The sequence below is a fragment of the Streptomyces sp. NPDC051104 genome, assembly GCF_040682835.1.
GTDB classification, from domain to species: domain Bacteria; phylum Actinomycetota; class Actinomycetes; order Streptomycetales; family Streptomycetaceae; genus Streptomyces; species Streptomyces cynarae.
On the sequence record NZ_JBFBBS010000018.1, the window covers coordinates 1 to 56,146 of the forward strand.

The window sequence follows — 56,146 nt, forward strand, 5'->3', positions numbered from 1 at the left end:
CGTTGCCCTTGCGGCGCTCGTCGGCCAGCTCGACCAGGCCGTGCCGCTCCAGGGCCTTGAGGTGGTAGTTCACCTTCTGCCGGGGCAGCCCGACCTTTCCGGCCAGCATGGTGGCCGACGCGGGCCCCGCCGCCAGCTCGGCCAGCAGCCGGGCGCGGACGGGGTCCAGCGAGACGGCCGCGGCCTCTGGGTCCTCGATCACGGTGACGTCCAACATGGCTCCACCCTCGCACCGAAAATTTTTTTTGTCCAGACGGGGAGAGTTTTCGGCGAGAGGGGCGGACCGGGGCTGGGCGCAGGTTGCCCCAGGCGTCACTCCGGCAGGAGTCCGAGCGCGTAGTCGTAGCGGCTGACGGACCCGCTCTTGAGCCCCGGCCACGTCTGCACGCGCCCCCACTGCGCCGTGCGGGAACCGATGCCGTCGCCGGACGCGGCGAGCGCCTCCAGGTGGGCCTGGGCGCTCTCCCACTCGGCGTAGTTCAGGACCCGCGTGCCGTCCGTACTGAGGTGGAAATGGGCGCAGATGCCGCCGGGATGCGGGTTCGGCTCGCTCTCCAGCGCCTCGACGACGGCGTCGACCCACGCGCGCTGCCGCTCGGGGTCGGGCCCGTCGAACTCGATGTCGACGATCACGATGCACCCGGGCGCCCGCCCCGCCCGGTCGGCCGGACCGTGACTGCGGTAGTACCGGTACCGGCCCAGCCACAGCCGTTCGATGCCCGGCACGGCGGTGTCGACCTCGTCGACGCGCTCCTGCCGCTGCGTCTTGAGGTACGCCTCGTAGGCCTGCTCGTCCGCCCAGCGCGAGTGGTGCAGCAGGGTGGAGCTGTCGTGCCCGGTGTACAGGTAGTAGCCGAGCAGCCCGTCGGCGGGCCACGGTCGACGCCCCCAAGTCTCGGCGATGGCCTCTACCGTCTGCCGCTGCCGCAGCGGTGTCCCCACCCTCCAGGTACTGAAGAAGGGCGCCTGCACCCTGGAATCCGTGAAGTCGGGGTGCGCTGTGGTACGACGGGTCATGAAAGGCATGAAAGGCCTCCGTGGTCGATGCTGCCGCAATGCACCGACCACGTTCCGACCTCCACCAGGCTTGAGGTCAAGCCCGGCCTCTCAGGCGCGGGTCACGGGCCCGGGCCCGAGAGGTCCGGGTCACCGCTTGGGTCCGCCGTTCTCCAGGCGCGCCAGCCGGCTCTGGAACCAGTCGAGCCGGGCCTGGAGCAGGGCCGCCTCGGCGACCAGTTCGGACACGCCGAGATCGGCCGGCGGGGCCTCGGCGCCCGATGCGGCCCGTACCCGCAGCCCCTCCCCCGCGAGCCGGGCGAACGCAGCGAGCGACAGGGACGTACGGCCGCGTACGCACCCCGCGCACGACGCCTGGAGGACGCGCCAGCCCGGCCGCCCCCAGCCGGCGTCGGCCAGTGCCGCGGCCGGTGCTCCGCACGCGCAGGCGCCGACCGTCATCGTCCGCACCCGCTGGCGCGCGTACCGGAAGCCGCGTTCGAAGCGGATGTACGTGCCGAGGACCGCGACCTCGAGCAGCACGGCCGCCCGGTGCTCCCCGGTGCACACCAGCGCCTCCGCCTCCGCGCGGTCATGGACGCAGTGGAAGCCGCAGTCGCAGCGTCGGTGCGGCGCGCGGTGCCGCAGGCCGTAGACGCACCGGGCCTCGTCGAGGACCGCGTAGGGCAGCGCGCCGCCCAGCGACACACCGGTGAACCCGGCCCGGGTGCCGTCCTGGGACAGCACCGGGTGGGCGATCTTGTATCCGGTCGGCGGCTCCGTCGGTCGTTCCTCGGGGAGCCGCAGTCTCATCGCGCGACCGGGACCTCTTCAGGGGCGGGTGCCTCCTCGACGGGCTCCGCGATGTCGGCGACGTCGGCGACCCGGAGGTCGGCCTGTTCCTCGTGCACCTGCGGGCGCTCCTCGGCGACCCCGGTGGCGAGTGCCTTGCCCAGCTTCATGACGCCTCCCGGCTGTTGGTTACCGTCCCGGCCATGGTGACCCACGCGGCCCGATTTGGCACCAGTGCCTGGTCGCCGACGTCCCCGCACCGCGCACTCCGCGCGCCCCTCACCGCACCTGTCGCGCGCCCCTCATCGCGCCTGTCGCGCGCCCCTCATCGCGCCTGTCGCGCTCGGTTCGCCGCGCTCCGAGCGCCTCCGCAACCGCTCCCCGACCTGGGACCACGAGGGCTCGATCCACTGGACGTCCCTCATCACGCAAGCGTCCCTAATCAATACCCTGTAGAAGAATTAAGTGGAGCTTCACAGTCTCGCTGCCGAGAATCCTCCCATGACGACCACACCCCTCAGCGCCCGTCCCTTCGGCCGCGCGCTGTGCGCCATGATCACACCGTTCACCGAGGCCGGCGCGCTCGACCTCGACGGCGCGCAGCGACTCGCCGACCTGCTCGTGAGCGAGGGCTGCGACGGCCTGGTGCTGTCGGGCACCACGGGAGAGTCCCCGACCACCATCGACGCCGAGAAGGCCGCGCTGGTGCGCGCGGTACGGGAGGCGGTCGGCGAGCGGGCGTCCATCGTCGCGGGCGTCGGCACCTCGGACACCCGGCACACCGTGGAGCTGGCACTGGCGGCCGAAAAGGCGGGCGCGGACGGGCTGTTGGTGGTCACCCCGTACTACAGCCGCCCCCCGCAGGACGCGGTCGAGGCCCACTTCCGTGAGATCGCCGACGCCTCGGGACTGCCGCTCATGCTCTACGACATCCCGGGCCGCACCGGCACCCGCATCGAACCGGAGACGATGATCCGGCTCGCGGAGCATCCGCGGATCGTGGCGGTCAAGGACTGTGCGCACGACTTCCTCGGCACCCAGAAGGTACTGGCGCGGACCGAGCTGGCGTACTACGCGGGCTGCGACGAGCACAACCTCGCCCTGTACGCGGTCGGCGGCGCCGGATACGTCAGCACGGTCGCCAACGCCGTCCCGCGCCGACTCCGGTCGGTTCTGGACGCGTTCGACGCGGGGGACACGGCTCGTGCGGCCCGGCTGCAGCAACAGGCCACCCCGCTCATCGACCTGATGATGTCCGCCGGCCTGCCCGGCACGGTCACCGCCAAGGGCCTGCTGGGGGCACTCGGCCTGCCCGCGGGCCCGGTCCGCGCGCCGCTGCGGCCCGCCGGCCGCGAGACGGTCGACGGGCTGCTGGCGGCGTACGAGCAGCTGGTGACGGAGTGATCACCGCAGCGCGTTCCGCAGCAGGTCAGCGACAACGGCGAATCACCGCAGATCCCAGCGCACGAGTCCCAGGTCAGGGCAGGTCAGCCGCCGCCCCGCGGTTCAGCTACTGGTGATGCAGAAGGGATGTCCAGCCGGATCGGTGAGAACCCGCGCCCTGGCAGCCTCATGAGGCTGGTGATCCGGCTTGCCCGCCCCCAGCTCCAGCAGGCGGGCTTCGGCTTCGTCCAAGTCGTCCTCGACCTTGAAGCAGATGTGAAGCTGCTGGGGAACGGTTTGTTCAGGCCAGCGCGGAGCCCGGTAGTCGTCGACCCGTTGAAAACCGATGAAGAGTCCGTCTTCCCCGTTGAGACCGGCGAAGTGGGCGTCCGACTTCGGGTGGGGTTCGAGACCGGTGGCCTGCTGATAGAAGGCCGCCAAAGCCAGCGGATCAGGGCAGTCGAGGGTTATCGCAACCAACTTCATCTGCGGGGGCACGGCATCTCCCAACCGATCGGTGGACTTCCGCGATGAACAACCCAGAGGCGACCGCAGGTCAGAGCCTCGCTCCGCCCACTGTCATCCGGGACAGGACACGAGCGCCCTCCCGGGCCGTTCTCGGGCCGTGGAAAGGCGCTCGACGATGACCGACACCGACAACTGCCGACACCTAGGCAGCAGGTCAGGACGTTGATTGAGGCGGCCGCAGGTCACGGCCGCCGTTGGTCAGTTGTGGCTGTGCAGGATCTCGTTCAGACCGCCCCAGACCGCGTTGTTCGGGCGGGCCTCGACCTTGCCGGTGACGGAGTTGCGGCGGAAGAGGATGTTGGAGGCGCCGTTGAGCTCGCGGGCCTTGACGATCTGGCCGTCGGGCAGGGTGACCCGGGTGCCGGCGGTGACGTAGAGGCCGGCCTCGACGACGCACTCGTCGCCGAGGGCGATGCCGACGCCCGCCTCCGCGCCGATCAGGCAGCGCTCGCCGATGGAGATGATCACGTTGCCGCCGCCGGACAGCGTGCCCATGGTGGAGGCGCCGCCGCCGATGTCCGAACCGTCGCCCACCACGACGCCCGCGGAGATGCGGCCCTCGACCATGGAGGTGCCGAGCGTGCCGGCGTTGAAGTTCACGAAGCCCTCGTGCATGACGGTCGTGCCCTCGGCGAGGTGCGCGCCGAGGCGGACCCGGTCGGCGTCGGCGATGCGGACGCCCTTGGGGGCGACGTAGTCCGTCATGCGCGGGAACTTGTCGATGGAGGTCACCTGGAGGTGCAGGCCCTCGGCGCGGGCGTTCAGGCGCACCTTCTCGACGTCGTCGACGGCAACCGGGCCGAGCGAGGTCCAGGCGACGTTGGCGAGGAGGCCGAAGATGCCCTCCAGGTTCTGGCCGTGCGGCTTGACCAGGCGGTGGGAGAGCAGGTGGAGGCGCAGATAGACGTCGTGCGTGTCGATCGGCTTCTCGTCGAGCGAGGCGATGACCGTGCGCACCGCGACCACCTCGACGCCCCGGCGGGCGTCCGGGCCGATCGCCTTGGCGGCGCCTTCACCGAGCAGCTCCACGGCCTTCTCGGCGGACAGCCGCTCGGTGCCGGACGGGCCGGGCTCGTCGGCCAGCTCGGGCGCGGGGAACCAGGTGTCGAGAACGGTGCCGTCGGCGGCGACGGTGGCGAGGCCGGCGGCCACGGCACCGGTGGTACGGGGAGCAGTCGTGTCGGTCATAGGGGAAACCTAACGTGGCCGGGCGCGCAGGAGCGAACCGGTGCCAGGCCGTCTCAGGTGCCGGTCGGCCTCGTCGCCGGAGTCGGGCACGGATCAGGGATGACCCGGGCCAGGGCCTCCCGCGCGTACTCCTCGTCGTACGGCGCCCCCGTCAGCAGTACCTGCAGACAGATCCCGTCCAGCAGGGCGAGCAGTGCCCGCGCCGTGGCCGGATCCGTACGCCGCGCCAGCGACTCGGCGGTCTGCTCCATCCACTCGGCTGCGACAGGCCGTAGCGCCGGGCGGCGCAGGGCCGCGAGATACAGCTCGTACTCCAGCTCGACGCCCGCGCGGTCGCCGTCCAGCCACTGACGCAGCAGCCGGGCGAGGTCCGCCGCGAGGTCGCCCTCGGTGTTCTCCAGCAGGCCGCTCTCGGTGAGCGTCCTGGCGAACCCCTCGTTCGCCTGCCGCAGCGCGGCGACCAACAGTTCGTCGAGGGTCCTGAAGTGGTACGTCGTGGAGCCGAGCGGTACGTCGGCCTCGGCGGCGACCGAGCGGTGGCTCAGTCCGGCGATGCCCTTCTCCCCCACCACCCGGATCGCCGCGTCGATGATCCGCCGACGCCGTTCGGGGTCGTAGCGGCGGGGCATCAGTGCGCACCTCCCAGGTTCAGGACCACCACCCCGCCGACGATGAGCGCGATGCCGGCGATCTTCGCAAGGCCCAGCCCCTCCCCGAAGAGCACCAGCCCGATCATGGCGACGGTCGCGGTGCCGGCCCCGGACCAGATCGCGTAGGCGGTGCCGATCGACACGGACTTCAGGGTCTGCGCGAGCAGCAGGAAGGACACGACATAGCCGAGGAAGGTCACCAGTGAGGGCCCGAGCCTGCTGAACCCCTCGCTGTACTTCATGGCGGTCGTGGCGGCGACTTCGGCGGCGATGGCCCCGGCGAGGAACGCGTATCCCATGTGGACGAGTGTACGCATCGATGTGTACGCCCGTACACATCCTGCGCGTACGCGATGGGGGCGCATGGGCACCGCCGAGAAACCGCTCTCTCAAACGGGTGCTGCGAACTCGTCATGTCCACTACTGTTTCACCGGTCGATCACCCGGCCTTCACGGCCGCCGCCGTTCCGCGTGCCCGTGGCCCGGGTCGGCCCCTGTCTTCCCCGCTTCTCCCGTTGTGCCACGACCCGCTTTCTGACGATTCCGCGTCCGCCGTACGGCGACGCCGAGGGAACCGCGCGTGCCAGAGACCAACCCCCCACCCGCTCCGGACCGACCCGCCCCCTCCCCGGTGTGGGAGACCGGCAATGTCCCGGGCGAGGCCCGGACACCGGGATCCCGCAGACTCTGGGCGGCAGGGCTGCTCGCCGTGGCCGTCTTCTCCACCAGCGCGATAGCGATCTCCGTGCTGGGCAAGGCAAATGACTCCGCGTCACCGAAGCGCGCGCAGGACGCGGCCGTCGCGCTGGGCGACCCGGGCGTGCCCGACTTCTCGCTGCCCCCTCCCCCGTGGCGGCGCTCAGCGGTAAGAGCGGCCTGACGTCCGGCAAGACGTCCCCGGCCACCCAGGCCGACCCGCCCTCTCCCGAGGCCGCCGAGCACACGGCCGGGGCAGAGCCGGCCGCTCAGGCCTCGAAGCCGTCCGCCACCAAGCCCCCGGAGTCCACGCCGTCCGCCACCTGGAGCTCGGTCCGCTCGGTCAACCACCCCGACCGGTACTGGCACATCAGCGGTGACTTCGTGAAGCTCGACCCGATCGGCTCCGCCTCGGCCCGCCGCGAGGCCACCTTCAGGGTCGTCGAAGGCCTGGCGGACGCGTCCTGTTACTCCTTCGCCACGGCTGACGGCACCTACCTGCGCCACCGGAACTTCCTGCTGCGCGACGAGCCCGACGACGGCTCCTCCTTGTTGCGGCAGGACGCCACCTTCTGCCCCCGCCCGTCGTCGTACTCCGGAGCGGTCATGCTGGAGTCGGTCAACTACCCCGGCCGCTTCCTGCGCCACCAGAACTTCCAGCTCAAGCTGGACCCGTACCAGGCCGGCGTCCTGTACCGGGCGGACTCGGCGTTCCGTCTGGTGGACGGGCTCGCCTGAACCCGTCCGGGCATGCGAAAGGGCGAGGCCTCATCGGACCTCGCCGTTTCTCCCGGCTCGTGGCTCTTGCCTCGTGGCTCGTGCCTCGTGGATCTCAGACGTTGAACCCGAGCGCCCGCAGCTGCTCGCGGCCGTCGTCCGTGATCTTGTCGGGGCCCCAGGGCGGCATCCAGACCCAGTTGATGCGCAGCTCGTTGACGAGGCCGTCCGTGGCGGACTTGGCCTGGTCCTCGATGACGTCCGTCAGCGGGCAGGCCGCCGAGGTCAGGGTCATGTCGACGGTGGCGATGTTCGCCGCCTCGTCGATGTGGATGCCGTAGATGAGGCCGAGGTTGACGACGTCGATGCCCAGCTCGGGGTCGACGACGTCCATCAGGGCCTCGCGGAGCTCCTCCTCCGAGACCGGCTTCATCTCCACTGTGTCGCTCATGCCGTCTTCCTTTCGGCCTCGGCTCCGCCCAGCGCCTGGGCCGTCGCGTCCTTCCACGCCATCCAGCTCAGGAGGGCGCACTTCACCCGCGCCGGGTACTTGGACACCCCGGCGAACGCGACCGCGTCCTCCAGGACGTCCTCCATCGCGTCGTCGGGCTCGATCCTGCCCTTGGACTGCATCAGCTCCAGGAAGGTCTCCTGGATCTTCTGCGCCTCGGCCAGCTCCTTGCCGACGAGGAGCTCGTTCAGTACGGAGGCCGAGGCCTGGCTGATGGAGCAGCCCTGGCCCTCGTACGAGACGTCCTTGATCGTCGTGCCGTCGTACTTCACGCGAAGGGTGATCTCGTCGCCGCACGTCGGGTTCACGTGGTGCACCTCGGCGTCGCCATCCCGCAAGCCCCGCCCGTGCGGGTTCTTGTAGTGGTCCAGGATGACTTCCTGGTACATGGAGTCCAGTTTCACAACGCCTACCTTCGCGTCCCATCTTCCGTGGCGTGATCTGTCGGCCGGGGGTCCGGGGGTTGTCCCCCGGGATGACACAGCACGGTTTCAGCTCACGCCCTTCAGCCGAAGAAGTTCCGTACGTGCTCCAGGCCCTCGACCAGAGCGTCGATCTCGGTCGGCGTGGAGTACAGATAGAACGACGCTCGCGTGGTCGCAGGAATTCCGTACCTGAGGCACACCGGGCGGGCGCAGTGGTGCCCGACGCGGACCGCGATGCCCTGCTCGTCGAGGACCTGGCCCACGTCGTGCGGGTGGACGTCGCCGAGCGTGAAGGAGATCGCCGCGCCCCGGTCCTCGGCCGTGGTCGGGCCGATGATCCTCAGGTCGGGAACCTCGCCCAGCCGCTTCACCGCGTACTCGGTGAGGGCGTGCTCGTGGGCGAGGATCTTGTCCATGCCGATCGAGTTCAGGTAGTCGATGGCCGCGCCCAGACCGACCGCCTGCGCGATCGGCGGGGTCCCCGCCTCGAACTTGTGCGGGGCGGGAGCGTACGTCGACGAGTGCATCGACACCGTCTCGATCATCTCGCCGCCGCCCAGGAACGGAGGCAGGTCCTCCAGCAGCTCCTGACGTCCCCACAGCACGCCGATGCCGGTCGGACCACACATCTTGTGGCCGGTGAAGGCCACGAAGTCGGCCTGCAGGGCCTGCACGTCCAGCGGCATGTGCGGCGCGGCCTGGGAGGCGTCGACGCAGACCAGGGCGCCGACCTCCTGGGCGCGGCGCACTATCGCCTCGACCGGGTTCACGGTACCCAGGATGTTCGACACCAGCACGAAGGAGACGATCTTCGTCTTCTCCGTGATGATCTCGTCGATGTTGGACAGGTCGAGGCGGCCGTCCTCGGTGAGGCCGAACCACTTCAGCTTCGCGCCCGTGCGCTGCGCCAGCAGCTGCCACGGCACGATGTTGGAGTGGTGCTCCATCTCCGTGATGACGATCTCGGTCTCGGAGTCCACCCGGTAGGGCTCGTCGGCCCAGCCGAGCATGTTCGCCACGAGGTTCAGCGACTCGGAGGCGTTCTTGGTGAAGATCACCTCGTCGCGGCTCGGCGCGTTGATGAACTCGGCGACCTTGTCACGCGCGCCCTCGTACAGCGCCGTGGCCTCCTCGGCGAGCACATGCACACCGCGGTGGACATTGGCGTTGTAGCGCTCGTAGTACTCGCTGAGGACGTCCAGCACCTGGCGCGGCTTCTGCGACGTCGCCGCGTTGTCCAGGTACACGAGCTTCTTGCCGTCGTGGACCAGTCGGTCCAGGACGGGGAAGTCCTTACGGATCGCCTCGGTGTCGAGGAGGCCCGGCAGCTGTGTCACGCGGATACGCCACCCTTCGTGTATGCCTCGTAGCCCTCGTCCTCCAGCTTGTCGGCGAGCTCGGCGCCGCCGGACTCGACGATCCGGCCGCGGGAGAAGACATGGACGAAGTCGGGCTTGATGTAGCGCAGGATGCGCGTGTAGTGCGTGATCAGCAGGGTGCCGACCTCGCCGGTCTCGCGGACGCGGTTGACGCCCTCGGAGACGATGCGAAGCGCGTCGACGTCCAGACCCGAGTCGGTCTCGTCGAGGATCGCGATCTTCGGCTTGAGCAGCTCGAGCTGGAGGATCTCGTGGCGCTTCTTCTCACCGCCGGAGAAGCCCTCGTTCACGTTGCGCTCGGCGAAGGACGGGTCGATGTTGAGGCGCTCCATGGCCTCCTTGACCTCCTTCACCCAGGTGCGCAGCTTCGGGGCCTCGCCGCGGATCGCGGTGGCCGAGGTGCGCAGGAAGTTGGAGACCGAGACGCCGGGGACCTCGACCGGGTACTGCATGGCCAGGAACACGCCGGCGCGGGCGCGCTCGTCGACGGACATCTGAAGGACGTCCTCGCCGTCGAGCAGCACGGTGCCGCTGGTGATCGTGTACTTCGGGTGACCCGCGAGGGAGTAGGCGAGGGTCGACTTGCCCGAGCCGTTGGGGCCCATGATGGCGTGCGTCTCGCCCTGCTTCACGGTGAGGTCGACGCCCTTGAGGATCTCCTTCGTGGCGTTGTCGGCCTCGACGGTGACGTGCAGGTCTCGGATTTCAAGCGTTGCCATGGGTGCCTCAGGACTCCTGGGTGAGGGAGACGAGCACGTCGTCCCCTTCGATCTTTACTGGGTATACGGGGACGGGGCGCGTCGCGGGAAGGGCGTCCGGCTTGCCGGAGCGGAGGTCGAAGCGTGAGCCGTGCAGCCAGCACTCGATGTGGCAGTCGTCGACCTCGCCCTCGGACAGGGAGACGTTCGCGTGCGAGCAGATGTCGTTGATCGCGAACACCTCGCCCTCGGTGCGCACGACGGAGATGGGCGTGCCGTCGAGTTCCACCCGCTTCGGGGTGTCCTCCTCCAGCTCGCTCAGACCGCAGACACGTACGAAGGCGCTCATGCGACGGACGCCTCCAGCTCCTCTTCGATCTTGGTGATCAGCCGCTCCTCGATGTCCGCGACGCCGATCTGCTGGACCAGCTCGGCGAAGAAGCCGCGGACCACCAGGCGGCGCGCCTCGTGCTCCGGGATACCGCGGGCCATCAGGTAGAACAGCTGCTCGTCGTCGAAGCGGCCGGTGGCGCTGGCGTGGCCGGCGCCGACGATCTCGCCGGTCTCGATCTCCAGGTTGGGGACCGAGTCGACGCGGGCGCCGTCCGTCAAGACGAGGTTGCGGTTCATCTCGTACGTGTCCGTGCCCTCGGCCTTGGCCTCGATGAGCACGTCACCGATCCACACGGCGTGCGCCTCGTCGCCCTGGAGCGCGCCCTTGTAGACGACGTTCGACTTGCAGTGCGGGGTGTTGTGGTCGACGAAGAGCCGGTGCTCCTGGTGCTGGCCCCGGTCGGTGAAGTACAGGCCGATCAGCTCGGCCTCGCCGCCGGTGCCGGCGTAGGTCACCCGCGGGTGCAGACGGACCACGTCGCCGCCGAAGGTCACGACCACGGACTTGAAGCTCGCGTCCCGGCCGACCAGCGCGTTGTGCTGGGCCACGTGCACGGCCTTGTCGTCCCAGTCCTGGACCGAGACGACGGTCAGCTTGGCGCCGTCACCCACGATGTAGTCGACGTTGGCGGCGAGCACCGCGTCACCGGTGTGGTCGATGACGACGACGGCCTCGGCGAAGGCGCCCAGCTCGATGACCTGGTGGCCGAAGGCGGTCCCGCCCTCGCCGTGCACCGCGATACGGATCGGCTCGGTGAGGACGGTGTCCCTGGCGACGGTCACGACCGAGGCCTTCTCGAAGGCGGAGTACGCCTGGGCGGCGACGCGGTCCACCGGGGTACCCGCCTTGCCGAGCCGCGCGTCGTCGCGGCCGACGGTCTCGACGGTGACGCCCTCGGGGGCCTGGACGTCGACCTTCACGCCGTCGCCGTTCGCGACGGCGGTGCCGTCGTGCAGCCCGCGCAGCCGCTCCAGCGGGGTGAACCGCCACTCCTCCTCGCGGCCGTGCGGCACCGGGAAGTCCGCCACGTCGAAGGACGGCGGCGCGCTCATGCGTGTGGCGACGGTCGACTCGGCGGCGACCGCGATCGAGCCGGCGGTGGTGGAACCCGCCGGTGGGGGTCCCCCCGCTCGAGCGGAGCCGAGAGTGGGGGAGTTCTGGGCCTCAGCCATGGCTGTCGTTGTGCTCTCTTCCTGCGTCAGAAATCTGCGTGCTGCTTGTCCGGCGGCGGTCGTCAGCCGACCGCACCCTCCATCTGCAGCTCGATCAGCCGGTTGAGCTCCAGCGCGTACTCCATGGGCAGCTCCTTGGCGATCGGCTCGACGAAGCCGCGCACGATCATCGCCATCGCCTCGTCCTCGGACAGGCCGCGGCTCATCAGGTAGAAGAGCTGGTCCTCGGAGACCTTGGAGACGGTGGCCTCGTGACCCATGGAGACGTCGTCCTCACGGACGTCCACGTACGGGTACGTGTCCGACCGGGAGATGGTGTCGACGAGCAGCGCGTCGCACAGCACGTTCGACTTCGATCCGGCGGCGCCCTCGCCGATCTCGATCAGACCACGGTAGGACGTACGGCCGCCACCGCGCGCGACGGACTTCGACACGATGTTGGACGACGTGTTCGGCGCCATGTGCACCATCTTGGCGCCCGCGTCCTGGTGCTGGCCCTCGCCCGCGAAGGCGATGGACAGGGTCTCGCCCTTGGCGTGCTCGCCCATCAGGTAGACGGCGGGGTACTTCATCGTCACCTTGGAGCCGATGTTGCCGTCGACCCACTCCATGGTCGCGCCCTCGTAGGCGACGGCGCGCTTGGTGACCAGGTTGTAGACGTTGTTCGACCAGTTCTGGATGGTCGTGTAGCGGCAGCGGGCGTTCTTCTTGACGATGATCTCGACGACCGCGCTGTGCAGGGAGTCGCTCTTGTAGATCGGGGCCGTACAACCCTCGACGTAGTGCACGTAGGCACCCTCGTCGACGACGATCAGGGTCCGCTCGAACTGGCCCATGTTCTCCGTGTTGATCCGGAAGTAGGCCTGGAGCGGGATCTCCACGTGCACGCCCTTCGGCACGTAGATGAAGGAGCCACCGGACCACACGGCGGTGTTCAGCGCGGCGAACTTGTTGTCACCGGCCGGGATGACCGTGCCGAAGTACTCCTTGAAGAGCTCCGGGTGCTCCTTCAGCGCGGTGTCGGTGTCCAGGAAGATGACGCCCTGCTCCTCCAGGTCCTCGCGGATCTGGTGGTAGACGACCTCGGACTCGTACTGGGCGGCGACACCGGCGACCAGGCGCTGCTTCTCGGCCTCCGGGATGCCCAGCTTGTCGTAGGTGTTCTTGATGTCCTCGGGCAGGTCCTCCCAGGACTCCGCCTGCTTCTCCGTGGAGCGCACGAAGTACTTGATGTTGTCGAAGTCGATGCCCGACAGGTCCGAGCCCCAGTTCGGCATCGGCTTCTTCTCGAAGAGCTTCAGGCCCTTCAGGCGCAGCTTGGTCATCCACTCCAGCTCGGACTTCTTCGCCGAGATGTCGCGGACGACCTCCTCGCTCAGGCCGCGCCTGGCGGAGGCACCGGCCACGTCGGAGTCGGCCCAGCCGTATTCGTACTTGCCCAGGCCCTCGAGCTCAGGGTGGGCAGTCTCCGTGGGGAGAGTCATGCGGGGTTCCTCCCGGCCGTGCTTGCAGATGCGTTGTGGGTGGTCTCGGAAATCTTCGAAGCCTTGCGGGGCGTCTGGTGCGCCGCCTTGGGGATGAACGTCGTGCAGACGCCGTCGCCGTGCGCGATCGTGGCCAGTCGCTGGACGTGCGTGCCGAGCAGTTGGGAGAAGACCTCCGTCTCGGCCTCGCACAGCTGCGGAAACCGCTCCGCGACATGGGCGACCGGGCAGTGGTGCTGACACAGTTGCTCGCCGACCGGTGCGCTGCGCGCCGTAGCAGCGTACCCGTCCGCACTCAGGGCCTTGGCCAGCGCTTCGGTGCGCCGTTCGGGAGCGGCGGCCTCGATCGCCTCGCGGTACGCGCCGGCCTGGGCGGCGATCCGGGCGCGGGCGAACGCGGCGACGGCCGCCTCACCGCCCTCGTGCTCGGCGATCCAGCGCAGGGCGTCCGCGGCGAGCTTGTCGTACGACTGGTCGAAGGCGTCGCGGCCGCAGTCCGTGAGCGCGAAGACCTTGGCGGGCCGCCCGCGCGTGCGCGTGCCGTACACACGCTGCTCGCGCGCCTCCACGACGTCGTCGGCGACGAGCGCGTCCAGATGACGGCGTACGGCCGCCTGGGTGAGTCCCAGCCGTCCGGCCAGCTCGGCGACGGTCGACGGGCCGTGGTCCAGGATGGACCGCGCGACCCGGTTGCGCGTCGAGCGCTCCCCGGTCGCGAACTCCTCCTGAGGGGCCCCCATCGGGGTCCCCCGAGCCTCGCCGACGTTTTTCACAACGCCATTGTTGCGTAATTCCGCGGAAGCTGACAAGCGCCGTCCGGACGGGCGGCCGGTGCGGTACGTCACTTAGGCATACCTAAGCCGACCTGCGGAAACGCTGCGCGATCGATCAAACCGGTGGCGGTCACCGGCGGTCTGGACAAGACTCCGAGGCCATGCCCATACCCCTTCCGACCGGCCCTCTTGTCACCAGGGACGGTCTTCGCGCACAGCTGCGCGCGCTCGGCATCAGGCCCGGCGAGATTCTTCTTGTGCACTCCTCGCTCAGCTCGCTCGGCTGGGTCAGCGGAGGCGCTGTCGCGGTGGTCCAGGCACTGCTCGACGCCCTCGGCCCGGACGGCACGCTGGTGGTGCCGACGCAGTCCGGCGATCTTTCGGACCCGGCGCTGTGGGGAAATCCGCCGGTGCCCGAGGAGTGGTGGGAGACCATCCGGGCCACCATGCCCGCCTACGACCCGCGGACCACGCCCACGCGCGGGGTCGGCGTGATCCCGGAGACCGTACGCACCTGGCCGGGCGCCCTGCGCAGCGCGCACCCCCAGACGTCCTTCGCCGCGGCCGGCCCGCACGCCGCGGAGATCGTCGTGGGTCACTCGCCCGACTGCCGCCTGGGCGAGCGTAGCCCGCTGGCCCGGCTGGAGGCCCTGGGCGCCCGGGTGCTGCTGCTAGGGGCCGGATACGAATCCTGCACCTGCTTCCATCTGGCCGAGTACCGCATACCCTCGCCGCTCGTCCAGGTGGGGCGGCCCGGACCGAACGGATGGGAAGTGGTGACCGAGGTGTCGATCACTTCCGAGCGCTTCGACGAGCTGGGGCACGACTTCGAGCGGGACCGGCCCGTCACGCGGGGAAGGGTGGGCGCGGCCGACGCGCGGCTGTTCCCCGTCGCGGACGCGGTGGCCTATGCGGAGCGGTGGCTGGCACTGCACAGGCCGCGTGACGAGTAGTTTCCGGACGTGGTCGTACCCGGTGCAATCGGTTTCCGGCCCCCCTCGTCCGGTGCCCGACGCGCCTACCTAGACTCTGGACCCATGGGAAGCGAGCCGGTCGTCCAGGTACAGGCCCTGGTGAAGCGGTATGGCAAGAAGACCGCGGTGAACGGGCTCGACCTGGTGGCCCGGGCGGGCATCACCGCTGTTCTCGGCCCCAACGGGGCGGGAAAGACGACCACGGTCGAGACCTGCGAGGGCTACCGGAAGCCGGACTCCGGCACGGTCCGCGTCCTGGGCCTCGACCCGGTCCGGGAGGCCGCCGCGCTGCGCCCCCGGATCGGTGTGATGCTCCAGTCCGGCGGCGTGTACTCGGGTGCCCGGGCGGAGGAGATGCTCCGCCACGTGGCCAAGCTGCACGCGCACCCCCTCGACGTGGACGCGCTCGTCGAGCGGCTGGGGCTCGGCAGCTGCGGCAGGACGCCGTACCGGCGCCTGTCGGGCGGACAGCAGCAGCGGCTCGCGCTCGCCATGGCCGTCGTCGGCCGCCCCGAGCTGGTGTTCCTGGACGAGCCGACCGCCGGCCTCGACCCGCAGGCCCGCCGGGCCACCTGGGACCTCGTCCGCGATCTGCGCACCGACGGCGTCTCCGTGATCCTGACCACGCACTACATGGACGAGGCCGAGCAGCTCGCCGACGACGTCGCCATCATCGACGCGGGCCGTGTCATCGCCCAGGGTCACCCGGAGGAGCTGTGCCGCGGCGGCGCCGAGAACACGCTCCGCTTCACCGGCCGGCCCGGCCTCGACGTGGGCTCCCTGCTGAAGGCGCTCCCGGCCGACTGTTCGGCGGCGGAGCTGACGCCGGGCGCGTACCGCGTCATCGGCAAGGTCGATCCGCAGCTGCTGGCCACGGTCACCTCGTGGTGCGCGCAGCACGGGGTGATGCCGGACAGGATCTCGGTCGAACGGCACACCCTGGAGGACGTTTTTCTCGAGCTCACCGGCAAGGAGCTGCGCGCATGAATCCGGCCCGCACAACGATCGGCCGGGAGCCCGGCCCGCGGCGCAGCCGCAATCGGATGCAGCGTCCCCCGGAAAAGCACAGCTTGGAACTCACCGGCAAGGAGCTGCGCTCGTGACCACCGTCGGCACCTACAGGCCCAAGCCCGGCGCCGCCCCCCTGCCCCGCATGATCGCCGCGCAGGCCGCGCTCGAGACGCGGATGCTGCTGCGCAACGGCGAGCAGCTGCTCCTGACGGTCGTCATCCCCACGCTGCTGCTGGCCCTCTTCAGCTCGGTCGACATCGTCGACACCGGCGCGGGCAAGGCCGTCGACTTCCTCGCCCCCGGCATCCTGGCGCTCGCCGTGATGTCGACCGCGTTCACGGGGCAGGCCATCGCGACCGGCTTCGAGCGCCGCTACGGCGTGCTGAAGCGGCTCGCGTCCTCCCCGCTCCCCCGCTGGGGCCTGATGACCGCCAAGACGGCCTCCGTCCTGGTCACCGAGGTCCTTCAGGTGGTCCTGCTGACGGTGATCGCGTTCGCGCTGGGCTGGTCGCCGCACGGCAACCCCCTCGCCGTGCTGCTCCTGCTGGTCCTCGGCACGGCCGCCTTCTCCGGGCTCGGCCTGCTGATGGCGGGCACGCTGAAGGCGGAGGCCACCCTGGCCGCCGCCAACCTGGTGTTCCTGCTGCTGCTCGTGGGCGGCGGTGTGATCGTGCCGCTGGACAAGTTCCCCTCCGGCGCCCAGGACGTGCTCGGTCTGCTTCCGATCTCCGCCCTCTCCGACGGCCTCAGGTCCGTGCTGCAGCACGGGGCCGGAACGCCCTGGGGCGACCTGGGCATCCTCGCGGTGTGGGCCGTGGTGGGGCTGGCCGCGGCCGGGAGGTTCTTCCGCTGGGAGTGACCCGTTCCGCCTGGGCCGACCCCTCGTGAAAGCGTGCACAAGCGGCCCCCTACCATGAAAGGCGTGCCAAACGTGACCCGAGCCGACGCCGTAGCGGCCGTGCGCAACCCGCTCGCCTTCATCGCCGCACGCTGGACCCCGCATCCCAGGACGGTTCAGCGGGCGGCGCTCGCCGCGCTCCTGATGTCGGTGGTGATCGTCGTCACCGGCGGTGCCGTGCGCCTGACCGGCTCCGGTCTGGGCTGCCCCACCTGGCCCGAGTGCACGGACGGCTCGCTGACCACGACCCGTGCCATGGGCTGGCACGGCGCCATCGAGTTCGGCAACCGCATGCTGACGTACGTGCTGTGCGCGGCCGTCGGCTGGGCGATCGTCGCGGCCCGTTCGGAGAAGCCGCGGCGGCGCAGCCTCACCCGGCTCGGCTGGGCGCAGTTCTGGATCGTGATGAGCAACGCGGTCCTCGGCGGCATCGTGGTCCTGGTCGGCCTCAACCCGTACACCGTCGCCGCCCACTTCCTGCTGTCCACCGCGCTCATCACGGTGGCCACGGTGATGTGGCAGCGCACACGGGAGGGCGACGAGGCACCGCGCCCGCTGGTCGGCAAGGCCGTCCAGCAGTTGGTGTGGTTCCTGGTGGTCGCCTCGGTGCTGCTGATCGCGGTCGGCACGGTCGTCACCGGTGCGGGACCGCACGCGGGCGACTCCCGCGAGGTCGATCGGATGCACGTCGACTGGGAGACCGTCGCCAAGGGGCACGCCGTGCTCGCCTGGATCGTGGTGACGCTGACGTTCGCCCTGTGGTTCGTCCTGAAGGCGGTCGACGCGCCGAGCGGCCCGCTGCACCGCACCCGTGAGCTGTTCCTGATCCTCCTCGGCCAGGGCGTCATCGGCTATGTCCAGTACTTCACGCACCTGCCGGAACTTCTGGTCGGCCTCCACATGTTCGGCTCGTGCCTGGTGTGGATCGGGGTGCTCCGGGTGCTGCTGTCGCTGCGGGAACGCACCGGCGTGACCGCCGGCCTTCCGGGTTCCTCGACGGAGTCGGCCCTCACCAACGCCTGACGGCCCCCGCGCCCCGGCCCTACGGCTCACTCCAGCCCGTAGACCCGCCGCGCGTTCCCCGCCGCGATCATCCCCGCCACCCGCTGCGCGTCCGCGAGCGACCAGGCGCCCTCGGCGACCCAGCCGCCCAGCAGCCGGGACAGCGCCTCGCGGAAGAGGCGGGCGCCGATCACATGGAGCTCGGGCAGGCCGTGGGCGCCGCTGGAGAAGAGGACCTTGCCGAAGGGTGCCAGCTCCAGGACCTCGGCCAGGACGGCGGCGGCCCGGGCGCCGGTGCGCACCAGGGCCGCGCCCAGGTCCGCGTAGACGTGCGGGAAGACCCCGGCCAGATGCGCGGCGTGCCGGTGGTACGGATAGCCGTGCAGCAGGACCAGGTCCGTTCCGAGACCTGCCGTGGCGCGCACGAAGTCGGTGAGCAGGACGGGGTCGGTGCGGTCGATGCGCAGGCCCGGTTCGCCGAGGCCCGCGTGGAGCTGGAGCGGCCGGCCCGAGGCCACCGCGCTCCACAGCAGATGGCGCAGCAGCACGGGGTCCGACAGGGTGCCTCCGACTCTGCGGCCCGCCAGCCAGCGGCCGGCCGCGCCCCGCACCTCCCCCGGGCCCGGCGGCTCCGGCGCGAGCGCCAGACCGTGCCGTACGCCGGCCACCGAGGTGAACGCCACCGCGTGTGCCGCCGCCCCGTGGATCGACTCGGCGAGATTGGCGAGGAATCCCTCGACGGTGCCGGAGGTGTCGGCCACCTGTTCGGCGAGCAGCTCCAGGCGGACGATCTCGTGTGCCTCGGCTTCCCCGGCGGTCGCCATCTCGGCGGGCCCGGTCAGATCGCCGGGCAGCCCGGTGTCGACGAGGTAGGTGGTGATGCCGCTGCCGCGCAGCAGCCTGCGCCCCGCCTCCAGCACGCCGAGTTCGCGCCGACGGGCGAGATAGCGGGCCGGCGGACAGTGCGGCTCCAGATCGAGCAGCGGCGGACACCAGCGGCGTACGGCGAAGCCCGTCTGGGTGTCGAAAAGGGTCGTACCGGCGGCGGGCGGGCCCTCGGTACGGGCGAGGTGGGCCTCGAAGGTGCCGAGACCCAGCTCGGTACGGACCACGCCGTGGCAGTACTGGTCCACCAGGGACGGCGTTTCGATCATCCGGGCTCCCGTGACTGGACCGTGCCTCCTGAAGGTCCTAACGGGTGAACCGGCGTGAGGTGTTGCTACTGGGCGGTGCGCGTGCCGCCCACCTGGATCCCCGCCATGCGCGTCCACTCGTACGGGCCGGTCTTCACCTTGCCCGCGAACTCGCCGTCGAATGCCTCGTGGACGGTGATGCCGGACTTCTCCACCGCCTTCTCGGCCACGGCGTAGGTGGGCGCCACGAGGTCGCCCCAGGTGCCGTCCTCGCCGACGAGCACGATGCGGGCCCCGCGCTGCCCGATGTACGCGACCTGGCCTTCGGCGCCGCCGTGGGCCTTGGAGAAGGAGTCGATCTGCCGGGCGATCCGGGCCGCCCTGCGCTCGTCCTTGGGGTCAACCTGCTGCGTGTCTGCCATGGTCAGGATGCTACCGACGAGTAGATCGACTGGCGAGAGCAGTGCCCTGTGACGTACGTCGGCTGCCCAGAGGTGTTCGTCAGCGGAGGAACGGATCCACCGCCACCGCGACGAACAGCACAGAGACGTAAGTGATCGACCAGTGGAAAAGCCGCATCTCCTTCAGCTTGGCTCCGGTGGCCTCCGCCTTCGCCCGGTTCTGCAGCGCGTGCGCCTCCCACAGCCACCAGCCGCCCGCCGCCAGCGCGACCGCCGTGTAGAACCAGCCGGTGTAGCCGAGCGGGGTCAGCAGCAGGGAGACCACGACCATCACCCAGCTGTAGATCACGATCTGCCGGGCGACCACCTTGTTGGAGGCGATGACCGGCAGCATCGGCACGCCCACGCGTGCGTAGTCCTCCCTGACCTTCATGGACAGCGGCCAGTAGTGGGGCGGCGTCCAGAAGAACATGACGAGGAAGAGGATGACCGGCGCCCACGACATGGAGTCGGTGACGGAGGACCAGCCGATGAGCACCGGCATGCAGCCGGCGATACCGCCCCACACGATGTTCTGCGACGTACGGCGCTTGAGGATCATCGTGTAGACGACGACGTAGAAGAGGAGGGCTCCGAGCGACAGCCACGCCGACAGCCAGTTGACGGTGAAGCCGAACAGGAGCGTCGAGACGACCGCCAGCGTGATGCCGAAGGCGAGGCACTCGCGCGGGCTGACCATGCCGGTGACCAGCGGGCGCTGGGAGGTGCGGTCCATGAGCGCGTCGATGTCGCGGTCGATGTACATGTTCAGCGCGTTGGCGCCGCCCGCGGACAGGTAGCCGCCGATGCAGGTGAGCAGGACCAGCCTCAGGTCCGGCACGCCCTGCTGGGCGAGGAACATCACCGGAACCGTGGTGATCAGCAGCAGCTCGATGATCCGCGGCTTGGTCAGTGCCACGAACGCCTTGACACGGGCCCCGAACGGCCGGTGGCTCGGGCTCTGGCTCGCACCGAGTTCCCCCACAGCCTTGAAGGCGTGGGAGGTGCCCCCACCCGCTGGACGGGATTCGACGGCCGTCACGCACACCCCTGACAGAGACATCCCAGCGAGCCGTGGCTGTGAACGCCCAGTAAAGGCTCGCGCGTACTCACGCAACTTTAGACGTTGCCCGAAGCGCACCCTTCGCCGGGGGTGGGTCGTGTTGGGCGGTGGCCCTGCCACTGGCGAGTGAGGGGGAAGCACGAGCCGGACCGAGCTCGATTGAGCGATCGGGTGAGCGGGTCCGTATTCAGTTGCCGACTACGGATATGGCGGGTCGGGAGGCGGACCTCCGAGACTCCCGGCAGTCTGGAATGACCCGAAAAGACGCACGTACTTGCGGGGGTAGGCTCAGCAGCGGCCGGTGGGCGCCCGTGCACCGGCATTCGACATGTGGAGAGGAGCCCTGACCCAGGGTGAGCACCAAGCCGACCACCACAGACCTCGAGTGGACCGAGTTGGACCAGCGTGCGGTCGACACCGCGCGTGTCCTGGCCGCCGATGCCGTACAGAAGGTCGGAAACGGCCATCCGGGTACGGCGATGAGCCTGGCGCCGGCCGCCTACACCCTCTTTCAGAAGGTGATGCGCCACGACCCGGCCGACGCCGACTGGGTGGGCCGTGACCGCTTCGTGCTGTCCGCCGGCCACTCGTCCCTGACCCTCTACACCCAGCTCTACCTGGCCGGTTTCGGCCTGGAGCTGGACGACCTGAAGGCCTTCCGCACCTGGGGCTCGAAGACCCCCGGCCACCCCGAGTACGGGCACACGGTGGGCGTGGAGACGACGACCGGCCCGCTGGGCCAGGGTGTCGCCAACGCCGTGGGCATGGCGATGGCCGCCCGCTACGAGCGCGGTCTGTTCGACCCGGACGCCCCGCAGGGCGAGTCCCCCTTCGACCACTTCGTCTACTGCATCGCCGGCGACGGCTGCCTGCAGGAGGGCATCTCGGCGGAGGCGTCCTCGCTGGCCGGCCACCAGAAGCTCGGCAATCTGATCCTTCTGTGGGACGACAACCACATCTCCATCGAGGGCGACACCGCGACCGCTGTCTCCGAGGACACGGTCAAGCGGTACGAGGCCTACGGCTGGCACGTGCAGCGCGTCGCCCCGAAGCCGGACGGCGACCTGGACCCGCACGCGATCTACAACGCCGTCCAGGCAGCGAAGAAGGTCACGGACCGGCCGTCCTTCATCGCGATGCGTTCGATCATCGCCTGGCCCGCGCCGAACGCGCAGAACACCGAGGGCGCGCACGGCTCCGCGCTGGGCGAGGACGAGGTCGCGGCCACCAAGCGGGTCCTCGGCTTCGACCCGGAGAAGTCCTTCGAGGTCGCGGACGAGGTCCTGGCGCACACCCGCGAGGCGCTTCAGCGGGGCCGTGAGGCCAAGGCCGAGTGGGAGAAGTCCTTCCAGCAGTGGCGGGACAACAACCCCGAGCGCGCCGCCGAGTTCGACCGGATCAGCAAGGGCGAGCTGCCCACCGGCTGGGAGGAGAAGCTCCCGGTCTTCGAGGCGGGCAAGGGCGTCGCCACGCGTGCCGCCTCCGGCAAGGTGCTCCAGGCCCTCGGTGCGGTGATCCCCGAGCTGTGGGGCGGTTCCGCCGACCTCGCCGGGTCGAACAACACCACGATCGACAAGAACAGCTCGTTCCTCCCGGCCGACAACCCGCTGCCGGAGGCGAGCCCCTACGGCCGCACGATCCACTTCGGCATCCGCGAGCACTCCATGGCCGCGGAGATGAACGGCATCGCGCTGCACGGCAATACCCGTATCTACGGCGGCACCTTCCTCGTGTTCTCCGACTACATGCGCAACGCCGTGCGCCTGTCCGCGCTGATGCACCTGCCGGTCACGTACGTGTGGACGCACGACTCCATCGGCCTCGGTGAGGACGGCCCCACCCACCAGCCGGTCGAGCACCTGGCCTCGCTGCGCGCGATCCCGGGCCTGAACATCGTGCGCCCGGCCGACGCCAACGAGACCGCCATCGCCTGGCGCGAGATCCTCAAGCGCTGGACGAAGGAGTTCGGCAAGGGCGCCCCGCACGGTCTGGCGCTGACCCGTCAGGGCGTGCCGACGTACGAGCCGAACGAGGACACCACGCGCGGCGGCTACGTGCTGTTCGAGGCGGAAGGCGGCGAGCCGCAGGTCATCCTGATCGCCACCGGGTCCGAGGTGCACGTCGCCGTCGAGGCGCGCGAGCAGCTCCAGGCCGACGGCGTTCCTACGCGGGTCGTGTCGATGCCGTCCGTGGAGTGGTTCGAGGAGCAGGACCAGGGGTACCGGGACAGCGTCCTGCCGCCGTCCGTGAAGGCGCGGGTCGCGGTCGAGGCCGGGATCGGCCTCACCTGGCACAAGTACGTCGGGGATGCGGGACGCATCGTTTCCCTGGAGCACTTCGGTGCTTCGGCCGACGGCAAGGTGCTCTTCCGCGAGTTCGGCTTCACTGCCGAGAACGTCGCATCCGCCGCCCGGGAATCGATCGCCGCCGCCCAGCGCTGACGCTGATACACGACACGTAGGAGATGCATTTTCCATGACAGACGCACTCAAGCGCCTCTCCGAGGAAGGCGTCGCGATCTGGCTGGACGACCTGTCGCGCAAGCGGATCACGTCCGGCAACCTCGCCGAACTGATCGACCAGCAGCACGTCGTGGGCGTCACCACCAACCCGACGATCTTCCAGAAGGCGATCTCGTCGGGCGACGGCTACGAGCAGCAGCTCGCCGACCTCGCCGCCCGGAAGGTCACCGTCGAAGAGGCGATCCGCATGATCACCACCGCGGACGTCCGGGACGCCGCGGACATCCTGCGTCCGGTGTTCGACGCCACCGAGGGCCAGGACGGCCGGGTGTCGATCGAGGTCGACCCGCGGCTCGCGCACAACACCCGGGCCACCGTCGCCGAGGCCAAGCAGCTGGCCTGGCTGGTCGACCGGCCGAACACCCTCATCAAGATCCCGGCGACCCGTGGGGGCCTGCCGGCGATCACCGAGACGATCGGCAACGGCATCAGCGTCAACGTCACGCTGATCTTCTCGCTGGAACGCTACCGCGAGGTCATGGACGCCTACCTCAGCGGCCTGGAGAAGGCCCGCGAGAAGGGCCTGGACCTCTCAAAGATCCACTCGGTGGCGTCCTTCTTCGTCTCCCGCGTCGACACCGAGATCGACAAGCGGATCGACGAGCTGGGCACCGACGAGGCCAAGGCGCTGCGCGGCAAGGCCGCCATCGCCAACGCGCGCCTGGCCTACCAGGCGTACGAGGAGGTCTTCTCCTCGGACCGGTGGAGCGCGCTGGAGAAGGCGGGCGCGAACAAGCAGCGTCCGCTGTGGGCCTCCACCGGCGTGAAGGACAAGGCGTACAAGGACACCTTGTACGTGGACGAGCTGGTGGCGCCGAACACGGTGAACACCATGCCGGAGGCCACCCTGGTGGCCACCGAGGACCACGGCGAGATCACCGGCAACACCGTTGCCGGCACCTACGAGCAGGCGCGCGCCGATCTCGACGCGCTCGCGAAGCTCGGGATCTCGTACGACGAGGTGGTCCAGCTCCTGGAGGACGAGGGCGTCGAGAAGTTCGAGGCCTCCTGGAACGACCTGCTCAAGTCGACCGAGGCGGAACTGCAGCGCCTCGCGCCCTCGGAGGGCTGACATCTTGACATCCGCACACGGAGCGAATCCGCTTCGTGACGCCGCGGACCGACGGCTCCCGCGCATCGCGGGGCCGTCGGGTCTAGTCATTTTCGGCGTTACGGGCGATTTGTCACGTAAAAAGCTGATGCCGGCCGTTTACGACCTGGCAAACCGCGGTCTGCTGCCGCCAGGCTTCTCGCTCGTCGGGTTCGCCCGCCGCGACTGGGAGCACGAGGACTTCGCCAGGGTGGTCCACGACGCAGTCAAGGAGCACGCCCGTACGCCGTTCCGCGAGGAGGTCTGGCAGCAGCTCATCCAGGGGATGCGCTTCGTCCAGGGCACCTTCGACGACGACGACGCGTTCGAGCGGCTGCGCGGGACGATCGAGGAGCTCGACAAGGCGCAGGGCACGGGCGGCAACTTCGCCTTCTACCTCTCCGTGCCGCCCAAGTCCTTCCCGGTGGTCATCCAGCAGCTGAAGAAGCACGGCCTCGCCGACCAGCCGGCTGGCTCCTGGCGCCGCGCGGTCATCGAGAAGCCGTTCGGCCACGACCTGAAGTCGGCCGAGGAGCTCAACAAGGTCGTGCACGAGGTCTTCGCCCCGGACCAGGTCTTCCGCATCGACCACTACCTGGGCAAGGAGACCGTCCAGAACATCCTGGCGCTGCGCTTCGCCAACACGATGTTCGAGCCGATCTGGAACCGGTCCTTCGTGGACCACGTGCAGATCACGATGGCCGAGGACATCGGCATCGGCGGCCGCGCGGGCTACTACGACGGCATCGGGGCCGCCCGTGACGTCATCCAGAACCACCTGCTGCAGTTGCTGGCGCTGACGGCCATGGAGGAGCCCGCCTCCTTCGACGCCGACGCGCTCGCCGCGGAGAAGACGAAGGTGCTCGGCGCGGTACGGCTGCCGAAGGACCTGGGCGCCTCGACCGTGTTCGGGCAGTACACGGCCGGCTGGCAGGGCGGCGAGAAGGTCATCGGGTACCTCGAGGAAGAGGGCATCGACAAGAAGTCGAAGACCGACACCTACGCCGCGGTGAAGCTGGCGATCGACAACCGCCGCTGGGCAGGCGTGCCGTTCTACCTGCGCACCGGAAAGCGGCTGGGCCGCCGGGTGACGGAGATCGCGGTCGTCTTCCAGCGCGCCCCGCACTCCCCCTTCGACACCACGGCCACCGAGGAGCTGGGCCAGAACGCGGTCGTCATCCGCGTCCAACCGGACGAGGGCGTCACCGTGCGCTTCGGTTCCAAGGTGCCCGGCACCTCGATGGAGATCCGGGACGTGTCCATGGACTTCGCCTACGGCGAGTCCTTCACGGAGTCCAGCCCGGAGGCGTACGAGCGCCTGATCCTGGACGTGCTGCTGGGTGACGCCAACCTCTTCCCGCGGACCGAGGAGGTCGAGCTGTCCTGGAAGATCCTCGACCCGATCGAGGAGTACTGGGACAAGCACGGCAGGCCCGCGCAGTACCCGGCCGGCACCTGGGGGCCCGTCGAGGCGGACGAGATGCTTCAGCGAGACGGACGGAGCTGGCGCCGGCCATGAAGATAGACCTCACGGACACCACGGCCAGCAAGATCAACAAGGCGCTGGTGGAGGGCCGCCGAGCGATCGGCACACCCGCCGTCGGCATGGTGCTCACGCTGGTCATCGTCACCGACGAGGAGAACGCCTACGACGCGCTGAAGGCCGCGAGCGAGGCCTCGCGCGAGCACCCCTCGCGCACCCTCGTGGTCATCAAGCGCGTCTCGCGTTCGCCGCGCGACCGCACCTCCTCGCGTCTGGACGCGGAGGTGCGGGTGGGCGCGGAAGCCGGCACCGGCGAGACGGTGGTGCTGCGGCTGTACGGCGAGGTGGTGGACCACGCCCAGTCCGTGGTGCTGCCGCTGCTGCTGCCCGACGCGCCGGTCGTCGCCTGGTGGCCGGTGAACGCGCCGCTCGACCCGGCGAACGACCCGCTCGGCGCACTCGCGCAGCGCCGGGTGACGGACTCCTACACGGCGGAGGCGCCGGTACGGGAGTTGAGCGCCCGGGCCGATGCCTACACACCCGGCGACACGGACCTGTCGTGGACCCGCATCACGCCTTGGCGCTCGATGCTGGCCGCGGCCCTCGACCAGGTCACCTGCGAGGTGCGGAAGGTCGAGGTGGAGGGCGAGGAGTTCAACCCGAGCTGCGAACTCCTGGCGATGTGGCTGGCGAACCGCTTGGACGTCCGGGTGAAGCGCTCGCTCTCCTCGGGCCCTGGCCTGACCGCGGTCCGCATGGAGACGAGCTGCGGCCCGATCGCCCTGGGCCGCGCGGACGGCTCGCTCGCGACCCTGTCCATCCAGGGCCAGCCGGACCGGGCCGTGGCGCTCAAGCGCCGGGAGACGGCCGAGCTGATCGCGGAGGAGCTGCGGCGGCTCGACCCGGACGACACGTACGCGTCGGCGCTGCGGTACGGGGTGGACCGGCTGAACACGGAGGCCGGCGACCCCGTGGCCGACGAGCCTGCGGCTCAGGAGCCGGAGGCGGTCGAGGCCCCCGTGGAGACGGCCGCGAAGGCACCCGCGAAGAAGGCCACCAAGAAGGCCCCGGCGAAGAAGGCGGCCGCCAAGTGACTGCTCCCCAGCTCGTCGTGCACCGCGACAAGGAGTTGATGGCCCAGGCCGCGGCGGCCCGGCTGATCACGAAGATCGTGGACGCGCAGGCCTCGCGCGGCTCCGCGTCGGTCGTGCTCACCGGTGGCCGCAACGGCAACGGCCTGCTCGCCGCGCTCGCCGCCGCGCCGGCCCGGGACGCCATCGACTGGGGGCGTCTGGACCTGTGGTGGGGCGACGAGCGGTACCTGCCGGAGGGCGACCCGGAGCGCAACGTGACCCAGGCCCGGGAGGCTCTGCTCGACTCCGTGCCGCTGGACCCGAAGCGCGTGCACGCCATGCCCGCGTCGGACAGCCCGTACGGGGCGGACGTGGAGTCTGCGGCCGAGGCGTACGCGGCGGAACTGGCCCGGGCCGCGGGTCCCGAGAACCACGGCTCTGTGCCCACCTTCGATGTGCTGATGCTGGGCGTCGGCCCGGACACGCATGTGGCGTCGCTGTTCCCGGAACTGCCGGCGGTACGGGAGACGGAACGAACGGTCGTCGCCGTCCACGGCGCGCCGAAGCCGCCGCCGACGCGTATCTCCCTCACGCTGCCGGCGATCCGGGCGGCGCGCGAGGTGTGGCTGCTGGCGGCGGGCGAGGACAAGGCGCAGGCGGTGGCGATCGCCCTGTCGGGTGCGGGCGAGATCCAGGCGCCCGCGGCGGGCGCGCACGGCCGCTCGCGCACGCTGTGGCTGCTGGACGCGGCGGCGGCGTCGAAGCTGCCGCGCTCTTTGTACCCACCGGCGTCGCCGTGAGGAACGGGGGCGGCAGCGGGTGACCCGACTGCCGCCCCGTCGCCTCGGTTGACCCCCTCGAGCAGAGGCTTCACATTTTCTGCACCAGACTTTCATGTACTGGTCAACTTTTGTGTAAGCTCCTGGCGCACCAGCCGCACCATCGAGGGGGGACCTCATGCGTATACGCTTCGCGCTGACCGCCGTCACGGCGGCAGCGCTCGCCGTCGTCGTCGCGAGCCCGGCCCAGGCCACCGAGTACTCCTCCGCCCTGAAGATCAAGGGCGTCCAGTACGACGCACCGGGGCGGGACTCCAACAACTGCCGTACGGGCAACAGCAAGAACGAGTACCTGACGATCAAGAACTACTCGCGCAGCACGACGGTCAACCTGAAGGGCTACGTCGTCAAGGACGCCGCCGGCAACCGGTTCACCTTCCCCGCGAACCACTACCTCCAGCCCGGCGACTACGTGAACCTGCGCGGGGGCCACGGCACCGACTCGGACGCAGGGAACGTCGTCTACCGCCAGAACTGCAACTTCATCTGGAACAACGACAAGGACACCATCTACCTGTACAAGCGGTCTGGTGCCCACGCGGACACCCACGCTTACACCAAGTCCCACGACGACCGGGACGGCAACGGTTACATCACCTTCCACGGCTGATGCCGCGCCGTCCCGGGAGGATGACCGTGAACCCGTACGGGAGCACAGTGACCACGGGGCGCTGACCACCACCGCGAGCGGTGCGCGGATCAGGTGCGCCTACAGCGCGGGCGCCTGGCGCTGGACGTACGCGTGACCGGGGGCGGCCGTCTCCTCGGCCGCCCCCGCACGAGTCGCCGCGGCGGGCTCGGTCACTTGACCGAGCCCGCCATCACGCCTTGCACGAAGTGCCGCTGGAACGCGAAGAACACGACCACCGGCACGATCAGCGACAGGAACGCCCCCGGCGCCAGTACATCGATGTTGCTGCCGAACTGCCGTATCTGCGACTGGAGTTCGACGGTCAGCGGTTGTGAGGAGCTGTCCGCGAACAACAGCGCCACCAGCATGTCGTTCCACACCCACAGGAACTGGAAGATGGCCAGGCTCGCGATCGCGGGCCGCCCCACCGGCAGGACCAGCCGGGTGAAGATCCGCCACTCGCTCCCCCCGTCCATCCGCGCCGCCTCCAGCATCTCCTTCGGCATCTCCGCGAAGTAGTTCCGCAGCAGGAACACCGCGAACGGCAGCCCGTACGCCACGTGGAAGAGGACCACGCCGGGGATCGTCCCGAACAGGCCCAGCGCGCCGAAGAGCTTCGCCACCGGCAGCAGACCGATCTGCACCGGTACCACCAGCAGCGCCACCACCAGCAGGAACAGCGGCTCCCGCCCGGGGAAGTCCAGCCACGCGAACGCGTACCCGGCGAGCGCCGCCAGCACGACCACCAGCACCGTCGCCGGCACGGAGATCAGCACGGTGTTCCAGAAGGCCTGCGTGATCCCGGCGTTCTTCAGCAGCGCCGAGTAGTTGTCGAAGGACAGCTGCCCGGGGCTGACCAGCGCTGTCCACCAGCCGCCCTTCGCCGTGTCCTCCGACGACCGCAGCGACGACACGAACAGCCCCGCCAGCGGGGTCAGCCAGACCAGGCCGACCACCACCAGGAAGGCCTGCACCAGCCCGTTGCCCAGTCCCCGCCTCACCGCGTTCATCGCTGACTCCTTCGGAAACGCCGGACGTTGAAGACCATCGCGGGGATCACCAGCAGCAGGAGCAGCACGCCCAGCGCACTGCCGAGGCCCTGGTTGTTGCCGCCGCCGAACGACACCAGCCACATCTGGGTGGCGAGCACGGTCGCGTCCTCCTGCACCGGCCCGGGCGCGATGATGTAGACGAGGTCGAACACCTTCATCACGTTGATGACGAGGGTCACGAAGACCACGGTCAGCACCGGTGCCAGCAGCGGCACCGTGATCCGCCGGAAGATCTGCCATTCGTTCGCCCCGTCCATCCGCGCCGCCTCCAGCGCGTCCCGCGGGAGCGTCGACAGCCCGGCGCCGATCAGCACCATCGCGAAGCCGGTCCAGATCCACAGGTACGCCCCGATGATCGCGGGCGTGACCAGCGTCGGCCCGAGCCACGACACGCCCTGGTACGGCGCCGCGAAGTTCGAGGACGGCAGCTTCACCGTGTACGAGCCGGACTTCAGCCCCGGGAAGCGGAAGGAGCCGTCGGCCGCCGTCGTGGTACCGGCCACCGTCCGCCCGTCGCGCACGGCCTCGACCTTCACCCCGGGCAGCCCGCTCTCCCGCGGGTCCACCTTCCCCTGCTTCCCGCCGCCACCGGGCGTGAAGTCCAGGTAGACGACCCCGCGCAGTTCGTCCGCCGCGGCCTTCTTCCCGGCCGCCGCGTACGCGGGCGAGGCATCCTTCGGCAGGTCCTTGGGCAGCACGCCGACCATCGGAAGTGTCACCGAGTCACCCGGTGAGGCGCCCGCACTCGTCGCGTACGACCCGTCACGGCCCTGCGTCAGGCCCTGCCCCTCGCGCACCCGCGCCGTCGGATACGACGACGCGCCCTTGAACGCGTCGTGGATCGAGACCGCGGCCGCGTTCAGCACCCCCTTGTTGGGGTCCTCGTCGTAGGCGAGCCGGAAGATGATGCCGGCGGCGAGGAAGGACACCGCCATCGGCATGAACAGCAGCAGCTTGAACGCCGTCGACCAGCGGACCTTCTCCACCAGCACGGCCAGGATCAGGCCGAGGCCCGTCAGCAGCGCCGGGGCCACGACCACCCAGATGGTGGTGTTCCGGATGGCCTTCAGCGTCGCCGGGTCGCGGAACATCTCGGCGTAGTTGTCGCCGCTCACGAACCGGGTGCCGGAGGCGTCGAAGAAGCTGCGGCCGATCGAGAACAGCACGGGGTAGACGACGAGCGCACCGAGCAGCAGCAGCGCGGGGAACACGAACAGCAGGGCGATGATCCGCCCCCGCCGCCGGGTGCGGCGCCTCACGGCGGCACCGGCGGCGGTCGGCGGGCTCGCCTCATTCACGAGCGTGGCAGTCATGGCCGGTCAGCCCTGGTACGCCTTGGCCGCCGCGTCCTCCAGCTGGGCCGCGGTCGCCTTCGGGTTCGACGGGTCGCGCAGGAAGTCCTGCAGCAGCTTCCACTCGCCCGCGCCCTTGGTGCCGCCGAAAGCCGCCGGCGCCTGGTCGGACATGTCGAAGCGGACCGAATCGCCCGCCGCGATCAGGGACTTGGCCGTCGCACGCGTCACGTCGTCGCCGTAGGAGGAGGGGTCGAGCTGCTTGTTCGGGGACAGGAAGCCGCCCGCCTTCGCCCACACGGCCGCGGCCTCGGGGGTCGCCAGGTACTCCAGCAGCTTCATGCCGGCTTTGGCGTTCTTGCCGTCCTTGAGGACGGCCGCCGCGTCACCGCCGCTGACGACCGGTGCCGTACCGCCGTCGACCGACGGGAACGGGAAGAAGTCCGCGTCCTTGCCGATGGTCTTGCCGAACTGGTCGTGTGCGACCCCGGCCACGAAGTCGCCCTCGTAGACCATGCCCGCCTGGGGCTTGGGCCCGAACACCTTCTCCACAGAGCCCGGGAAGTCGGTGTTCAGGGCCTCCTTCTGTCCGCCCGCGATCAGCTGCTTGTCCTTGAACAGCTTGCCCAGCGTGGTGAGCGCCTTGACCACGCTCGGGTCCGTCCACTTGAGCTTGTGCTCGGCGAGCGCGTCGTACTTCTCGGGACCGGCCTGGGAGAGGTAGATGTTCTCGAACCAGTCGGTGAGGGTCCAGCCGTCCTCGCCCGCGACCGCGAAGGCGGCGAGGCCCGAGTCGGAGATGGTGTGCCCGGCCTTCAGCATCTCGTCGTACGTCTTCGGCGGCTTGACCCCGGCCTGGTTGAGCGCGTCGGGGCTGTACCAGACGGTCGACTTGTGGGCGGCCTTGAAGTACAGGCCGTACAGGGTGCCGTCGACGCTGCCGTACTTCTTCCACACCGGCGCGTAGTTGCTGTCGACCGACTTCTCGGTGGTCGCGGACAGCTGCTGGAGCCAGCCCTTCTTGGCGAACTGCTGGAGCACGCCGACCTGCGGGACCATCACGACGTCCGGCGCGTTGCCGCCCTCGATCTTGCTGCCGACGACGGTGGAGACGTTGTCGCCGGTCGAGATGAACTGGGTCTTGGCGCCGGTCTTCTCGCTGAACGCGTCCAGGACCTTCTGGAAGTTCTTCTGCTCGCTGCCGGTCCAGACGCCGGCCACGGTGACCGTCTGGCCGCTGAGGGCCTTGTCACCGCCGCCCGCGGTGACGGGGCCGCCGCCGCAGGCGGTCGCGCCGAGTGCGAGGGCGAGGGCGGTGCAGCCGGTGAGCAGGGTGGTACGTCGTCGCATCATCGTTGATGTCCCTTCGGGGATGGGGGAATGGACGGGATCAGAGGTCGGTGCCGTCGCTGATCCACCAGGCGGCCGTCGAGCCGGGGAGCACCCCGGGCGGGCAGGGGCCGCTGGACAGCAGGGGGGTGCCGGAGACCGGCGCGGGCGTGGGGGCGGTACCGAAGTTGACGGCGCAGACCAGGTCGTCGCCGCGTGCGAAGGCCAGGACGCCGGGCGGGGTGTCCAGCCAGCGCATCGTGCCCTCGCCCAACTGCGGGAGCGAGGAGCGCAGTTGGAGGCCGTCGCGGTACAGGTGCCAGAAGGAGCGGGTGTCGGCGAGGGCGCGGTCGGTGGCGTGCTCGGCGAACCACTCCGGCTGCGGCAGCCAGGGCTTGGCCCCCTCGGCGCCGGAGGTGAAGCCGAACGGGGAGGCCTGCCCGGACCAGGGCAGCGGCACCCGGCAGCCGTCGCGGATCCGGGCGCGGCTTCCGGTGCGGCGGAAGATCGGGTCGGTGAGCACGTCGTCGGGCAGGTCGACGACCTCGGGCAGGCCGAGCTCCTCGCCCTGGTAGATGTACGCGGCCCCGGGCAGCGCCAGCATCAGCAGCGCGGCGGCGCGGGCGCGGGCGGCACCGAGGCCGCTGCCCTGCGGGGTGGGTTCTCCGTAGCGGGTGACGGTGCGGACCTGGTCGTGGTTGTTGAGGACCCAGGTGACCGTGGAGCCCGTGCCGGCGATGTCCTGCATGGCCTCGGAGATCACCTTGCGGAAGGCGTCGGGGTCCCAGGGGGCGCTGAGCAGGTCGAAGAAGAAGGCCTGGTGCAGCTCGTCCGGGCGGACGTACTTCGCGTGCTCGCGGGCGGTCGGAACCGAGACCTCGCCGACCAGGAGGCGCTCACGGCCGTCGCGTGACGTGTACTCCTCGCACACCGATCGCCAGTGGCGCCACACGTCGTGCACCTCGGGCTGGTTCCAGGCGAGCGGGTTGACCGAGTCGCGGGTGCGGGCGTCGGCCTCCGGGTCCGGGGAGTCGGGCAGCTCCGGGTGCTTGAACAGCCCGGCGGCGACGTCGATGCGGAAGCCGTCGACGCCCCGGTCCAGCCAGAAGCGCAGCACGCGGTCGAACTCGGCGGGGACCTCGGGGTCGCGCCAGTTCCAGTCGGGCTGCTCGGGCGTGAACATGTGCAGGTACCACTGGCCGGGGCGGCCGTCCGCCTCCGTGACGCGGGTCCAGGCCGGGCCGCCGAACATGGCGTGCCAGTTGTTGGGCGGCTCGGAGCCGTCGGGCCCGCGGCCGTCGGCGAAGTGGAAGCGGGCGCGGGCCTGGCTGCCGGGCGGCGAGGCGAGGGCCTCGCGGAACCACGGGTGCTCGCTGGAGCAGTGGTTGGGGACGATGTCCAGGAGCACCTTGATGCCGAGCCGCCGGGCGGCCGCCGTGAGCAGGTCGAACTCGGCGAGGTCGCCGAAGAGCGGGTCGACGTCGCAGTAGTCGGAGACGTCGTAGCCGTGGTCCTGCTGCGGGGAGGGGTAGAAGGGGCTCAGCCAGATCCCGTCGACGCCGAGCTTCTTCAGGTACGGCAGGCCGGCCCTGACGCCGGCCAGATCGCCGATGCCGTCGCCGGTGCTGTCCAGGAAGCTGCGGACGTACACCTGGTAGATCACTGCGTCGCGCCACCAGCGACGGGTGTCGATGTGCTTGGGACTCACCCCGTTGACCTGTCTGTGCGTGCTAACGGTTATGCATGCATGTTAAGTAGCGGTTTCACGAGGGTGTCAACGAACAGTACGAAAGCTACCGGGGGGTTGGGGTGTCAAATCCAGACTTATCGGTGCGACGAGCAGTCAGATGAGACGTCCGCGTTACCTAACAAGCAACTAGCGATGCGAGATGGCGGCCAGCTCGCGCGCCAGGCGTCGCACTGCCGACTCGGGCGTCTCCCGCCCCGTCAGCGCGTCGTGCACCACCGCCTGCACCGCCAGGCTGACCTGGTCGTAGCGCGGGCTCTTGGGGCGCGGTGCGGCCGCGAGCACGGCGGCGCGCAGAGTCGGCAGATACGGGAACTGCCGTACGAGTTCGGGGTCGTCGTAGAGCGCGGCGCGCACGGGCGGCAGCGCCCCACGGGTGAGCACCTGGCGTTGGACGCCCTCGCTGGTGAGGTACGCGATCAGACGCGCGGCCGACTCGGGGTGGCGCGCATGGCTGTTGACGGCCAGGTTGGAGCCGCCGAGCACACTCGTCCCCGGCCCGTCAGGCCCCGGCAGCGGGACGGCGCCGATCCTCCCGGCCACCTTCGAGCCCGGGGCGGAAGCGGCGACGTACGCGTACGGCCAGTTACGCAGGAAGAGAAGCCGGCCCTCCTGGAAGGCCTGCTTGGACTCCTCCTCCTTGTACGTCAGCGCCTGCTTGGGAATCCACCCCTCGCGGACGCCACGGGCGAGGAAACCGATCCCCTGGCGTGCCGCGTCGGAATTGACGGTGACACGGGCACCCTCGTCGCCGAGGATGGTGCCGCCCGCCGAGTACACGGCCTCGGCCGCGTTGACGGTGAGGCCCTCGTAGGGCAGGAACTGGCCCGCATAGCCGCCGAGCCCGTACTCGGGCGCGATGGTCTTCGCGTCGTGTTCCAGCTCGGCCCAGGTGCGCGGCGGTGCCACGCCCTCCTTGGCGAGGATGTCCTTGCGATACAGGAGAAGCCCGGCATTCGTGACATACGGGACGGCGTACAGCTGTCCGTCGTAGGTGGCCGTGTCGACGACCGGCGGCAGGAAGGTCTTCAGCGGGAACCGGTCGCGCGGCAGCGGGCGGATCCAGCCGGCCGCCGCGAACTCGGAGGTCCAGGCGACGTCGATGTTCAGGACGTCGAACCGGCTGCGGTCGCCGCCGCGCAGGTCGGTGGTCATCTGTGCATGCGTCTCGTCGGCGGAGTCCGGCAGCTCGACGAGGGTGACCTTCTCGCCGGGATGGGTACGGTTCCAGCCCTGAAGGAGCGGGCCGAGGTAGCCGGTGAGATCTCCCGCGGTGGCCAGGGTGAGCGGGCCACGGCCCCCGGCACTCCCCTCGTCGGCACGGGCGCCGGAGGCTACGTAACCGGTCATGACCACGGCGAGGACGAGGAGGCACCTACCGGCGGCGCGTATCCACCGCATAGGTTCCTCCCTGTACACATGCACATGGCTCCGGGCACCTTCGCCCAGGAGTCAGAGGCCATGTATACCTGTTAGGTATGGGCGATACTAGGGCCTGGAGCACATTGTGAGCAGACAGGAGGTCAGCACGAGTGCGCCTGCCCCTCCTGGCACTCCTCGCGCGCGGCCCCGCCCACGGCTACGAGCTCAAACAGGACCTTGAGCAACTGCTGGGCTCCGCGTACCCTCAGCCGAACGTCGGCCAGATCTACGTGACCCTCGGCCGCCTCGAGAAGTCGGGACTGATCGAGGGCGAGGACGTCGAGCAGTCCAGCCGGCCCAACAAAAAGGTCTACCACCTCACAGACGCCGGGCGGGAGGCGCTGCACGCCTGGTTCGAGGAGACCGAGGACGAGCCGCGGGTACGGGACGAGTTCTTCATGAAGCTGGCGCTCGCCCCGCGGACCGGTCTCGCCGACCAGATCGCCCTGATCAACAAGCAGCGGCGCCAGTACCTCAACACCATGCGCGACCTGTCGAGACTGGCCGCCGCCGAAGACCGCGACAACCGTATCGCCCACCTGCTGATCGAGGGCGCGATGCTGCACCTGCAGGCCGACCTCGACTGGCTGGAGCGGTGCCAGGAGGAACTGGAGGAGCTGGGATGAGCGAGCGCCCCACTCCTCTGCTGCGCGCCGAGGGCCTGGTCAAGACCCACCACGGCGAGGGAGCCCCGGCGCACGCCGTGCGCGGGGTCGATCTCAGCCTGTCGCACGGTGAGTTCGTGGCGGTCACCGGCCCGTCCGGCGCCGGGAAGTCGACCCTGCTGCACCTGCTCGGCGGGTTGCAGCGACCCGACGGCGGCAGCATCTGGCTGGACGGCGAGCGCACCGACTCCTACAGCGAGGCCCGCTGGGCCGTAGAGCGCAGGAAGCGCATCGGGATCGTCTTCCAGTTCTTCAACCTGGTCTCCGACCTGTCGGTCGCGGACAACGTGGAGCTGCCCGCCCTGCTCGCCGGCGTGCCGCCGAAGCAGGCGCGGGCCGAGCGGGAGGCGCTGCTGGCCGAGCTGGGCCTGACAGGCAAGGAGCGCAGCATGCCGGGCGAGCTGTCCGGCGGCGAGCAGCAGCGGGTCGCGCTCGCCCGCGCCCTGGTCAACCATCCGCCGCTGCTGCTCGCCGACGAGCCCGCCGGCAGCCTCGACAGCAAGGGCACCCGCGAGGTGATGCGGCTGATGTCCCGCTTCCACCAGCGCGGCCAGACCATCCTGCTGGTCACCCATGACGCCCGGCTGGCGAGCGCCGCCGACCGCGTCATCAGCTTCTTCGACGGGCGGATCGTCGACGACGCCGAGCTGGACGCCACGCCGCCGCGCCGGGCCGGGACCTCTGGTGTGTCCGGCGTGCTGGAGTTGAAGGACTGAGTGCGGTGTACGACCACCTGACGTGCTCGGGCGCCCTCCCAGGGTCCAGGGGCTGAAGCCTGTGCGAGCCACCCTGCGCTGGGCGCACTCCGATCTGCGCACGCACCGCGGCGAGGCACTGTTCATGGTGCTCGCCACCGCCGGCATCGTCGCCTCCCTGCTGCTGGCCACGGCCCTGTTCGGGTACGCCACGAACCCCTGGCAGCGCATCTTCACGCAGGCGCGCGGCGCGCACGTGTGGATCCACACCGCCCGCTCCGCCGACGCGGCCGTCCTCGCCCACCTGGACGGCGTCGAATCCGTCGCCGGGCCCTACCCGACCGAGCCCGCCGCCCTCGCCTCCCGTGGCGCCCGCGCCTCCGTAGAGCTGCGTGCCACCCCCGGGCGGCCTTCCGTCGGCCGGCCGCTGCTCACCTCGGGACACTGGCTGGATCCCGCTGACCCGGGCGGCGTGGTGGTGGAGAGCCGGCTCGCCCGGGCGCTGCTGACCGAGCCCGGGGACACCCTGACGGTCGCCGGTACGGCCCGGACACTGACCGTGGTCGGGATCGCGGACAGCGCCGAACCCCGCTACCGCCCCGGTGAACAGCCCGGACTCGTCTGGGCCCTGCCGTCCGCCGTGCGCAATGCCGGCGGAGAGGTGACCGGGCTGCGCCTGTCCGACCCCGACGACACGGACTACGCCGTCCAGCGCGCCGTCACGGTGCTGGGAGCCGGCGCGGTCACCGAGGTCTCGACCTGGCAGCAGGCGCGGGCCGAGGCTCAGGGCGACAACCGGCTGCTGGGGCAGGTCCTCGGCCTGTTCGGTCTGGGTGCGCTGGTGGCCGCCGGATTCGCCGTGCACGGGGCGATCGGCACCCGGGTGCGGGGGCATCTGCGGGACATCTCGGTGCTGAAGGCGATCGGCTTCACCCCCGGCCAGGTTGTCCGCGTCTTCCTGCTCCAGCACCTGACCTACGCCCTGCTCGGCGCGGTGGCCGCGGCCGCCCTCACCCAGGGGCTGGGCCGCCGGATCCCGGGGCGCTTCGGGGACGCGGTCGGCGTGTGGCAGGGGCTGCCGGGACACACCGTGGCGCTGTTCGCCGTCCCGGCCGGAGCGGTGCTGTTCATCGCCGCCACCACCGGGCTCGCTGCCTGGCGGGCGGGACGGGTGCCTCCGGTGCCGGTGCCACGGCCGGCGGCACCGGCCGGCGGACGTCTGACGGCCCTGGCGCGCGGCGCCCTCGGTCTGCGGCTGCCGCCCGCGCTGGTCCTGGGCTGGCACCGGGCGTTCGCACGCCGCCCCCGGTCGCTGGCCACGGTCGCCCGGCTCGCCCTGCCGCTGCTGCTGATCGTGGTGGCGATGAGCGCGTGGACCACCATCGACCGCTTCCACTCGAGGCCCGACGAGGTCGGGCTCGCCACCGCCCTCACCGTGCGCCCCGACAGCGGTCTCGGCGAGGCGGCCGCACGCGCCCTGCTGGAACGCGACCGGCACGTCGCCGTCGCCTACCCGGGCGTCGAGGTGGCCGCCCTGGTGCCGGGCCAGACGGCCACCATCGCCCTGCGCGGCCTGGGCACCCACCAGAACCCCTACCCCTACGCCCTCGCCGAGGGCCGTCCCGCTCGGGGCCCCGACGAGGCCGTGGCCGGGCAGGGGCTGCTCGACCTGCTGGATGTGCGGGTCGGCGACTGGGTCCGGATGACGGTGGGCGACCAGCCGCAGATCCTGCACATCGTGGGCCGCAGCATCGAACCGGAGAACGCCGGCCGGGTCATCTCCACCTCGCTCGACACCCTCCGCGAGAACGACCCGGGCCTGCGTCCCACCCTCTACGAGCTCCGGCTGCGCCCGGGCGCCGACCCGCACCAGGTCGCCGGCGACCTGGCCAGGGCCGCCCACGGACACCTGGACGTGCACCCGGTGGCGAACCCGGCGGACGGTCTCTCACCGCTGCGCGGTGTCGTCGCCGGACTGATCGCCGTGCTCGCGCTCATCGGGATCGTCGAACTGCTGACCGCGATCGGCGGCACCGTCCGCGAGGGCGAACGGGATCTCCTTGCGCTCAAGGCGATCGGCCTGTCCCCACGGCAGATCACCGCGATCACGGTCACGGCCACCGCCTGTACCGCCCTGGCCGCGGTGGTCGTCGGTACGGCGCTGGGTCTGCCCCTCGCCCACTGGCTGATCGACGCCCAGGGCCGCTCCAGCGGTATCGGCGCCGGGCTGGCCCGGGGCCCCTCCCCCGTCCTCCTGCTGTTGTTCGGGGCCGCGGCCGTGGTGGGAGCCGCCGCGCTCGCCGCCCTGCCCGCGGCCCGCGCGGCCCGCCGCCGGCTCGCGGACACGTTGAGCGCGGTGGCCTGAGCACGATGGTCTGAGCCGGGAGCCGGGGACGGACGGCCGTGCCGCCCGCCTCCTGCCCTGGCTCTAACGACCGCGCCATTCCCGGTACTTGGCGACCAGGGCCTTGCTGGACTCGTCCAGGCCCGGTACTTCGGCGCCCTCGGTCAGCGCGGGCTCGACGCGCTTGGCGAGGACCTTGCCCAGCTCCACACCCCACTGGTCGAAGGAGTCGATGTTCCAGATCGCGCCCTGGACGAACACCTTGTGCTCGTAGAGGGCGATGAGCTGGCCGAGGACCGACGGGGTCAGCTCCTTGGCGAGGATGGTGGTGGTCGGGTGGTTGCCCTTGAACGTCTTGTGGGGCACCAGCTCCTCCGGCACTCCCTCCGCGCGCACCTCGTCCGGGGTCTTACCGAAGGCCAGCGCCTGGGTCTGGGCGAAGAAGTTCGCCATCAGCAGGTCGTGCTGGGCCTTCAGCTCGTCGGCGAGCTCGGCGACCGGGTTCGCGAAGCCGATGAAGTCGGCCGGGATCAGCTTGGTGCCCTGGTGGAGGAGCTGGTAGTAGGCGTGCTGCCCGTTGGTGCCCGGGGTGCCCCACACCACCGGGCCGGTCTGCCACTGCACCGGGTGCCCGTCGCGGTCCACCGACTTGCCGTTGGACTCCATGTCCAGCTGCTGGAGATACGCGGTGAACTTGGACAGATAGTGCGAGTAGGGCAGCACGGCGTGCGACTGGGCGTCGTGGAAGTTGCCGTACCAGATGCCCAGCAGGCCGAGGAGCAGCGGCACGTTGGACTCGGCGGGCGCGGTCCTGAAGTGCTCGTCGACGGTGCGGAAGCCGTCGAGCATCTCCCGGAAGCGGTCCGGGCCGATGGCGATCATCAGGGACAGGCCGATCGCCGAGTCGTAGGAGTAGCGGCCGCCGACCCAGTCCCAGAACTCGAACATGTTGGCCGTGTCGATGCCGAAGTCCTCGACCTTCTCGGCGTTCGTCGACAGTGCCACGAAGTGCTTGGCGACCGCCTCCTGGCCGGCCTTCAGCTCGCCCAGCAGCCACTTGCGGGCCGAGGTCGCGTTGGTGATCGTCTCGATCGTGGTGAACGTCTTGGAGGCGATGATGAACAGCGTCTCCGCCGCGTCCAGGTCGCGGGTGGCCTCGTGCAGGTCGGCGCCGTCCACGTTGGACACGAAGCGGACCGTCAGGTCGCGGTCGGTGTAGGCGCGCAGCGCCTCGTACGCCATCGCGGGGCCCAGGTCGGAGCCGCCGATGCCGATGTTGACGACGTTCTTGATCCGCTTGCCCGTGTGGCCGATCCACTCGCCCGACCGGACCCGGTTCGCAAAGTCGGTCATCTTGTCGAGCACCGCGTGCACCTTGGGCACCACGTTCTCACCGTCGACCTCGATCACCGCGTCCCGGGGCGCGCGCAGGGCGGTGTGCAGGACCGCGCGGTTCTCGGTGGTGTTGATCTTCTCGCCGCGGAACATGGCGTCGCGCAGCCCGAAGACGTCCCGCGCGGCGGCCAGCTCGCGCAGCAGCCGCAGCGTCTCGTCGGTGACCAGGTGCTTGGAGTAGTCGACATGCAGATCGCCGACCTGGAGGGCGTACCCGCTGCCGCGGCCCGGATCCGCCGCGAACAACTCGCGCAGCCGCACCTCGCCGAGCTCCTCGCGGTGCTTGGCCAGAGCGGTCCACTCGGGCGTCTGGTTGAGCCTGGTACGGCTGTCTGCGTTCATCTGAGGGTTCAGCCTTCTTCCTTGCCTGTGCTGCTGCGTAGCTCGCTCCGCTGCCGGTCCCAACCTAATTGATCCCGATGCGGCCTGACCTCTTGTCACGCCGTCCTCCGGGGCAACAACAGGTACGTCCGCCTTGCGCGCGTGTGTCAACGAGGTGACGGCTAGCGCGAAGAGCGCGGCGGCGAGCAGCGCGGGCCCGTTCAGCCCGTATGTCCGTGCCACGGCTCCGCCGAGCAGGGCGCCGAGCGGGGCGCCCGACGTGGAGGCGGTGCGGAAGGCGGCGGCGATACGGCCCATCATGGTCTCGGGGCTGCGGTGCTGCATCAGGGTGACCTGGTTGACGTTCCACACCATGCCCATGGCGCCGAACAGCAGCATGCCCGCGAGCAGCGCTCCCGTGTGGCGGACGGTCCCGATGAGCAGCAGGCATGCCGTCTGGACGACGCCGGCGACGAGCAGGGCGCGCAGGCGTCCGGTGCGGTGCGCGATCCGCTGGGCGGCGAGTCCACCGATGAGGCTGCCGGCCGAGTACGCCGTCATCGCGGCCGCGTATCCGGCGTCGCCCGCGTCCAGCCAGCGCGTCACGTGCAGCACCAGCGTGGCGATCAGGGCGCCCATGCCGACGTTGCACAGCAGCGTGGCCAGGCAGGCCGCGCGCAGCACCCGGTCCTGCCACAGGGCGCGCAGCCCTTCGCCGATCTCGGCACGCAGGGTGCTGCCGGACGGGCGCGGCTCCCGATCGGCCGACTCCGTCCGCAGGGAGGCGGCCAAGGCGGCGGCCAGCAGGAAGGTGCCCGCGTCGGCCGTGAAGGGCATGAACGCTCCGGCCGCCAGGAGCAGCGGCACGAACGGGCCCGCCAGCAGACCGCCCGCGAGCTGCTGTCCGGTCATGAGCCGGGCATTGGCGCTGCCCAGGGCCTCGCGGTCGACCAGGGAGGGCAGCAGAGCCGTGGAGGCGTTGTCGAAGAGGGTCTGGAGGGTGGTGAGCGTGAAGGCGAGGAGCAGCAGGAGCGGAATCGAGGCGTGCCCGAGCCCCACGGCGAGCGCGAAGGCCGCGACGAGCAGTCCGCGCACGGTGTCGACGGCCCACATCGCCCGTCGCTGGTCCACCCGGTCGGCCACGGCGCCGCCGAGCATCCCGAACAGCAGCCATGGGACATAGCCGCAGGCGGTGACCGAGGCGACGACGAGCGGTTCGTCCGTGAGCCGCACGGCGAGCAGGGGCAGCGCGGCCGTCCGCAGCGCGTCCCCGAACCGGGAGACCACGGCAGCTGTCCACAGCCGCCCGAACCCTCCACGCCACGCGGGCCGCCGTAGGGTGCCCGCCACCTCGACCGTTGCCATCGTCCCCCCTCACGATTCGCCGATGCACAAACCGTAGAGGGCACCACTGACAATCGGGCTGAGCTGCGGAAACAGGCCGCTCGGGACTCTCCGGAGCGCACCCCGTGCGGGCTGCCCCGGCCGTACGAGGCGCCGGGCCGCGGCCCGTGCGAGGGCCGTTCGGGTGGCACGCGCAACCGCGGTACCGAACGCACACCGGCCAAGTGCCCGCAGGCACCCGGTCGGTTCAACTCCTAGATTTCGCCCCGTAGTTTGGCGAGTGCCTCGGCGAGGATCGCCTCTCCGTCCGCGTCGCTGCGCCGCTCCCGTACATACGCGAGGTGCGTCTTGTACGGCTCGGTGCGCGGCGGGTCCGGCGGGTTGTCCCGGTCCTGTCCGGCCGGGAAGCCGCAGCGGGGGCAGTCCCAGGTGTCGGGAACCTGCGCGTCGCTGGCGAAGCTCGGCTGCGTCTCGTGCCCGTTGGAGCACCAGAAGGAGATGCGCAGACGCGGCGCGGACTCGCCGCGCTCGGCCTCGCCCATCGGCCCCGCCCCGACCCGGCTTCCTCGGATCGCGTTGCCACTTGCCACGGTCGTAACTCCCTGCGTGATGGTGCCGCGAAGCGAGTCGGCGTTTCGCTTCGCTGCGAGCGCCTCAGTCTACGTAAGGCCCAACGCGCGTCCAGTGATGGGAGTTACCCCCGCCCCCAGACGCAAGCCCCATGATAGGCCGGGTCCGAAGACCCGTACCGAACACGGGGCGTTACGTGCTTTATGTGCCTTTTATGCGGCCTGCCGAAGCCGGCCGACGCTAGTGGTTGGTCTTCATCAGGATGCCGAGCACCACGATGCAGGCGAGCCAGAGCAGACCGATCACGACGGTGATCCGGTCGAGGTTGCGCTCGGCGACCGACGAGCCGCCGACGGAGGACTGCATGCCGCCACCGAACATGTCGGAGAGGCCGCCGCCCTTCCCCTTGTGCATCAGCACCAGCAGCATCAGCAGCAGGCTGAAGACGATCAGGGCGATCGAGAACCCCAAAACCACGGCTGGACCAACTTCCTCGGATTCGGATGGACGACGGGGGCAGGGTGGCGGACCACCTTGCCCCCGCAAGAGTACGACGGATCGCCCCCGGGAAGCACTTACTGGTCGCGGAAGCGGACGATCTTGACGAACTCGTCGGCGTCGAGGGATGCGCCGCCGACCAGCGCGCCGTCGATGTCCGGCTTCGCCATGATCTCGGCTACGTTGCCGGACTTCACCGAGCCGCCGTACTGGATGCGCACCTTGTCGGCCACCTCCTGGGAGTACAGCTCGGCGATCTTGCCGCGGATCGCCGCGCAGACCTCCTGCGCGTCGTCGGAGCCGCAGACCTTGCCGGTCCCGATGGCCCAGACGGGCTCGTAGGCGATCACGACGGTCTCGGCCTGCTCGGCCGGGAGGTCCTTCAGACCGCCCTCGACCTGGGAGAGCGTGTGGGTGACGTGCTCGCCCGCCTCGCGGACCTCCAGCTCCTCACCGACGCACAGGATCGGGGTCAGACCGTGCTTGTAGGCGGCCTTGACCTTGGCGTTCACGAGCTCGTCGGTCTCGTTGTGGTACTGGCGGCGCTCGGAGTGCCCGATCACCACATAGGTGCACTTCAGCTTGGCCAGCATGGAGCCCGAGATCTCGCCGGTGTAGGCACCGGAGTCGTGCGCCGAGAGGTCCTGGGCGCCGTACTTGATCTTGAGCTTGTCCCCGTCGACCAGGGTCTGCACGGAGCGCAGGTCCGTGAAGGGCGGCAGGACGGCGACCTCGACGGCCTCGTAGTCCTTGTCCGCGAGGGCGAAGGCGAGCTTCTGGACGTGGGCGATGGCCTCGAGGTGGTTGAGGTTCATCTTCCAGTTGCCCGCCATCAGCGGCGTGCGCGTGCTCAAGGTTCAGTCCTCCAGTGCGGCGAGGCCGGGGAGCGTCTTGCCCTCGAGGTACTCGAGGGAGGCGCCGCCACCGGTCGAGATGTGACCGAATGCCGATTCGTCGAATCCCAGGATGCGGACGGCCGCGGCGGAGTCGCCGCCGCCGACCACGGTGAAGCCCTGGGAGTCGACGAGGGCCTGGGCGACCGCCTTGGTGCCCTCGGCGAAGTCGGGGTGCTCGAAGACGCCCATCGGGCCGTTCCAGAAGACGGTGGCCGCGTCGGCGAGCTTCGAGGCGTACAGCTTGCGGGTCTCCGGACCGATGTCCAGGCCCTCCTGGTCGGCCGGGATCGCGTCCGCGGCGACGACGGTGGGGTTGGCCGGGGCCTTGGTCTTCAGGTCCGGGAAGTCGGGCGAGACGATGGCGTCGACGGGCAGGACCAGCTCGACGCCGATCTTCTCGGCGCGCTCGATGTATTCCTGGACGGCCGGGATCTGGTCCTCCTGCAGCAGCGACTTGCCGACCTCGTAGCCCTTGGCCTTGAGGAAGGTGTAGGCCATGCCGCCGCCGACGAGGAGACGGTCGGCCTTGCCGAGCAGCTGGTCGATGACGGCCAGCTTGTCGGAGACCTTGGCGCCGCCGAGAGCGACGACGTAGGGCCGCTGGACGTCCTCGGTGAGCTTCTTCAGGACGCCGACCTCGGTGGCGATGAGGTAGCCGGCGTAGTGCGGCAGCCGGGCCGGGAGGTCGTAGACGGAGGCGTGCTTGCGGTGGACCGCCCCGAAGCCGTCGCTCACGTACACGTCGGCGAGTGCGGCGAGCTGGTCCGCGAACTCGCCGCGCTCGGTGTCGTCCTTCGACGTCTCGCCGGGGTTGAAGCGCAGGTTCTCGATGACCGCGACCTGACCCGGCTGGAGGCCGTCGACCGCGTCGTGGGCGGCGGGGCCGACGGTGTCCTGGGCGAACGCCACGGGCGCCCCGAGGAGTTCACCGAGGCGCTCGGCGGCGGGCAGCAGGGAGAAGGCCGGGTCCGGAGCGCCCTTGGGGCGGCCCAGGTGGGAGGCGACGACCACCTTGGCGCCCGCCTCCGCGAGGGCCTTGACGGTGGGCAGGACGGCACGGATGCGGCCGTCGTCGGTGATGAGGCCGTCGGCGAGCGGCACGTTGAGGTCGGCGCGGACGAAGACCCGCTTGTTGTCCACGCCTTCGGAGAGAAGTTCGTCGATCGTCTTCATGGGTCGGACTCCTGGGGAAAGCTCTTGATCGTACGAGGGCTGATCGGTCCGGACGGCCGGTCAGGGCCGATCGATCCGTGGGCGCGCCGGGGCTCGCCGCACGTGCGTCAGGGCTCGGGCATCGCGATCGTGCGCTGCCCGAGCCCTGCTACCGCATGGGATGCCTGCTTGGAGCGATCAGAGCTGGTTGCCGACGAAGACCGTCAGGTCGACGAGGCGGTTGGAGTAGCCCCACTCGTTGTCGTACCAACCGATGACCTTCACGTTCTTGCCCTCCTGGACCATGGTCAGGGAGGAGTCGAAGGTGCAGGAGGCCGGCTCGTTGACGATGTCGGAGGAGACGATCGCGTCCTCCGTGTACTCGAGCAGGCCCTTCAGCTCGCCCTCGGCGGCCTTCTGGAAGGCGGCGTTGACCTCTTCCTTGGTGACCTCGCGGGAGAGCTCGACGACCAGGTCGGTGACCGAGCCGGTCGGGACCGGGACGCGCATGGCGATGCCGTCCAGCTTGCCCTTCAGCTGCGGCAGGACCAGGGCGGTGGCCTTGGCGGCGCCGGTGGTGGTCGGGATGATGTTCTCCGCGGCGGCGCGGGCGCGGCGCAGGTCGCTGTGCGGGAAGTCCAGGATGCGCTGGTCGTTCGTGTACGCGTGCACCGTGGTCATCAGACCCTTGACGATACCGAAGTTCTCGTCGAGGACCTTCGCCATCGGCGCCACACAGTTGGTGGTGCAGGAGGCGTTGGAGATGACGTGGTGGTTCGCCGGGTCGTAGACGTCCTGGTTGACGCCCATCACGATGGTGACGTCCTCGTTCTTGGCCGGAGCCGAGATGATGACCTTCTTGGCGCCACCGGCGATGTGCTTCTCGGCGTCTTCCTTCTTGGTGAAGATGCCGGTCGACTCGATGACGATGTCGACGCCCAGCTCACCCCACGGGATGTCGGCGGGGTTGCGCTCGGACAGGACCTTGATGGTCCTGCCGCCGACGGTGATGGTGTCCTCGGTGTGGGACACCTCCTCCTTGAGGCGGCCGAGGATGGTGTCGTACTTCAGCAGGTGAGCGGTGGTCGCGGTGTCACCCAGGTCGTTGACAGCCACGATCTCGATGTCTGCACCCTGCTCCAGCAGCGCGCGGAAGTAGTTACGACCGATGCGGCCAAAGCCGTTGATGCCTACGCGGATCGTCACGAACCGATCTCCTCGTTGGTACGCCGGGTTCGACGCCGGCGAGCTGTATGGGATGTCCCCGACCGCCTACGACCCTACCTCCCTGAAGCTGCCGTGGTGACATCGAGATGCCTCATACGCGGCAGGGCGGCCCGTACCCGCCAGTAGGGGTACGGACCGCCCGGGCACGAAGGCCCCGCCACTCGTTCCGGCGACATGGGACCAACTGCCGTTGACTACCTGCCGTCAGAGGCCGAGCGCGTTGAGTGCCTTGCCGATCAGGGCCGTCCGGCCGGCCGCGGAGGTCAGGTGCTCCAGGCCGAAGCCGAGCAGCACCGTGCGGTCCGTGGTGACCGCTCCGTAGGTGCTGAACAGGGTTCCGGTGCGCGCCCAGTCCTTGAGGACGGCCGGGCTGCCGGCGGGCGGTCCCGCCACGTGCCAGGCTCCGAGGGACGTCTCGAAGCCCTCCGTCTCGACGGCCGTGCCGCCGACGACGAGCGAGGCCTCGTCGGCGAGGACGCCGTGGCCGCCGGTGCCCGGGTCGGTGAGGTAGCTCAGCGAGACCTCGACCGTCTTCCCGGCGTACGCGCTCAGGTCGAAGCTGACCTGTTGCCAGCCGTTGGACGCGCCGGTCAGGCTGTGCCACGCGCCGGTGGTGCCTTTCGCGCTACAGCCGCCCGACGCCACGGTCAGATAGTGCTTGAGCCAGGGGTGCTCGCCCACCAGGAACCCGGCCTCGCAGTCCGCCGGCACGGCGTCGCTCGTGGCGCCGCCGGCCTCCGGCAGCGTGGTCCAGTCGTCCGCCCCGACGGTGTGGACCTCGACCAGGGCGTGGTCGTAGCCCGGTTCGGTGTCCCACAGCAGCCGGGTCCGCAGGGTGGGTGTGTCGCCCGCGCTCACCTTGGTGAGGTCGACGGTGCGGGTGAGCCGCTTGTAGGCGTTGTCGGTGTGGGCGGCCGCGGCCATGTACGAGCCCGCGTAGGGCTGGTACGGGTTGGCCGCCCCGGTGAACAGGCCCGCCCCCGCACTGGCGAACTGGGGGTGCTTGTCCGCGGGCAGTTCCTCGGAGGTGACGCCGTACGCCCCGGCCTTGTCCAGCGGGTTGCCGGGCGCGTCGCCGAGGCCTGCGGTGATGCCGCCGAGCTTGCCGGAGCCGGCGAATCCGGTGACCCCCGGCGCCGGCGTACGCGAGTAGGCGCCGAGGTAGTACTGGCTGAAGTCGTCCGAGAGGTTGCCGTCGCCGAGGTCGACGGTACCGCCCGCCTGCTCCCCCGCCTCGATCAGCTTGCCGCCCTCGTTGAGGTAGGCGCGCAGCTGGAGCTGGGTGGCGTTGCCCGGGACACTCGCGCCCGTGTAGTGGACGACCGCCTTGAAGTGGTGGAGCACCCCGAGCACGTCGGGCGCGCCCTGGGTGGCGACGTCCCAGACGATCGCCTTGCGGCCCGCTGCCTTCAGGGCGTCGACGTAAGTCTGGGCCTGGGTGGCCTTGACGCCCTCCTCGGCGACGACGAGGACGTCCGCCTTGGGCCGCTCGGCCACGGTGTAGGTGAAGTGCTTGCCGGCCGTCTTCCGCCCGCCGCGGGTCTCGCCGGTGAACCAGACCTCGACCTTGTCGCCCGGGTCGCCGCCTCGGACCTTGGCCCGGTACTCGTCGAAGTAGAGGTTGTCGTCACCGCCGTAGGTCTCCCCGCCCTTCCAGGGCCTGAGCGCCCGGCTCTCGACGCGGCCGCCGTTGACGCGGTACTTCAGCTCCTTGTCGCGTACGGACTTGCGTACGACGACGGAGACCTCCTGGTCGGCGCCGCGCGCGTAGGAGGTGGAGAACGCCGCCGGGGTGAAGTCGGGTGCGTCGATGCCGACCGAGGAGGACGGCCGATCCGGGTGGGAGGCGGTCTCGGCGACGGAGAGCGCGAACGGGATGTTCTTCTGGAACTCCTGCTGGATCAGATTCTCGTCGTCGGGGAAGTTGAAGACGGACTCGCAGTCGGCGGCGTTCCACGCGTCGTTCGGGTCGATGCCTGACGCGGTCTGGCAGGTGGACATCTCGGGGGTGAACATCGCCATGCCGTTGACGTTCGACGCGTGGCCGTCCGCCTCGCCGTTGGTGGTGTACAGCTCCGAGGACACCTGCGAGCGGTAGCCGGGGATCGCGGGCTTGTCCGGGGTGCCGGCCAGCGCCTTGTAGAGAACGTCGTCGGGGGTCGGGGTCGCCACCTGCCAGCCGACGCCGTAGAGAAGCAGTTCGGCGGCGGAGTGGTAGTTGATGCCGTACCTGAATCCGATGCGCTTCTCGAAGCTGTCGAGCGCCCGGGTCTCGGGCTCGGACTCGGGGCTCGCGCCGCGGTAGGTCTCGCTGGTGGGCAGGGGGGACGAACCCTCGTCGTCGTAGCCCCACTTGTAGGCGAAGTTGCGGTTGAGGTCGACTCCGTCGCCGACGCCGATCACGCCGTCGCCGTTGACGTCCCGCAGGTTCTTGCGCCACAGACGGGTGTCCGGGCCCTTGAACGTGTAGTCGTAGCCGTCCGGGTTGGCCGAGAGGACGAACCACAGTTCGGTGGAGTCGACGATCTTCTTGATGCGCTTGTCCGTGGCGTAGTGGTCCAGGTAGTAGTGCATCAGCCGGCGGGTCATCTCCGGAGTGATCCACTCGCGTGCGTGCTGGTTGGACATGTACAGCACGGAGGGCTTGGAACCGTCCCTGGACCTCCTCGCGTTCCTGGTCAGTTTGAGCGCGAGAATGTCCTGGCCGTTGATCGTCCTGCCGAGGGAGACGACCTTGGTGAGACCGGGGTGGGCCTGGCCCGTTCTCACGATCTCTTCCTTCAGACCGCCGCTGCCGCTGTACGGGCGGAACACGCCCTGGGCCGCGTTCTCGACGCGCGTCTCGGCCTTGGCCGACAGTGTGTGTTCGGTGAGGCGGACGCCCTGCTTCCTGAGTTTCCCGGCCTGCTTCCCGGTGAGGTAGACCTCGACGGTGCTCCGGCGGCTGCCAGTCACCTGTTCGCCGAGTTCGTGGCCGTCCTGGCCCGCCTCCAGCAGCAGGGGTATCTGCTTCTCGGTGACCTCGGCGCGGAAGACTCTGACCTCGTCCGGGTCCGGTGTGGAGGACGTCCCGCTCTGTGCCTGGGCGATGGGTGCGAGGCCCGCTGCACCGAGCAGGAGTGTGCCGACAGCGAGGATCGATCTCGCTCTGTGTCTCATGGATCCCCCTAGCGATGGTTCGCCACAGCGGCGAATCAGGTGCCAGGCTCATGACAATCCATGATCGAGTCAAGGGCGCCTCAAGGACGGCCAAAAGCCGGTGGCGACGCCTCAAGTGGGCGTCGCCACCGGCCTGTTGCGGCTTACCGGGTCACCCCACCATGTTGTCCGCCATCTCCTCCGTGAGATTGGACTCCGTGCCCGGGATGCCGAGGTCCGAGGCGCGCTTGTCGGCCATCGCCAGCAGCCGGCGGATACGGCCCGCGACCGCGTCCTTGGTCAGCGGGGGGTCGGCGAGGGCGCCCAGCTCCTCCAGCGATGCCTGCTTGTGCTCCATGCGCAGCCGGCCCGCGGCCGCGAGGTGCTCGGGGACCTCGTCGCCGAGGATCTCCAGGGCGCGCGCCACCCGTGCGCCGGCGGCGACCGCGGCGCGGGCCGAGCGGCGCAGGTTGGCGTCGTCGAAGTTGGCGAGGCGGTTGGCCGTGGCGCGGACCTCGCGACGCATCCGCCGCTCCTCCCAGGCCAGCACCGACTCGTGCGCGCCGAGGCGGGTCAGCAGGGCGCCGATCGCGTCGCCGTCCCGTACGACCACGCGGTCCACGCCGCGCACCTCGCGGGCCTTCGCGGCGATCGACAGCCGCCGGGCGGCACCCACCAGGGCGAGCGCGGCCTCGGGGCCGGGGCAGGTGACCTCCAGGGACGACGAGCGGCCGGGCTCCGTCAGCGAGCCGTGCGCCAGAAACGCGCCGCGCCAGGCCGCCTCCGCGTCACACGTGGCCCCGGAGACCACCTGCGGGGGCAGGCCGCGGATCGGGCGGCCCCGGCCGTCCACGAGGCCGGTCTGGCGGGCCAGCTGGTCACCGCCCGCCACCACCCGCACCACGTAGCGGGAGCCGCGGCGCAGACCGCCGGGCGCCATCACGATCAGCTCGGAGCTGTGACCGAAGATCTCCAGGATGTCCCGCTTCAGCCGTCGGGCCGCCATCGCCGTGTCCAGCTCCGCCTCGATCACGATGCGGCCGCTGACCAGGTGGAGTCCGCCCGCGAACCGCAGGATCGCCGAGACCTCCGCTTTCCTGCAGCAGGTCCGGGTGACGGGAAGCCGGGAGATTTCGTCCTTCACCGCTGCCGTCATCGCCATGGGCCGATCCTTCCATGCATCCGAAAAATACGGTCGTACGCGGCGGCCAACAGCTCCGGGTCGTGCCGCGGGGTTCCGTCGGTCCGGGCCACCGGGGCCAGCTCGACCGCGGCACCGAACCGCTGGGCGGCCTCGGTCAGCAAGGCGCGGTCGAGCACGGCGGCCTGGTCGGCCAACACCACATCCAGGGCGAGTTTAGGGGCGTGTCGTCCCAAAACCTCCAAATGACGCTGCGGGGAGAAGCCGTCAGTCTCTCCGGGCTGCGGGGCGAGGTTCAGGGAGAGGATCCGGCGCGCCTTCGTCTCGACGAGGGCGTCCAGGAGTTCGGGCACGAGCAGATGCGGGATCACCGAGGAGAACCAGGACCCGGGCCCGAGCACCACCCAGTCGGCGTCCAGGACCGCTTCTACGGCCTCCGGGACGGCGGGCGGGTCGTTCGGCACCAGGTGCACGGACTGCACCTCGCCCGGGGTGAGCGCGACGGTCGCCTGTCCCCGTACGGTGTCGATCTCGTCCGGGCGCTCCGGGTCGTGGCCCTTGACCAGCGCCTGGAGTTCCAGTGGCACGGCGGACATGGGGAGCACCCGGCCATGGGCACCCAGCAGCCTGCCGACCAGGTCCAGGGCCTGGACGTGGTCGCCGAGCTGCTCCCACAGGGCCACGATCAGCAGGTTGCCGACCGCGTGGTCGTGCAGGTCGCCCTTGGACTGGAAGCGGTGCTGGATGACGCGGGCCCAGGTCTGGCCCCAGTCGTCGTCGCCGCACAGCGCGGCCAGCGCCTTGCGCAGGTCCCCGGGCGGGAGCACGCCCAGCTCGTCGCGCAGACGCCCGCTGGAGCCGCCGTCGTCGGCGACGGTGACGACGGCGGTGAGGTCGCCGGTGATCCGGCGCAGCGCGGCGAGCGAGGCGGACAGACCCATGCCGCCGCCGAGGGCGACCACCTTGGGCTGGGCGCCACGGCGGCGCGCCCGGCCGCCACGGCCCTCGGGCACCACTCGGCGCAGCCTGCTCAGCCGCAGAGTACGTCCGGTCACTCGCGCCCCATGTCCCGGTGCACGACCACGGTCTCCACTCCCTCGGCGGCCAGTCGGGCGGCCAGCTTCTCCGACATGGCGACGGAGCGGTGCTTGCCGCCGGTGCAGCCGATGGCGATGGTCACGTAGCGCTTGCCCTCGCGGCGGTACCCGGCCGCGATCAGCCGCAGCAGCTCGGCGTAGCGGTCGAGGAACTCCTTGGCGCCGGGCTGGTTGAAGACGTACGCGGCCACCTCCTCGTTGAGGCCGGTGTAGGGGCGCAGCTCCGGTACCCAGTGCGGGTTGGGCAGGAAGCGCATGTCGGCGACGAGGTCGGCGTCGACCGGGAGGCCGTACTTGAAGCCGAAGGACATGACGGTGGCCCTCAGCTCGGGCTCCTCCTCCCCGGCGAACTGGGCGTCCATCTTGGCGCGCAGCTCGTGCACGTTCAGGCTGGAGGTGTCTATCACGAGGTCGGCGTCGCCGCGCAGCTCGCGCAGCAGCTCGCGCTCGGCGGCGATGCCGTCGACGATGCGGCCGTCGCCCTGGAGGGGGTGCGGGCGGCGCACGGACTCGAAACGGCGCACCAGGGCCTCGTCGGAGGACTCCAGGAAGACGATTCTCCGGGTGACGTTCTTCGCCTCCAGGTCCGCGAGGGACTCGCGGAGGTTGTCGAAGAAACGGCGGCCTCGGACGTCGACGACGACCGCGATCCGGGCGACGTTGCCCTGGGAGCGGGCGCCCAGCTCCACCATGGTGGGGATCAGGGCGGGCGGCAGGTTGTCGACGACGAACCAGCCGAGGTCCTCCAGACACTTGGCGGCCGTCGAACGGCCGGCGCCGGACATGCCGGAGATGATCACCAGCTCGGGGATGGCCGCCTCGGGGATCCCGGCCGTTTCACTGCCCGTACTCACCTGTGCTCCGTTGTCCTGGGCGGCCTGCTGCCGCCCCTGGTCCTCGCCCGACTCCCTGGGATCCGGGTGATCCGGCTGGTTCAGCGCCGGTCGTTCTTCTGCGTGCTGGTCGTGCTCGGTCATGTCTCCTGCCCCCGTCGCTCGTGCGGGGCGCCCGTGGACACGGGTTCCCCGGAGGAACCCGCCGTCGTAACGGGTTCCTCCTCTTCCATGATCTCTCCAGTCGCCGTGTTGACGGCGGGTGCGGCCGGGGCCGCCTGGGCGAGGGTCACGGCGATGGTCTCGGCCGTCTTGCGGCCGATGCCGGGAACCTCCTGAATCTGGTCGACTGTCGCGGAACGCAGTCTCTTCACCGAGCCGAAGTGCTTGATCAGCGCCTGCTTGCGGGTCTCGCCGAGACCCGGCACGTCGTCCAGGGGGCTCGACCTGAGGCGCTTGGTCCGCTTGCTGCGCTGGTAGGTGATCGCGAAGCGGTGGGCCTCGTCCCGGACCCGCTGGAGCATGTAGAGACCCTCGCTGGTGCGGGGCAGGACCACCGGGTCCTCCTCGTCCGGCAGCCACACCTCCTCCAGCCGCTTGGCGAGGCCGCACACGGCGATGTCGTCGATGCCGAGCTCGTCCAGGGCCCGCCGGGCCGCGGCGACCTGCGGCTGCCCGCCGTCGACGACGACGAGCTGCGGCGGGTAGGCGAACCGCTTGGGCCGCCCGTCGTCCTCGGTGAGCGCCTCGCCGTCCGCCCACTCCCCCGTCTTCTCCTTCTCGGCCAGGTAGCGCCGGAAGCGGCGGGTGATCACCTCGTGCATGGACCGGACGTCGTCCTGCCCCGCGAAGCCCTTGATCTGGAAGCGGCGGTACTCGCTCTTGCGCTGCAGCCCGTCCTCGAAGACGACCATGGAGGCCACGACGTCCTCGCCCTGCAGGTGCGAGATGTCGTAGCACTCGATCCTCAGGGGGGCGCTGTCCAGGTCGAGGGCGCCGGCGATCTCCTCCAGGGCGCGCGAGCGGGTGGTCAGGTCGGAGGCCCGCTTGGTCTTGTGCAGCGCGAGCGCCTGCTGGGCGTTGCGCTGCACGGTCTCCATCAGCGCCTTCTTGTCGCCGCGCTGCGGGATGCGCAGCGACACATTCGACCCACGGCGGCCGGTGAGCCAGTCCTGGACGGGCTCTATCGGGTCGGGCAGCGCCGGGACGAGGACCTCCTTGGGCACCGAGTCGCCCGTCTCGTCGCCGTAGAGCTGCTGGAGGGCGTGCTCGACGAGGGCGCCGGTGGTGATCTCCTCGACCTTGTCGGTGACCCAGCCGCGCTGGCCGCGCACGCGTCCGCCGCGCACGTGGAAGATCTGCACGGCTGCTTCGAGTTCATCCTCGGCGACCGCGATGAGGTCGGCGTCGGTCGCGTCCGTGAGCACGACCGCGTTCTTCTCCATGGCCTTCTTCAGGGCCTCTATGTCGTCGCGCAGTCGGGCGGCCCGCTCGTACTCCATCTCCTCGGCCGCCTCCATCATCTGCTTCTCCAGACGACGGAGGTACGTCCCCGTGCGGCCCGCCATGAAGTCGCAGAACTCCTCGGCCAGTTCGCCGTGGTCCTCGGGGGAGATCCGGCCCACACAGGGCGCGGAGCACTTGCCGATGTAGCCGAGCAGGCAGGGGCGGCCGGTGCGGGCCGCGTTCTTGAAGACGCCGGTCGAGCAGGTGCGTACGGGAAAGACGCGCAGCAGCAGGTCCACGGTGTCGCGGATCGCCCAGGCGTGCGAGTACGGCCCGAAGTACCGCACGCCCTTGCGCTTCTGGCCGCGCATCACCTGCACGCGCGGGAACTCCTCGTTCATCGTCACCGCGAGGTACGGGTAGCTCTTGTCGTCGCGGTACTTGACGTTGAACCGGGGGTCGAACTCCTTGATCCAGGTGTACTCCAGCTGCAGGGCCTCCACCTCCGTGGACACCACGGTCCACTCCACGGACGCGGCCGTGGTGACCATGGTGCGGGTGCGCGGGTGGAGGTTCGCCAGGTCCTGGAAGTAGTTCGCCAGGCGCTGACGCAGGCTTTTCGCCTTTCCGACGTAGATCACCCGGCGGTGCTCGTCACGGAACCTGTAGACCCCGGGAGAGTCCGGGATCTCTCCTGGCTTGGGGCGGTAGCTGGAGGGGTCGGCCATGTCTCACACCCTACTGGCGGGGGCCGACAGCGCGGCGCCCCTGTGGACAGCGGCCGGGGTGCGCCAGAGGCCGGATCGACCGGGACGTCCCGGCTGACGGCACCCCACCGGCGACGGTCCGCCCCGCGGCCCGCGGGGGCTGCCCACGGCCGTCGGCGGGCGGCGCCCGGGTCGCCGGGAACGCCGGTCGCACGTCGGGCACCCTCCGCTGCCGAGCAGCCACCCACGGTCCGATGAGCCGGGCTTCGTAACCGTCCCACCGGGCGCGTTCCGGACACCGCCCGGCGAGAGGCCGGCATCAGGTGTTGTCGCGGCCTGGTCAACACGCTTCAATGCGGGGAAACTTCGGGCCGCGAACGGAGAGGTTCGCTTGTGAACGAGCCTCACACGCCCCGGGCGCCCCGGCACGACCCTGCGCACGGTCTGACCAGCCGTCGCGCACATTCACAGAAAGGCCCCCCTGTATGCGGCACGGCACACAGCATGCGGACGTCGTCCCGGCGGAGTTGGAGGCGGCTCTGCGCGGCGGCCCCTTCCACGTCGCACTGCGCGCCGCGATCGCTGCCCGAGGACTGCCGCTGCAGCGCGTGCAGCACCACCTGTCGCGGCACGGGGTCAGGGTCGGAGTGACGAGCCTGAGCTACTGGCAGCAGGGTGCGCGCCGCCCCCAGCGGCCCGAGTCCCTGCGCGCGGTGCGTGCCCTGGAGGAGATCCTGCAGCTGCCGGACGAGTCCCTGATCCGGCTGCTCGCCACCTCCGACGAGCAGCCGGGTCCCGACCGTCCCACGGGCCGTTCGTACCGAGCCCTGGTGGAGGCCTCCGGCGTCCTCGAACAGCTCCTCGCCGAGCTGGAGGCGCCGCTCGACGACGGACTGCTCGCCATCGGCCACCACGACCGCGTGCGCATAGGATCACGCCGGGAACTGCTGGCGCGGGAGTCGCACCACATCGTGCGCGCCCACCGGGACGGCGTCGACCGGTACATCGCTGTCCACCACGGCGATCCGGGGTGCGCCCCCGAGCGGGTCGCGGTGCACGCCCTCGAGAACTGCCGCACGGGACGTGTGCGCCGGCACCACGACACGGGCCTGCTGGTCGCCGAGCTGCTCTTCGACACGCGGCTGCACTCCGGCGATACGTTTCTCTTTCGCTACGCCTTCGAGGACGGCACCGCGGGCACCTCCTGCGAACACGTCCGCGGGTTCCGCGTGCCGGGCGGGCAGTACGCGCTCCAGGTGCGCTTCGACGAGACGGCGCTGCCGACGCGCTGTCACCGGTTCACCCAGCAGTCCGCGGCCGCCCCGCGCAGCGGCCGCCAGGAGCTGCGGCTGAGCGGGCTCCACCACGCGGTGCACCTGGTGGAGCCGCGGGTGCGGTCCGGGCTCGTGGGGATCGGCTGGGACTGGGAGTGACCGGGGCCGGGTGAGCGGTCAGGCCGCCGGGCCCGCCACGATCCTGCCGTCCTTCATCTGGACGGGCAGCTCGTGCAGCGGCTCGGTGGCCGGGGCCTGCACCACTTTGCCGGTGAGGGCGTCGAACTCGCTCCCGTGGCAGGGGCAGACGAGCGTCGTCCCGGAGAGTTTGTTGATGGGGCACCCGGCGTGCGTGCAGATCGTACTGTACGCCTTCAAGGAGCCGTCCGCCGCGCGGCTCACCACCACGTTCTCGTCCCGGTACAGTTTCGCGCCGCCTTTGGGGACCTCGCTCTCGGCGCCCAGAGCGACCGGTGCGGTCGGGGTCGCGTCCGGTGCCGTTCCGCCCTCGCCGGCCGCCGAACAGGCCGCGAGGCCGAGTCCGGCGACCGGGGTGAGCGCCGCCCCGCGCAGGACGGTACGACGGGTCGCGGAGGGACGGGTGGGCATGGCGCCT

At 70.3% G+C, this 56,146-nt stretch carries 53 protein-coding genes and 1 pseudogene; 17 read left to right on the forward strand and 37 right to left on the reverse strand.

Annotated features, from left to right (window positions below):
* The 4 genes from AB0N14_RS23495 to AB0N14_RS23510 all read right to left on the reverse strand — a co-directional run.
* Positions 1-217, reverse strand: a 217-nt coding sequence (locus AB0N14_RS23495) for a helix-turn-helix domain-containing protein (RefSeq protein WP_366027668.1), incomplete at its 3' end; no start/stop codon positions are given.
* 95 nt (positions 218-312) lie between these two features.
* Entirely contained in the window at positions 313-1,017 is a 705-nt protein-coding gene (locus AB0N14_RS23500; protein WP_366027669.1) for an antibiotic biosynthesis monooxygenase, read from the reverse strand.
* A gap of 129 nt (positions 1,018-1,146) precedes the next feature.
* Positions 1,147-1,809, reverse strand: coding sequence for a hypothetical protein (locus tag AB0N14_RS23505; protein ID WP_366027670.1), 663 nt, complete (start codon positions 1,807-1,809; stop codon positions 1,147-1,149).
* Positions 1,806-1,958 (reverse strand): hypothetical protein, encoded by a 153-nt coding sequence (locus AB0N14_RS23510; protein WP_263229291.1) that lies wholly within the window; start codon positions 1,956-1,958, stop codon positions 1,806-1,808. Before AB0N14_RS23510 ends, AB0N14_RS23505 begins: the two co-directional genes overlap by 4 nt.
* A 331-nt stretch (positions 1,959-2,289) precedes the next feature.
* Here AB0N14_RS23510 and dapA point away from each other — a divergent pair, with 331 nt between their 5' ends.
* Positions 2,290-3,192, forward strand: a complete 903-nt coding sequence (gene dapA, locus AB0N14_RS23515) for a 4-hydroxy-tetrahydrodipicolinate synthase (RefSeq protein WP_366027671.1) — start codon at positions 2,290-2,292, stop codon at positions 3,190-3,192.
* 102 nt (positions 3,193-3,294) lie between these two features.
* On the opposite strand, the gene AB0N14_RS23520 is transcribed toward dapA, so the two are convergent.
* From AB0N14_RS23520 to AB0N14_RS23535, 4 genes are all read right to left on the reverse strand, one after another.
* On the reverse strand, positions 3,295-3,669 hold the full coding sequence (locus AB0N14_RS23520) for a VOC family protein (protein ID WP_366027672.1): 375 nt from the start codon (positions 3,667-3,669) through the stop codon (positions 3,295-3,297).
* Positions 3,670-3,897: 228 nt separating this feature from the next.
* On the reverse strand, positions 3,898-4,887 hold the full coding sequence (gene dapD, locus AB0N14_RS23525) for a 2,3,4,5-tetrahydropyridine-2,6-dicarboxylate N-succinyltransferase (protein WP_366027673.1): 990 nt from the start codon (positions 4,885-4,887) through the stop codon (positions 3,898-3,900).
* A 53-nt stretch (positions 4,888-4,940) separates the two neighbouring features.
* Positions 4,941-5,516 (reverse strand): TetR family transcriptional regulator, encoded by a 576-nt coding sequence (locus AB0N14_RS23530; protein ID WP_366027674.1) that lies wholly within the window; start codon positions 5,514-5,516, stop codon positions 4,941-4,943.
* Entirely contained in the window at positions 5,516-5,836 is a 321-nt protein-coding gene (locus AB0N14_RS23535; protein ID WP_366027675.1) for a multidrug efflux SMR transporter, read from the reverse strand. Before AB0N14_RS23535 ends, AB0N14_RS23530 begins: the two co-directional genes overlap by 1 nt.
* A gap of 281 nt (positions 5,837-6,117) precedes the next feature.
* On the opposite strand from AB0N14_RS23535, the gene AB0N14_RS23540 reads away from it, so the two are divergent.
* Complete coding sequence (locus tag AB0N14_RS23540) at positions 6,118-6,417, forward strand: hypothetical protein (RefSeq protein ID WP_366027676.1); 300 nt, start codon at positions 6,118-6,120, stop codon at positions 6,415-6,417.
* Complete coding sequence (locus tag AB0N14_RS23545; RefSeq protein ID WP_366027677.1) at positions 6,387-6,971, forward strand: AbfB domain-containing protein; 585 nt, start codon at positions 6,387-6,389, stop codon at positions 6,969-6,971. Before AB0N14_RS23540 ends, AB0N14_RS23545 begins: the two co-directional genes overlap by 31 nt.
* Before the next feature lie 94 nt (positions 6,972-7,065).
* Here AB0N14_RS23545 and AB0N14_RS23550 read toward each other — a convergent pair whose 3' ends face one another.
* The 8 genes from AB0N14_RS23550 to AB0N14_RS23585 form a co-directional block, all read right to left on the reverse strand.
* Entirely contained in the window at positions 7,066-7,401 is a 336-nt protein-coding gene (locus AB0N14_RS23550; RefSeq protein ID WP_103844434.1) for a metal-sulfur cluster assembly factor, read from the reverse strand.
* Entirely contained in the window at positions 7,398-7,865 is a 468-nt protein-coding gene (sufU, locus tag AB0N14_RS23555) for a Fe-S cluster assembly sulfur transfer protein SufU (RefSeq protein WP_103844433.1), read from the reverse strand. The genes AB0N14_RS23550 and sufU overlap by 4 nt, the downstream gene beginning before the upstream one ends.
* 101 nt (positions 7,866-7,966) lie before the next feature.
* Positions 7,967-9,223, reverse strand: a complete 1,257-nt coding sequence (locus AB0N14_RS23560; protein WP_366027678.1) for a cysteine desulfurase — start codon at positions 9,221-9,223, stop codon at positions 7,967-7,969.
* On the reverse strand, positions 9,220-9,984 hold the full coding sequence (gene sufC, locus AB0N14_RS23565; RefSeq protein WP_366027679.1) for a Fe-S cluster assembly ATPase SufC: 765 nt from the start codon (positions 9,982-9,984) through the stop codon (positions 9,220-9,222). The genes AB0N14_RS23560 and sufC overlap by 4 nt, the downstream gene beginning before the upstream one ends.
* 7 nt (positions 9,985-9,991) lie before the next feature.
* Entirely contained in the window at positions 9,992-10,312 is a 321-nt protein-coding gene (locus tag AB0N14_RS23570) for a non-heme iron oxygenase ferredoxin subunit (RefSeq protein WP_103844430.1), read from the reverse strand.
* On the reverse strand, positions 10,309-11,529 hold the full coding sequence (gene sufD / locus AB0N14_RS23575; RefSeq protein ID WP_366027680.1) for a Fe-S cluster assembly protein SufD: 1,221 nt from the start codon (positions 11,527-11,529) through the stop codon (positions 10,309-10,311). Before sufD ends, AB0N14_RS23570 begins: the two co-directional genes overlap by 4 nt.
* Before the next feature lie 62 nt (positions 11,530-11,591).
* Entirely contained in the window at positions 11,592-13,013 is a 1,422-nt protein-coding gene (gene sufB / locus AB0N14_RS23580; protein WP_366027681.1) for a Fe-S cluster assembly protein SufB, read from the reverse strand.
* Positions 13,010-13,786, reverse strand: coding sequence for an ArsR family transcriptional regulator (locus AB0N14_RS23585; protein ID WP_366027682.1), 777 nt, complete (start codon positions 13,784-13,786; stop codon positions 13,010-13,012). The genes sufB and AB0N14_RS23585 overlap by 4 nt, the downstream gene beginning before the upstream one ends.
* Positions 13,787-13,947: 161 nt before the next feature.
* On the opposite strand from AB0N14_RS23585, the gene AB0N14_RS23590 reads away from it, so the two are divergent.
* The 4 genes from AB0N14_RS23590 (at position 13,948) to AB0N14_RS23605 (ending at position 17,692) form a co-directional block, all read left to right on the forward strand.
* Positions 13,948-14,739 carry an AAC(3) family N-acetyltransferase gene (locus tag AB0N14_RS23590; RefSeq protein ID WP_366027683.1) on the forward strand — a complete coding sequence of 264 codons (792 nt, stop codon included), beginning with the start codon at positions 13,948-13,950 and terminating at the stop codon, positions 14,737-14,739.
* A gap of 84 nt (positions 14,740-14,823) precedes the next feature.
* A complete protein-coding gene (locus AB0N14_RS23595) occupies positions 14,824-15,747 on the forward strand; it encodes an ABC transporter ATP-binding protein (protein WP_366027684.1) in 924 nt (307 codons plus the stop codon).
* Between the two features lie 166 nt (positions 15,748-15,913).
* Positions 15,914-16,630: an ABC transporter permease gene (locus AB0N14_RS23600; protein WP_366027777.1), complete on the forward strand. Its 717-nt coding sequence runs from the start codon at positions 15,914-15,916 to the stop codon at positions 16,628-16,630.
* A gap of 54 nt (positions 16,631-16,684) precedes the next feature.
* Positions 16,685-17,692 carry a COX15/CtaA family protein gene (locus AB0N14_RS23605; RefSeq protein ID WP_366027685.1) on the forward strand — a complete coding sequence of 336 codons (1,008 nt, stop codon included), beginning with the start codon at positions 16,685-16,687 and terminating at the stop codon, positions 17,690-17,692.
* A 26-nt stretch (positions 17,693-17,718) separates the two neighbouring features.
* Here the strand turns inward: AB0N14_RS23605 and AB0N14_RS23610 are convergent, their stop codons facing one another.
* From AB0N14_RS23610 to AB0N14_RS23620, 3 genes are all read right to left on the reverse strand, one after another.
* Positions 17,719-18,825 (reverse strand): amidohydrolase family protein, encoded by a 1,107-nt coding sequence (locus tag AB0N14_RS23610; RefSeq protein ID WP_366027686.1) that lies wholly within the window; start codon positions 18,823-18,825, stop codon positions 17,719-17,721.
* Positions 18,826-18,890: 65 nt separating this feature from the next.
* Entirely contained in the window at positions 18,891-19,226 is a 336-nt protein-coding gene (locus AB0N14_RS23615; protein ID WP_263229304.1) for a hypothetical protein, read from the reverse strand.
* 79 nt (positions 19,227-19,305) lie between these two features.
* A complete protein-coding gene (locus tag AB0N14_RS23620) occupies positions 19,306-20,292 on the reverse strand; it encodes a heme o synthase (RefSeq protein ID WP_366027778.1) in 987 nt (328 codons plus the stop codon).
* 368 nt (positions 20,293-20,660) lie between these two features.
* Between AB0N14_RS23620 and tkt the strand changes: the two genes are divergently transcribed.
* The 6 genes from tkt (at position 20,661) to AB0N14_RS23650 (ending at position 27,924) form a co-directional block, all read left to right on the forward strand.
* On the forward strand, positions 20,661-22,748 hold the full coding sequence (gene tkt / locus AB0N14_RS23625; protein WP_366027687.1) for a transketolase: 2,088 nt from the start codon (positions 20,661-20,663) through the stop codon (positions 22,746-22,748).
* A 34-nt stretch (positions 22,749-22,782) separates the two neighbouring features.
* On the forward strand, positions 22,783-23,901 hold the full coding sequence (gene tal / locus AB0N14_RS23630; protein ID WP_366027688.1) for a transaldolase: 1,119 nt from the start codon (positions 22,783-22,785) through the stop codon (positions 23,899-23,901).
* A 4-nt stretch (positions 23,902-23,905) separates the two neighbouring features.
* Positions 23,906-25,438: a glucose-6-phosphate dehydrogenase gene (zwf, locus tag AB0N14_RS23635; protein ID WP_366027689.1), complete on the forward strand. Its 1,533-nt coding sequence runs from the start codon at positions 23,906-23,908 to the stop codon at positions 25,436-25,438.
* Positions 25,435-26,496 (forward strand): glucose-6-phosphate dehydrogenase assembly protein OpcA, encoded by a 1,062-nt coding sequence (gene opcA / locus AB0N14_RS23640; RefSeq protein ID WP_366027690.1) that lies wholly within the window; start codon positions 25,435-25,437, stop codon positions 26,494-26,496. Before zwf ends, opcA begins: the two co-directional genes overlap by 4 nt.
* Entirely contained in the window at positions 26,493-27,275 is a 783-nt protein-coding gene (gene pgl, locus AB0N14_RS23645; RefSeq protein WP_366027691.1) for a 6-phosphogluconolactonase, read from the forward strand. The genes opcA and pgl overlap by 4 nt, the downstream gene beginning before the upstream one ends.
* Positions 27,276-27,432: 157 nt before the next feature.
* Entirely contained in the window at positions 27,433-27,924 is a 492-nt protein-coding gene (locus AB0N14_RS23650; protein WP_366027692.1) for a lamin tail domain-containing protein, read from the forward strand.
* A gap of 191 nt (positions 27,925-28,115) precedes the next feature.
* On the opposite strand, the gene AB0N14_RS23655 is transcribed toward AB0N14_RS23650, so the two are convergent.
* From AB0N14_RS23655 to AB0N14_RS23675, 5 genes are all read right to left on the reverse strand, one after another.
* Positions 28,116-28,955: a carbohydrate ABC transporter permease gene (locus AB0N14_RS23655; RefSeq protein ID WP_366027693.1), complete on the reverse strand. Its 840-nt coding sequence runs from the start codon at positions 28,953-28,955 to the stop codon at positions 28,116-28,118.
* Positions 28,952-30,310 (reverse strand): ABC transporter permease subunit, encoded by a 1,359-nt coding sequence (locus AB0N14_RS23660; protein ID WP_366027694.1) that lies wholly within the window; start codon positions 30,308-30,310, stop codon positions 28,952-28,954. The genes AB0N14_RS23655 and AB0N14_RS23660 overlap by 4 nt, the downstream gene beginning before the upstream one ends.
* Positions 30,311-30,316: 6 nt before the next feature.
* A complete protein-coding gene (locus AB0N14_RS23665; protein ID WP_366027695.1) occupies positions 30,317-31,642 on the reverse strand; it encodes an ABC transporter substrate-binding protein in 1,326 nt (441 codons plus the stop codon).
* A gap of 37 nt (positions 31,643-31,679) precedes the next feature.
* Entirely contained in the window at positions 31,680-33,326 is a 1,647-nt protein-coding gene (locus AB0N14_RS23670) for a glycoside hydrolase family 13 protein (RefSeq protein WP_366027696.1), read from the reverse strand.
* Positions 33,327-33,494: 168 nt separating this feature from the next.
* Positions 33,495-34,766, reverse strand: a complete 1,272-nt coding sequence (locus AB0N14_RS23675) for an ABC transporter substrate-binding protein (RefSeq protein ID WP_366027697.1) — start codon at positions 34,764-34,766, stop codon at positions 33,495-33,497.
* A 131-nt stretch (positions 34,767-34,897) separates the two neighbouring features.
* On the opposite strand from AB0N14_RS23675, the gene AB0N14_RS23680 reads away from it, so the two are divergent.
* The 3 genes from AB0N14_RS23680 to AB0N14_RS23690 all read left to right on the forward strand — a co-directional run bounded on the left by AB0N14_RS23680 (position 34,898) and on the right by AB0N14_RS23690 (position 38,512).
* A complete protein-coding gene (locus AB0N14_RS23680) occupies positions 34,898-35,413 on the forward strand; it encodes a PadR family transcriptional regulator (protein WP_366027698.1) in 516 nt (171 codons plus the stop codon).
* The gene (locus AB0N14_RS23685; RefSeq protein ID WP_366027699.1) at positions 35,410-36,168 is read left to right on the forward strand and encodes an ABC transporter ATP-binding protein; all 759 of its coding nucleotides are present in this window, start codon (positions 35,410-35,412) and stop codon (positions 36,166-36,168) included. Before AB0N14_RS23680 ends, AB0N14_RS23685 begins: the two co-directional genes overlap by 4 nt.
* A gap of 61 nt (positions 36,169-36,229) precedes the next feature.
* On the forward strand, positions 36,230-38,512 hold the full coding sequence (locus AB0N14_RS23690; RefSeq protein ID WP_366027700.1) for an FtsX-like permease family protein: 2,283 nt from the start codon (positions 36,230-36,232) through the stop codon (positions 38,510-38,512).
* A 63-nt stretch (positions 38,513-38,575) separates the two neighbouring features.
* Here the strand turns inward: AB0N14_RS23690 and pgi are convergent, their stop codons facing one another.
* The 12 genes and pseudogenes from pgi to uvrC form a co-directional block, all read right to left on the reverse strand.
* Positions 38,576-40,228 carry a glucose-6-phosphate isomerase gene (gene pgi, locus AB0N14_RS23695; protein WP_366027779.1) on the reverse strand — a complete coding sequence of 551 codons (1,653 nt, stop codon included), beginning with the start codon at positions 40,226-40,228 and terminating at the stop codon, positions 38,576-38,578.
* Between the two features lie 153 nt (positions 40,229-40,381).
* A pseudogene (locus tag AB0N14_RS23700) lies at positions 40,382-41,572 on the reverse strand (MFS transporter); the annotation flags it as partial.
* 233 nt (positions 41,573-41,805) lie between these two features.
* Entirely contained in the window at positions 41,806-42,141 is a 336-nt protein-coding gene (locus AB0N14_RS23705; RefSeq protein ID WP_003957010.1) for an RNA polymerase-binding protein RbpA, read from the reverse strand.
* Positions 42,142-42,361: 220 nt separating this feature from the next.
* Positions 42,362-42,598, reverse strand: coding sequence for a preprotein translocase subunit SecG (gene secG, locus AB0N14_RS23710; RefSeq protein ID WP_200423294.1), 237 nt, complete (start codon positions 42,596-42,598; stop codon positions 42,362-42,364).
* Positions 42,599-42,696: 98 nt separating this feature from the next.
* Complete coding sequence (tpiA, locus tag AB0N14_RS23715) at positions 42,697-43,473, reverse strand: triose-phosphate isomerase (protein ID WP_366027701.1); 777 nt, start codon at positions 43,471-43,473, stop codon at positions 42,697-42,699.
* A 3-nt stretch (positions 43,474-43,476) separates the two neighbouring features.
* A complete protein-coding gene (locus AB0N14_RS23720; RefSeq protein ID WP_366027702.1) occupies positions 43,477-44,688 on the reverse strand; it encodes a phosphoglycerate kinase in 1,212 nt (403 codons plus the stop codon).
* Positions 44,689-44,865: 177 nt separating this feature from the next.
* On the reverse strand, positions 44,866-45,873 hold the full coding sequence (gap, locus tag AB0N14_RS23725; protein WP_366027703.1) for a type I glyceraldehyde-3-phosphate dehydrogenase: 1,008 nt from the start codon (positions 45,871-45,873) through the stop codon (positions 44,866-44,868).
* Between the two features lie 225 nt (positions 45,874-46,098).
* A complete protein-coding gene (locus tag AB0N14_RS23730) occupies positions 46,099-49,053 on the reverse strand; it encodes a M14 family zinc carboxypeptidase (protein WP_366027704.1) in 2,955 nt (984 codons plus the stop codon).
* 151 nt (positions 49,054-49,204) lie between these two features.
* Positions 49,205-50,194, reverse strand: a complete 990-nt coding sequence (whiA, locus tag AB0N14_RS23735; RefSeq protein ID WP_366027705.1) for a DNA-binding protein WhiA — start codon at positions 50,192-50,194, stop codon at positions 49,205-49,207.
* Positions 50,185-51,228 carry a uridine diphosphate-N-acetylglucosamine-binding protein YvcK gene (gene yvcK, locus AB0N14_RS23740; RefSeq protein WP_366027706.1) on the reverse strand — a complete coding sequence of 348 codons (1,044 nt, stop codon included), beginning with the start codon at positions 51,226-51,228 and terminating at the stop codon, positions 50,185-50,187. The genes whiA and yvcK overlap by 10 nt, the downstream gene beginning before the upstream one ends.
* Positions 51,225-52,247 (reverse strand): RNase adapter RapZ, encoded by a 1,023-nt coding sequence (gene rapZ, locus AB0N14_RS23745; protein ID WP_366027707.1) that lies wholly within the window; start codon positions 52,245-52,247, stop codon positions 51,225-51,227. Before rapZ ends, yvcK begins: the two co-directional genes overlap by 4 nt.
* The gene (uvrC, locus tag AB0N14_RS23750) at positions 52,244-54,277 is read right to left on the reverse strand and encodes an excinuclease ABC subunit UvrC (RefSeq protein WP_366027708.1); all 2,034 of its coding nucleotides are present in this window, start codon (positions 54,275-54,277) and stop codon (positions 52,244-52,246) included. Before uvrC ends, rapZ begins: the two co-directional genes overlap by 4 nt.
* A gap of 464 nt (positions 54,278-54,741) precedes the next feature.
* Between uvrC and AB0N14_RS23755 the strand changes: the two genes are divergently transcribed.
* Positions 54,742-55,689, forward strand: coding sequence for a hypothetical protein (locus tag AB0N14_RS23755; protein WP_366027709.1), 948 nt, complete (start codon positions 54,742-54,744; stop codon positions 55,687-55,689).
* Between the two features lie 18 nt (positions 55,690-55,707).
* On the opposite strand, the gene AB0N14_RS23760 is transcribed toward AB0N14_RS23755, so the two are convergent.
* Positions 55,708-56,139 (reverse strand): Rieske 2Fe-2S domain-containing protein, encoded by a 432-nt coding sequence (locus AB0N14_RS23760; protein WP_366027710.1) that lies wholly within the window; start codon positions 56,137-56,139, stop codon positions 55,708-55,710.
* Between the last annotated feature and the right edge of the window lie 7 nt (positions 56,140-56,146).

Excerpts from the sequence above, each read along its gene's own strand:
- AB0N14_RS23500 (WP_366027669.1), bottom strand. The coding sequence starts at position 1,017 with ATGACCCGTCGTACCACAGCGCACCCCGACTTCACGGATTCCAGGGTG.
- AB0N14_RS23505 (WP_366027670.1), bottom strand. The coding sequence starts at position 1,809 with ATGAGACTGCGGCTCCCCGAGGAACGACCGACGGAGCCGCCGACCGGA.
- AB0N14_RS23510 (WP_263229291.1), bottom strand. The coding sequence starts at position 1,958 with ATGAAGCTGGGCAAGGCACTCGCCACCGGGGTCGCCGAGGAGCGCCCG.
- dapA (WP_366027671.1), top strand. The coding sequence starts at position 2,290 with ATGACGACCACACCCCTCAGCGCCCGTCCCTTCGGCCGCGCGCTGTGC.
- dapD (WP_366027673.1), bottom strand. The coding sequence starts at position 4,887 with ATGACCGACACGACTGCTCCCCGTACCACCGGTGCCGTGGCCGCCGGC.
- AB0N14_RS23530 (WP_366027674.1), bottom strand. The coding sequence starts at position 5,516 with ATGCCCCGCCGCTACGACCCCGAACGGCGTCGGCGGATCATCGACGCG.
- AB0N14_RS23535 (WP_366027675.1), bottom strand. The coding sequence starts at position 5,836 with ATGGGATACGCGTTCCTCGCCGGGGCCATCGCCGCCGAAGTCGCCGCC.
- AB0N14_RS23550 (WP_103844434.1), bottom strand. The coding sequence starts at position 7,401 with ATGAGCGACACAGTGGAGATGAAGCCGGTCTCGGAGGAGGAGCTCCGC.
- sufC (WP_366027679.1), bottom strand. The coding sequence starts at position 9,984 with ATGGCAACGCTTGAAATCCGAGACCTGCACGTCACCGTCGAGGCCGAC.
- AB0N14_RS23570 (WP_103844430.1), bottom strand. The coding sequence starts at position 10,312 with ATGAGCGCCTTCGTACGTGTCTGCGGTCTGAGCGAGCTGGAGGAGGAC.
- sufD (WP_366027680.1), bottom strand. The coding sequence starts at position 11,529 with ATGGCTGAGGCCCAGAACTCCCCCACTCTCGGCTCCGCTCGAGCGGGG.
- sufB (WP_366027681.1), bottom strand. The coding sequence starts at position 13,013 with ATGACTCTCCCCACGGAGACTGCCCACCCTGAGCTCGAGGGCCTGGGC.
- AB0N14_RS23590 (WP_366027683.1), top strand. The coding sequence starts at position 13,948 with ATGCCCATACCCCTTCCGACCGGCCCTCTTGTCACCAGGGACGGTCTT.
- AB0N14_RS23595 (WP_366027684.1), top strand. The coding sequence starts at position 14,824 with ATGGGAAGCGAGCCGGTCGTCCAGGTACAGGCCCTGGTGAAGCGGTAT.
- AB0N14_RS23600 (WP_366027777.1), top strand. The coding sequence starts at position 15,914 with ATGATCGCCGCGCAGGCCGCGCTCGAGACGCGGATGCTGCTGCGCAAC.
- AB0N14_RS23605 (WP_366027685.1), top strand. The coding sequence starts at position 16,685 with ATGAAAGGCGTGCCAAACGTGACCCGAGCCGACGCCGTAGCGGCCGTG.
- AB0N14_RS23610 (WP_366027686.1), bottom strand. The coding sequence starts at position 18,825 with ATGATCGAAACGCCGTCCCTGGTGGACCAGTACTGCCACGGCGTGGTC.
- AB0N14_RS23615 (WP_263229304.1), bottom strand. The coding sequence starts at position 19,226 with ATGGCAGACACGCAGCAGGTTGACCCCAAGGACGAGCGCAGGGCGGCC.
- tal (WP_366027688.1), top strand. The coding sequence starts at position 22,783 with ATGACAGACGCACTCAAGCGCCTCTCCGAGGAAGGCGTCGCGATCTGG.
- opcA (WP_366027690.1), top strand. The coding sequence starts at position 25,435 with ATGAAGATAGACCTCACGGACACCACGGCCAGCAAGATCAACAAGGCG.
- AB0N14_RS23650 (WP_366027692.1), top strand. The coding sequence starts at position 27,433 with ATGCGTATACGCTTCGCGCTGACCGCCGTCACGGCGGCAGCGCTCGCC.
- AB0N14_RS23655 (WP_366027693.1), bottom strand. The coding sequence starts at position 28,955 with ATGAACGCGGTGAGGCGGGGACTGGGCAACGGGCTGGTGCAGGCCTTC.
- AB0N14_RS23660 (WP_366027694.1), bottom strand. The coding sequence starts at position 30,310 with ATGACTGCCACGCTCGTGAATGAGGCGAGCCCGCCGACCGCCGCCGGT.
- AB0N14_RS23665 (WP_366027695.1), bottom strand. The coding sequence starts at position 31,642 with ATGATGCGACGACGTACCACCCTGCTCACCGGCTGCACCGCCCTCGCC.
- AB0N14_RS23675 (WP_366027697.1), bottom strand. The coding sequence starts at position 34,766 with ATGCGGTGGATACGCGCCGCCGGTAGGTGCCTCCTCGTCCTCGCCGTG.
- AB0N14_RS23685 (WP_366027699.1), top strand. The coding sequence starts at position 35,410 with ATGAGCGAGCGCCCCACTCCTCTGCTGCGCGCCGAGGGCCTGGTCAAG.
- pgi (WP_366027779.1), bottom strand. The coding sequence starts at position 40,228 with ATGAACGCAGACAGCCGTACCAGGCTCAACCAGACGCCCGAGTGGACC.
- AB0N14_RS23720 (WP_366027702.1), bottom strand. The coding sequence starts at position 44,688 with ATGAAGACGATCGACGAACTTCTCTCCGAAGGCGTGGACAACAAGCGG.
- AB0N14_RS23730 (WP_366027704.1), bottom strand. The coding sequence starts at position 49,053 with ATGAGACACAGAGCGAGATCGATCCTCGCTGTCGGCACACTCCTGCTC.
- whiA (WP_366027705.1), bottom strand. The coding sequence starts at position 50,194 with ATGGCGATGACGGCAGCGGTGAAGGACGAAATCTCCCGGCTTCCCGTC.
- rapZ (WP_366027707.1), bottom strand. The coding sequence starts at position 52,247 with ATGACCGAGCACGACCAGCACGCAGAAGAACGACCGGCGCTGAACCAG.
- uvrC (WP_366027708.1), bottom strand. The coding sequence starts at position 54,277 with ATGGCCGACCCCTCCAGCTACCGCCCCAAGCCAGGAGAGATCCCGGAC.
- AB0N14_RS23755 (WP_366027709.1), top strand. The coding sequence starts at position 54,742 with ATGCGGCACGGCACACAGCATGCGGACGTCGTCCCGGCGGAGTTGGAG.
- AB0N14_RS23760 (WP_366027710.1), bottom strand. The coding sequence starts at position 56,139 with ATGCCCACCCGTCCCTCCGCGACCCGTCGTACCGTCCTGCGCGGGGCG.